Below are 56073 nucleotides of genomic sequence, written 5' to 3'. Positions count from 1 at the left end.
CAGCCGAGTCTCGCTAATCTAGAGACAGAAACTGTAAATGGCTTGATCTAGGCTTATTTGAGCATCCTCTGCGTTTCCTGATGCCTCAATTCCTATATTTTCCTTATCTTTCGGCGATGAACTATTATCTTTCCAATCAGATGGTTCCAGATACAGCTGTATCGGTGGCTGGGTTAACGTCTTATTTGCAACTGCTGTTAGAGCAGGATGAACAACTACAGCAAGTCTGGGTGACAGGTGAAGTCTCCAGCGCCTCTCAGTATCGCAGTGGACTATTCTTCACCCTGCAAGATCCGGATGCTAAGGCGGCAATGAGTTGTGTGATATGGAACAGTCAGCTAAATAAGCTGATGCAGCTGCCGGTGCAAGGAGAGCAGTTGATTGTTTTGGGCAGTATCCGAGTTTATCCCCAGCGAGGACAGTACCAGCTGATTGTCTGGCAGGCGCTACCAGCGGGAGAGGGGTTACAGGCATTGCGCTATCGCCAGCTGCGAAATCGGTTGGAGGCAGAAGGATTGTTCGATCCAGAACGCAAGCGATCGCTCCCCACTCATCCCCAAACCATCGCTGTTGTCACGTCGCCGCAAGCTGCTGCTTGGGGAGATATTCAACGCACGCTCAAGCAACGTTATCCGGGTTTGCAAGTTTTGTTTTCACCGGCGTTAGTTCAGGGCGAACAAGCCCCGGCATTGATTGTCTCAGCGATTGAGCGAGTTGAACGGGATGGTCGCGCTGAAGTCCTAATTTTGTCGCGCGGGGGTGGTGCGGTTGAGGAGCTAGCTTGCTTCAATGATGAACGGGTAGTGCGAGCGATCGCAAATTGTTCGATTCCCGTGATTACTGGCATTGGTCATCAACGAGATGAATCTTTGGCTGACTTAGTTGCCGATGCTTATGCTCACACTCCCACCGCCGCCGCCGAACAAGTGGTTCCAGAACTGGCAAGTCTTTACGCAGAACACCAGGAACGTGTCCTCGCCTTGACTGAAGCCGTAAATCAACACATGGAAAACGCTCAAACACAATTGCAAAGAGTGCGAAGCCGCTTGGGGCGGATTCCGTTAGACCGACAAATTCACCAAGAAAAACAAGCGATCGCTTGGAAACGTCAACAACTGTTACAAGGAACGGCGCGACATTTAGCACAGGCAAACCAACACTGTCAGATGCTCCGACAAAAGCTAGCCACGCTTGATCCTGAAAGCGTTCTGCAACGAGGTTACGCCGTAGTCCGACAACAAGATGGTGCGATCGCGCGTTCCACAGAAGGACTGGCACTCGGACAGGAACTACAAGTTCAGCTAGGCACAGGACAAATTAAAGTCAAAATTAGTGAAATTATAAATAGCAAAGAGTAGCTATTTCACGCGATACGGGGATTTTTTATGAGCAAACGCACCAGCACCACCGACGGCTCAAGCGATCGCCGCGTCAATACCCAATTTCCGAAAGATTGGAACTACGAAGCGACGGTTGCCAAAGTTGAGGGGATCATTCGGCAAATTGAAGCCGGGAAGCTAGAACTTGCTGACGTTTTTGAAGAATTTACCGCTGCGGTAGAATACTTGCGCCAATGTGAAATCTTTCTGCAAGAGCGGCAACAGCAGATGAATTTATTAATTGAGACCCTGGCAGACGAGCCAACGTCCTTTTGAGAGATGCCATCAGGCGATACTACCGCGCTTCCTGGCTTCTTTATAGGAAGTCCCGACATTTCTCAAACCAGCCTTAATCATTTGTTGTTCGAGTAAGGCAAAGAAACGAGCGCGATCGCCCCCTCGTACCACTGCCTGATTGTGCGCCTCTGCAAGCGCTACCGGATAGCCATAACCCTTCTGCACCTGAGCCAACATCAAGCTGAGAGAAACATCGAGCTTCTCTGGATTCTCCGCTACCCAAGCGGGAACTTCCACGCGAGCAATTTCAGTCCCGACATGGACGTAGCAGAAGTAGATTTGATGGGCACCGTACAACTCCAGAATTCGTGCAGAACTGCGCCATAGAGGACTGCGTTGACCGGGCTGCAATTGAGACGCCCAGAGGGCAGTATCCCGCAAGGGATCGAAAACCTGGCAGGGTGCCCGGTCAAACTGACCAGGACAATGAGTCATACAGTCGGGAACTGGATGCGGACAGGCTGGCAAACGCAGGAAGTTCAGTGCTTCGCTGCTGCGAGAAGCGCTCAGGTAGCCCATGATTGGAATCCCCGTATCGCGTAGAACATCCCAAGCTTCCAGAATCGGAGGCAAAATATGGTCGCGGGCTTCCCCTGGTAACTGCTCCAGAAACCAATAAATTAGCGATCCATCTACCATTGCTAGGGCAGGGATTGGGGATTTGGGATCGGGAATTGAAGATGGAATTTCCGATTTTCTGTTTCCATTTCCCTGTCTTGACGTGACTTGTGAAGGTCGGTTAATCCAGCTAGCAGCCAATTCTGCTAACACAGACGCCTCCGAAGCCGTGCGTCGATAGCCCATCCATTCCTCAGGGCGAATTCCCCACTGGCGGGAAATATATAGGTCTTCCGAGCGATAAAAGACTTCTGGCAGGCTATCTAAGAGCGGATACAAGCTTTGTCCGTAATGCAGCACCACCCGGCCCACATTAATCAGATAGCAGTAGGCAATTTCATGGTGACTCGGAGCAATCTGAGACCCGTCTGTAGCAATAATCGTATGGACAGCCGGAGGGGTAGGAAGGTCAATGGCAGTGCTTAGAGATTCAATGGGTGCGGCTGCTGCAAACCCCAAGCGATCGCGCCACTTTTCTTGCAGATGTACTAAATCTGCCTGAGACTTTTGAGCCAGCGTCAGTAAGTGCTGGGCGCGTTCCAAGCGTTGGCGACTGGCAGCAGCCTCTACCGTCAGGTGTTGACTAATCCCCTGCATTTGCCGCGCGAGTTTGGTTAGGTCAAGCATAGTCAGCTATCCGCTTTTCGCCTATCAGCTCTCAGCTTAAAGCATGAAGCATCAAGGCGATCGGGATGAATTTATAATTTACACTTGATACTTCTTCATCCCTTAACCTTGGGTTCCCTTTTCTCATCTAAGCCCAAGCCGAGAAATCTTGAGCAAACTGAGACAGAGATAAAAGCTTAATTCGCTCCTGATACGCGACCGACTCTCGTTGAGCAGCAGTATTGTAGCCCCAATCGGCAAGAAACAGCTTGATATCATTGAGGTCTGGTTGCTGTTGCACAGTTTGCAGAGTTTTCAAGCGATCTTCCACAAACCAAAGGTGAACCGACGAATCGCTGCTGAGTTCGCGCAAAATTTCGTACTTAGGACGCCGATTTTCTTTCCCAATAATGCATCGATCGGGTAGTTGGATACCCTGTTGCTGCAACAACTGGCGGACAAAGCGTCCCTCTTTGGTAGTGACGATGTACGTTTGGATGGGTGTATCTGGAAGCGATGCCTTCTCCGATTCCATCCGATGCATTTTTTCAACAACACCTGGATAGAAACGATGCAAGGCTAGCCAACCCTCTAAATCCCTATCAATCCACTCATCCCGGATACGATCGAGCTTCGTGCCGATATCAGCCGCATTTAGATTATCTTCTAGCAAGATTTGCTGAGCCACCCCTGACCAATCTTGCAACATCTTTTCGTCGGGAATGCCCAATATTAGCGCCCGGATTGCCACCGGCATTTCCCAACCGATTTCTATAATCGGTCGTCGCTGGTAGAAACTTTCAGCCAAACCATCTGGAGGTGTGAGATTAGGCGGTGCCCAAATTTGACAGTAGGTGCGCCAAGCTGTCTGAAAATACTCGATTAGCCCGTCACAGATAACACCGTCAAAGTCAAGGGCGAGAATATTTGGATAACTTGCACGCATGATTCTAAAGCCGCAATCTTTCGGTTTATCTTGGCACAATTTGCCCAACAAGCCCAATAACCAGTAGAGACGCGATGCCTCGCGTCTCTACTAGGGTTGTCAAAATTTAGGTTTCAAAATTTAACTGGGGTGCAAGGATTCGAACCTCGGAATGGCTGGACCAAAACCAGCTGCCTTACCACTTGGCGACACCCCATCGCGTCAACCTTCGTTATAGTAGCAGTTCCTACTAGGGAATTGTCAACCACTTTTAGAAAATTTCTCTTAAATCCTTCTTCATCAGTGGGTAAATGGTGAAGACTCAGTATGGATTTTTGGAACTTGACTCATAGAAAAGGCTTCTTGAACGCTTACCGGCTAAACAGTGTAGCTCTCATAGCCAGCTTCTCCTCCTATGGAAAGCCTACCGGGAAAGTGTTGTTAGCTTTTTTGACATCTTTACCTCCTCGAAACCCATATAGGGTGTTGCACAATCATGCGATGATTTTCTTTTAAACTCCGCGCTACCTCGTCTTTGCGCGAGATTATCATCTTTCTACTGTGCAACGCCCCATATAGATCCACAGCTTTTTCGATTAGGCGGGATAAATTCGCAGCCGTCGGTTCGGTTCTTCCCCAAAACTGTCAGAGTTGAGACGATAGTGTTCGACGAGTTCGTGTTGCATTTTACGAACTTTAGAAGAACGCGGCAGGAGTTCCACCGGCTGTCCTTTGGGAATCACGATTTGCTCCACGGCAAGGCGGGCTTCTTCGAGAGCCTCAATCTCGTCTTCACTACCGCTACTAGTAAATAAGCTGAGTTCGGGGACATCTAGAACCTGAGAGTCATCCATATCCAGCAGACGCCTTAGGGCGCGGGTAATCTGGGGAATGGTACTTGCCTTAATTGCATGGATGGGAACCTGACGGGCTTTGGCAATATGTCGTAGCTTGGAATGGTTTTTTACGTGCGACCGAATCGCCAAAACTGCATCCGCGCTATCCATATCCTTCGTCAGCAAGATGGGCAAATTCAGCACCCGAATAACTTGCTCTAATTGTTGGCTGCTCACCCCATAAGGATAAACGTGCAATGGCAACTCTTCGCCATTTGGCCCCACAAAGGTTTCATTTCCGATCGCCTGAGGTTGATGCCAAGATTGATCCAGCATCTGCTCAAAAGAAGGTGCAAGGTTAGAAGAGACAGGCAATGAAGTAGAGGCAGATTCTTCTCCTCTAGCTAATAGGTTTTGCGGTTCTGCCCTCATGCCTCGCGTTGATTCTGACTGCATTGGTAATGGAGTCATTTGCCCAGAAGCCCGCCAGCCCATTGGTCGCGCTGGGGCGTCGTGGGTGGAGGATATACGGCTACCTCCGCTCATCGCTGGTCGCATGAGTGACGGTGCTTGGGGGGTCTCATGGGTAATCGTAACTTCCCCAGTCTCGCTGGTTGTCCTAACTTGATAACCCGGCTGACGCCCCCGCAGCAGGGTGTCAACGGTATCGGCAACACTTTCATGTACCACCCAGCGCTGCCGTTCTAGCATTTCAACAGCAATTTCAAAGGTTGGCGGGGCTTTGCGTTCCAATACCGTCTTTTGGCTACCCCGGCGTCTGGCTTCGTCATCTCCCAAAGTTACGGCCTGAATGCCACCCACTAAGTCAGATAACGTTGGATTTTTAATCAGATTTTCAATCCGATTTCCGTGAGCTGTACCCACCAGTTGAACACCTCGCTCAGCAATCGTTCGAGCTGCCAAGGCTTCTAGTTCTGTGCCAATCTCATCAATGACGATGACTTCTGGCATATGGTTTTCCACTGCCTCAATCATGACTTGATGCTGGAGTTCGGGACGGGCGACTTGCATCCGTCTAGCTCTACCAATTGCTGGATGAGGAACGTCACCATCCCCAGCGATTTCGTTGGAGGTGTCGATAATGACAACTCGTTTCTGTAAATCGTCGGCTAAAACTCTGGCGATTTCCCGCAGTGCTGTTGTTTTGCCAACACCGGGACGCCCCAGCATCAGAATCGATTGACCTGTTTCTACCAGGTCGCGAATCATGCCGATGGTGCCAAACACGGCTCGACCTACCCTCAAGGTAAGACCTATGATCTCGCTGCTTCGGTTGCGGATAGCGCTAATCCGGTGCAGAGTTCGCTCTAGTCCTGCTCGGTTATCCCCACCAAAATTTCCTACCCGGTCTACACAATAATTCAGTTGTTCTTTCGATACTGGCGTTTCGGAGAGATATTCTGCCTGTTTAGCAAACCGAGCCTCTGGAAGACGCCCCAAGTCTAGGACAACCTCAACTAACTTATCCCGTCCCGGATGCTGCTCTAAAGGTTGCCGAATTTCATTCGGTAACACGTCCAGTAATTTCTGGAGATCGTCTGTAATCTGCATTCTTTGTACAGTGACGTTTTTATCCACAATCGGTGATTTAAATAACTGATGTTTGTTCTTTACCTGGGAAGCGTTGCAGGTTGGCGATCGCAAGGTTGAAAAGTCGCTTTTTGCAAATCGTCAATCTTTTAACCTCCAACCTTTTAATCGATGACATATCTAAAATCGCGCTTCTACTGGCTATTGGGTAAAGGTTTTGAGTTGAGAAACTAGCGAGTGAGCAAGATCAACAGCTTGCCAGAGTAAATCCGGCTTTTCTTCCAAGCGTCCAGGTAAAGGTGTTTGACTTGACGCGGAGGCATTCCCACCTACTTCGTTTATATTCATTTTTTCTAATTCATCCAAAATGGGTGATAACAAAACACGAGCGTAGCTGCCATAAGCAATCCCGGCGATATTGGGGGATTGAGCGGGAAAAGTTTGAGTTGGTTGGGGCGGGTTTTTCGTTGATCCCTGGTTCCCTACAGGGATGCTTGATAGAGATGCCCTTCCGGCTTTTGACTCTTGGATTTCTGGCTTTTGGTGGTTGTTGAGCAGCCCCATTGTCCTAAGTTTGCCAACAGTGTGGCGATTAGTGCCTCCTGCTAACTGCACATATCCGGGCAATCCCGCAGTTAGAACTTTTTGACCTAACTTTACAGCAGCTATCGTTGTGCCATCGCCAATATCGCCACTCATAGGACGCCCATCTGTTTGCCAGATGAGAGGACAAGGTAGGGGTGCCATCAATTCGTATAGCGCTCGGAGGTAATCAAGCATCGCTTCACCATCTGGACAACTAATGGCTAAAAGCTTGAGCTGGTTTACCCAAGGCGCGATCGCACTCCAGAGTCGTTTAAAGTCTTCTACTCTGCCAACTTGCGTGTGAATTTCTAAGGCATCTACGCCGCTTTGAAATACCAAAGGTGCGATCGCTTCCGGTGCGGATACATAAGAACGAGTATAAATTAAATTATTTGGGCATACGGGAATACACCGTCCGCAGCCATAACAACGTTGATCGATCACCCCTGAAAAACCGTTCTGGCCAAAGTCAAAAGCGATCGCATCAGCTGGACAAATACTTTCACAAGGTCGCCAGCAATCTGCTGGACACTCAGTTGAGTTAAATTCAGCTTTTCGGAAATGAGGATCTTCCCCATCATTTAGGCTGACCATCAGCCACGGCAAACCTTCTACGCAATAGCCGCGAGCGCGGGCGGCATCGGCAAGGGTAGTCGCAGCCTTTATACCTTCTTTCGCCGCAGCAATGACTGCTGGGTCAGCGGCAACATCGATACAGTCAGCCCCAGCGAGGGTATATGCCAACGTAAGATTTCGGACGGCAGGGAGGTGTTGGAAACTAGCTCCGCAAATGAGCTTAAACCAGTGACCCTCTCTTAAGGAACGTAAGGGATAGTAGGTATCAGTCACCCTTATATGCTAGTGCGTTCCCGAATAAATGGGGAGATCCAAGTAGCAAAAATTAGGGGAGTTTTCACCACTCCCCTTTTCATGGAAACCGTAAGCATCAGGGGTTTGCCTTTAGTCAGCGATCGCATTGAGCAGCACTTCCGCCAAGGTCATATCTGCCATGTCATCCAGCGTTATCGTGTCGCAGATATCAAACTTTGCCCCTGCACCTTGTAAGTCATCATCCAACGCCTTTAAAAACCGAGCTGCTGTAGCGTCTGACCCTACTTGAATCATCGAAATCGCCAGTTCTTCATCGTGTTCCATCTGTCGGGACGCCTCAATAATCGCCCGCATCACGCCTTTTCGGTCATCGGGTTCACCATCTGTGACCACCAAAATGGTTTCGCCACCCACCTTAGTCTGACCGGCTGCTTTCCGCTGAAAGTAGGCAGCGATCGCATCTTGTAATACACCTGCTAAATTAGTTGTGCCAGCCGGGTCGTTTTCTTGAAAAATTTGTGCGACTTTACTGGAATTTACATTCTCGTAGCGTTTGAATCGGCTGGAAAATAAGTAAACTGTGATCCCATCCGGGTCAAACTGTTCGCATTTTCGCGCCAACGCCAAGGTAGACTCTTGTGCCGCATCCCAGCGGCTTCTGCCTCCCGGCTGGTCTGGCGTAGACATACTGCCGCTTTTGTCAATAATTAACGTATAATCCCGATTTTCTGCGCTCATTAGCTAACCTCCCCATTATTTTTTTAGATTGAATGACTTGCTGCTGATTCCACAACAAAATTGTGATTAAACACTGACAACAAAATTTTGGATTTCAGATGTGGAATCCAAAATCCAAAATAAACAGACAGCACCTAGTCGTTAATGGCGTTGAGCAACACTTCCTGTAAAGTCATGCCCTCCATGTCATCCAGCGTTACAGTGTCGCAAATATCAAACTTTGCCCCGGCACCTTGCAAATCATCATCCAAGGCTTTCAGAAACCGACTCGCCGTTTGATCCGAACCCACTTGAATGAAGGAGATGGCTAATTCTTCATCTCTATCCATTCGGCGAGAGGCTTCAATAATCACCCGCATCACGGCTTTGCGGTCATCGGGTTCACCATCTGTAATCACTAGAATTGTCTCGCCATTTGGCTTAGTCTGACCAGCCGCCTTCCGCTCAAAGTAGTTGTCAGTGGCGTTTTTCAAGACATCGGCAAGATTCGTAGTGCCAGAGGGATCGTTTTCTTGGAATATCTGCGCTACCTTGCTAGAAGTCACATTATCAAATCGCTTAAACCGACCGGAAAATAGGTAAAGCGTAATCCCATCGGGATCGAACTTTTCACATTTCCTCGCCAACGCTAGAGTAGATTCCTCTGCGGTTTCCCAACGGCTTCTACCGCTCGGTGGCTCTGGGGTAGACATACTCCCGCTTTTATCGATGATTAATGTATAGTCACGGTCTTCTGCCACAGATCCTCCTTCCACCAAAGATAACCTCCAGTGTTTGTCAAGATTTCCCAATCTAGCCTAGCCCACCTGCTGTGACTATCTAGTTGGATTAGATAAAAGAAATATAAAAATTTCTACAGCAGAGAGGGGATTAATTATCATTCTGGCGATCGCTGCTGGCTTCTACGGCTTAGTCTCCCGCAAGGCTTGCAAATAATCAATCGCCGCCTCAAGTTTAGAGGGATATGCATCGGCAAACTCTTCAAACCAAAGACCTTCTTCTGAAAGTGGCTTTAAATTTTTCAGCCATTCTCGCGCTTGGTTTTTGAATACTTCCCGTTGTTTCTGCCTTAGTTGTTCCTGTTTGAGTTGTTCTTCTCTGAGTTGTTGCTGTTTTTTTAGCTGTTCTGTACGTTCTTGTTCTTCAAACTCAGCCCTAATTTGAGCCAGAACAATGTCTTCAGATGAGCTAATCGGCTCGTTTTGCCATTTTTGCCGGGGCAATTCCGGAATTGTGTTTGCAAGCGGGAGGTTCGAAGAATGATTTTGTAAGAAGTTCGCTGGTTGCGGTTTGACTGGTTCTTCTTTCAGTTGTGGCGGTTTTTGCAGTTCTTTTGGTTTATCTTTTGTCTCATACTCAGCCTTGACTGCCGCGAGTATGTCATCGATTGATTCCATAATTTTGGACGCCTCTAGAGAGATTTTAGATTTCTCTTCACGATCAAAATCCCAAATCCCAAATTAGACTTTGAACTTAGTCAATAATGGCATTGATCAACACTTCCGTTAGGGTCATGTCCTCCATGTCATCCATCGTGACTGTGTCGCAGATATCAAACTTTGCCCCAGCACTTTGCAGTTCATCATCCAGCACTTTCAGAAATTTTGTTGCCTGCGCGTCTGTGCCAACTTGGATAAAGGAAATCGCGAGTTCTTCATCTCGATCCATACGGCGCGACGCTTCAATAATTACCTTCATTACCGCTTTCCGGTCATCCGGTTCCCCATCTGTGACGACTAAAATGGTATCTCCATTGGGCTTGGTTTGTCCTGCTGCTTTACGCTGGAAGTAGTTATTCGTCGCATCTAGAAGGACTGCCGCTAAGTCAGTGCGTCCAGACGGTTCGTTTTCGCGGAAAATTTGTGCGACTTTACTGGCGTTTACATTGTCATAGCGTTTGAATCGACCGGAAAATAGATAGATAGTAATGCCATCCGGATCAAATTCTTCACATTTACTGGCTAAAGCGAGAGTAGACTCCTGCATCATGACCCAGCGGCTTTTCCCGCCTGGCTGGTCTGTCATCGACATACTGCCGCTTTTGTCAATAATTAATGTATAGTCGCGGTTTTCTACCATAAGAGTTTGCCTTATTTGCTTACTTCTTTAAAGGTATCAAAATCCTCTAGCCGAGCTAAAACGTCTGTAGGTCATAAAGCTTGACTATTCAGACGTTCCAGCTCGTTTTAGCTCGACATGACTTAGAGCTACACCCAAGCATTGCTGCGACCCTAAGATTGGATTGACTGACGCGGGTTTAAGCAGCAGCGATCGCGTTTTTAAGCGGTGTCCAGCGGAAAGCGCGATCGCCTCCCATTTCTACAGCAATCTTTAGGCGTGGCTCTATACTTGGCAAGGTGGTTAAATATTCCACTTCCTCACGGGACAATACGTGTCCTTCAATTATCCACAGCACCAGTCCCTTCGATTTGGGAGGTAGTTGTTCCAACTGATAGGTCACGATAGGTGGCACGTAGTAAACACGAATGTCTTTCTTGCCCAAATGCGCGGGACGAACGCCGTGTACGCCAGTTAAATACGTTGCTACGTCGCCGAGTCCCCGTGCTGATAGGCTTAAAGTGGTATAGCCAGCTGCACGCAACCGCCGCTGGTAACGCCCTTCAAACCCTCCTTCTAAGGGTACATACGTTCCTAAAGCACCTGACTTTTCCAAGTCTTTGACGAATTGATTGCCGATGGTGATCAGTGCCATATTTTTATGTTCTACCCAGCTTTAAGTTTTGTTAATTGCTGCTGGCAATTTATTATAGTTGGGCGTTGAGGAACCTATCAACTTTAAGCAAAAAGCAATGTGCAACAAAAGCTTTGAAAATTTTAGTAAGGTTGCACTTTTTCCAGACAGTGTTGAGTTTTGAGCCTCGTTTGAACATAGGCTTACAGACAATCGAGGTTAAACTGTTTGGGCGATCGCGCTTTTTGTGGAGATGCGATCGCTACGTAGAGCTGTAAAGATTTGACTTATTTTGACTCAACATCTACTGAAAATAAGTGAATAGGCTTCTCGTGAAGATGGAATCGCAATCGACCTAATCCCAAAAATCATGTAATGGTAATCCCTTATTGCGCTTTAATACCGCAGGTCGGAAAAAAAAGCTCAAACAGGTAACGTTAAACGGCTGAATCTATGCTTGAAAGCCAGCTTGCTTCTATCTGCAATCTCTTGTAGTCCATTTAACTGTAGGGAAGATGTTGCTGGAGTTGTAATACTGTGTTTACAAAGACTGTGCAAACACATTGTGAAATGCTATAAACGACCTAAGTGCGGGTCGTTGGTATGCGATCGCCTTCTTCCTTATCTATCCGTAAGCCGTTAACTGGACAGTTGTCTTCTGGATCTGGAGTTGCACGACACGCGAAGCAGACGATCCAGCAGACCGCTAAATTTTTTTGGCACAATTGCTAGACAAGTTGTAACAAATCGTTTATAGTTAACGATTGTGATCAAAATTCGAGCAGCTATTGCCGCTGAAGTTGAAATCGAGTCCAGGGACAGCACGCCTTCCGAGTGAAAAACTATTGAGTCTTTCTCATAAGAGGTTAGTGCCCCTAGCGAGCGTAAAGCAACAGAGACATCGATTTCAGGATTAGCGACGATCTAGAAGGTTTCTTGAGAAGAACCCTTTTCAGCCGGAAAAAGCCCTTTCGCTTTCTCGGATACTGGATGGCTTGCCACCTAAGTCCCCGCGAATATAGGCAAAGCGCTTCTAGCGCTTACCCGACCGTCGAATAGCTTCATCCCAGCTAAAGAAAAAGCCTAAATTAGGCTGACTTGAAAGCTTGCCTCTCTCAATCCGAGGATGCGCCCCAGCTGGCTGGTTTGATAACAACGTTTGTTGGAGCAAGCGGATTTACGAAATACTCGTAATCCCGCCTCTTTGTACTGTGTAAAAAGGAGAGACCAGAAAGCCGTGTCTGTTGGTATCCTCGGCACCAAACTCGGCATGACCCAAATATTTGACGAAACAGGAAAAGCAATTCCTGTGACGGTCATTCAAGCAGGGCCATGCACCGTTACGCAAATTAAAACCAAAGCAACAGATGGCTATACTGCCGTCCAGCTTGGTTATAAAGAAGTCAAACCCAAGAGTTTGAACAAGCCTGAATTGGGCCACTTGGCAAAATCAAGCGCTCCTCCCTTGAAAAAACTGCGAGAGTATCGCTTTGAGAATGTGGGAGAGTTTGAGCTAGGGCAAGAACTCAAACCAGATATTTTTACTGCGGGTCAAATTGTGGATGTAATCGGCACAAGCATCGGAAAAGGCTTCGCCGGTTATCAAAAACGCCATAACTTTAAGCGAGGACCCATGTCCCACGGTTCCAAAAACCACCGTCTACCTGGTTCGATCGGTCCTGGAACCACACCAGGGCGTGTTTATCCTGGTAAGCGGATGGCAGGTCGTCTAGGTGGCACGCGCGTTACCGTTCGCAAATTGACAGTAGTGCGGGTAGACGCAGAACGCAATTTACTACTGATCAAAGGAGCGGTTCCTGGTAAGCCAGGGGCGCTGGTTAATATTGTTCCTGCCAAGAAAGTAGGTCGAAAGTAGTCATTTTCTAAGGTCAGGCTGGCTAATCGCTAAGAGCTTTTGATACTTAGCAATCTTCAATTAGCAATTAGCAATTAGCAACGAACAAAGGACAACGGATATGGTTAACTGTGTAGTACGAAACTGGAACGGGGAAGAGGTCGGACAGGCAACTCTAGAATTAAAAGTTGCTAAAGAAGAGAATGCGGCTCATATCGTCCACCGAGCCTTAGTAAGGCAACAGGCGAATGCTCGTCAAGGCACAGCCAGCACCAAAACCCGCGCGGAAGTTAGGGGGGGAGGTCGTAAGCCTTGGCGTCAAAAAGGGACGGGTCGCGCTCGTGCTGGGTCGATTCGTTCACCACTGTGGCGAGGCGGCGGTGTCATCTTTGGTCCCAAGCCAAGAGACTATGATACAAAGATGAACCGGAAGGAACGGCGTTTAGCACTGAGAACCGCCTTCTTTAGCCGAGCTGAAGACATGATTGTGGTGGAGGAATTTGCTGACAAGTTGCCTCGGCCTAAGACTAAAGAATTGGTAGAAGCGATCGCACGTTGGGGCGTCCAACCAGATTCTAAAGTCCTGCTGATCCTAGCTGAACGGGAAGAAAACGTTTATTTGTCAGCCCGGAACGTTGCCAAAATGAAGATCATCCCTGCCACCCAATTGAATATCTTTGACCTGTTGGCAGCTGACAAAATCGTGACAACGCCATCCGCCCTTGCCAAAATTCAGGAGGTTTACAGTGAGTCAGTATAACCCCCGCGAACTTGCGGATCTGGTGTATCGACCGATCGTAACTGAAAAGGCAACTCTGCTGATGGAGCAGAACAAGTATGTCTTTGAAGTTGTTCCCAAAGCGACTAAGCCAGAAATTAAAGCAGCAATTGAAGACCTGTTTAAAGTAAAGGTTGTGAGTGTGAATACCCTTCGCCTACCGCGCAAAAAGCGCCGCGTCGGCAAATTTGCAGGGTTTAAGCCTCAGTACAAGCGAGCAATTGTAACTCTGGCAAGCGGAGAAACCATCACCCTCTTCCCAGAAGTTTAATAAGTTGGAAAGTTGAAAAGTTGAAATTTTAAATTTTAACTAATTTCAACCACCTCAACGGAAAGCCGCCCTACAAGCGTCTTCAAACTTCAACCTTCAAACCTCTTTTTTAAGTTATGGGCATCCGTTCTTATCGGCCTTATACTCCCAGTACTCGTCAAGTTACCATTTCGGACTTTGCCGAAGTTACGCGGAGTGAGCCGGAAAAGTCACTAACCTACACAAAGCATCGCCCCAAAGGTCGAAACAATCGTGGGGTGATTACTAGCCGCCGTCGGGGTGGTGGTCATAAACAACTCTACCGGGAAATCGATTTTCGCCGCGATAAGCGTAATATCCCGGCAAAAGTGGCAACCATTGAGTACGATCCAAATCGCAATGCCCGGATTGCCCTGGTTTATTACCAGGATGGCGAAAAGCGGTATATTCTTCACCCAGTCGGCTTAACCGTCGGTACAGTTATCACTGCTGGCCCAGACGCCCCAATTGAAATTGGCAACGCATTACCTTTAAGCAAAATTCCGTTAGGAACTGCCGTTCACAACGTAGAACTGACTGCTGGACGGGGCGGGCAAATTGTTCGCGCTGCTGGTGCCACTGCACAAGTAGTCGCTAAAGAAGGCGACTATGTCACTATCAAGCTACCCTCCGGTGAAGTCCGCATGATCCGCCGCGAGTGCTACGCTACCATCGGACAAGTCGGCAATGTTGAGCATCGCAACTTGAGTGCTGGTAAAGCTGGTCGTAATCGCTGGAAGGGACGCCGTCCGAAGGTAAGAGGCAGTGTCATGAACCCAGTCGATCACCCACATGGCGGTGGTGAGGGACGGGCACCAATTGGTAGAAGTGGACCAGTCACACCTTGGGGTAAGCCAACTTTAGGTGCTAAGACCCGTAAGCGGAACAAGCCAAGCAATAAATTAATTGTCCGGCGTCGTCGCAAATCTTCTAAGCGAGGTCGGGGCGGTCGGGAGTCCTAGGATTTTAGATTTTGGATTTTAGATTAGCAATACGTCCAAAATCCAAAATCCAAGATCCAAAAATCCAGAAGTAATTGGGGTTATTTGAACTATGGGTCGTTCTCTTAAAAAAGGTCCTTTTGTTGCGGACCATTTGTTGAAAAAGATTGAAAATTTGAATGCTAGGGGCGATAAGCAGGTTATTAAAACTTGGTCTCGTGCTTCAACTGTATTGCCGCAAATGGTAGGTCACACCATCGCGGTTCATAACGGGCGGACTCACGTGCCAGTTTACGTCACTGAGCAAATGGTAGGGCATAAGTTGGGAGAATTCGCTCCAACTCGCACCTTCCGGGGACACTCGAAAGATTCCAAGGCAAAGAGGTAATTTTGAAGTTTGGGTTTTGAGATTATTCAGAATTCCAAATTCAAAATTATTAAAAGGGAGAAATCTATGGCAGTTGATACTACAGAAGAAGTGAAAGCGATCGCGCGATACATCCGGATGTCTCCCCACAAGGTGCGCCGGGTTCTCGACCAAATTCGGGGACGCTCCTATCGGGAAGCACTGATCGTTCTGGAATTTATGCCCTATCGGGCTTGCGATCCCGTCCGCAAGGTACTGCGCTCAGCAGCCGCCAATGCCGAACATAACGCCGGTTTAGATCCCGCGAGATTAGTGGTTTCTAAGGCTTATGCTGACCAAGGCTCAACCTTGAAGCGCTTCCGACCCCGCGCTCAAGGTCGTGCATATCAAATTCGTAAACCAACGTGTCATATCACTGTAGCTGTTGCACAAGCAGCGGCAGATGAATAACACTACTTTGGCTAAGCGCTAGTTGTCAGAAACAAGCTTTTGAACAATTAGCAATTAGCAATTAGCTGATTTAAGAGGACGCATTCGTGGGACAGAAAATTCATCCAATTGGTTTTCGGCTGGGGATTACCCAAGAACATCGCTCCCGTTGGTTTGCGGATGCTAAGCGCTACCCAGAACTCCTGCAAGAAGACCACACTATTCGGCAGGTCGTAGAGAAAAAACTCAGTAACGCTGGTATCTCCCAAGTACGGATTGAGCGCAAAGCCGATCAAATTGACTTAGAAATCCACACAGCTCGACCGGGTGTTGTGGTAGGTCGCGGTGGTACTGGCATTGAAGTATTACGCGGCGATCTTCAAGAAGCTTTAGGCGGTGGCAATCGTCAAATTCGGATCAACGTGATCGAAGTAGCACGGGTAGATGCCGACGCCGGACTGATTGCTGAGTATATTGCTCAACAGTTAGAGCGACGAGTTTCCTTCCGGCGCGTCGTGCGTCAAGCGATTCAACGTGCCCAACGAGCTGAAGTCCAGGGAATTAAAGTCCAAGTCAGCGGACGGTTAAACGGGGCGGAAATTGCCCGAACCGAGTGGACAAGGGAAGGCAGAGTTCCTCTGCATACTCTTCGAGCCAACATTGACTACGCTTACCGCACTGCCAAAACTATTTACGGCATTCTTGGCGTTAAAGTTTGGATCTTCAAAGGTGAAGTGATTCCTGGTCAGGAAGAAATTCCGGCTCCTAACAACGCTCAGCCTAGACGTCGTCAACAGCGTCGTCGCCAGCAATTTGAAGACCGCTCTAATGAATAGGTTGATAGGTAATCGGTAATCGGTAATGGGTAATCAAAAAGAAAACGCCCAATTACCAGTTACCAATTACTAATTACCAATTATCAATTACCCCTTACCAAGTCATGTTAAGTCCCAGAAGAACAAAATTTCGCAAACAGCAGCGCGGGCGGATGAACGGTTTGGCAACTCGCGGCAGTAGCCTAAACTTCGGTGACTTTGGCCTCCAATCCACAGAACCTTCTTGGATTACCTCCCGTCAAATTGAAGCCAGCCGCCGAGCCATGACCCGCTACATCCGTCGGGGTGGAAAAATCTGGATTCGGATCTTCCCCGATAAACCAGTTACAATGCGCCCTGCTGAAACTCGTATGGGTTCTGGTAAAGGTTCGCCGGAATTTTGGGTAGCTGTCGTGAAGCCAGGCCGGATCTTGTTTGAGATTGCTGGGGTTCCTGAAGAAACCGCCAGGGAGGCGATGCGTCTAGCTTCCCACAAGTTGCCAATTAAGACGAAGTTCATCACTCGTGAAGAAGAAGGGACTGTGTGAGTTATGGCTCTGCCCAAGATAGAAGAAGCCAGAAATTTAGGCGATCGAGAACTGGCTGAAGAAATTTTAGCTGTCAAGCGTCAGCTGTTTGATTTACGGCTGCAACAGGCAACCCGACGCTTGGAAAAGTTACACCAGTTCAAGCATACGAAGCATCGTTTAGGTCAGCTCCTAACTGTAGAAGGGGAGCGGCAACGGGCTGCAAAGGCTCAAAAGCCACAACCAGATGCAACATCCGAGGAGTAGACCCCAATGGCAGTTAAAGAACGAGTTGGCTTGGTCGTCAGCGACAAGATGCAAAAGACCGTAGTGGTTGCTGTCGAGAACCGCTCACCGCACCCCAAGTACGGAAAAATTGTAGTGCGTACAAAGCGTTACAAAGCTCACGACGAAGAAAATCAGTGCAAGGTAGGTGATCGCGTCCGGATTTCCGAAACACGTCCTCTAAGCCGCACCAAACGATGGGCAGTCGCTGAAATTCTCAACCGTGAGGTTCAATAAGTAAAGTTATGAGTTTTGAGTTTGTAAAGGCGGGTTCATCGAAAATTTCGATTTGACACCGATATTTAATGAGGTAAACCCGTCAGTAACAAGTTTTAAGCGGAAATCTAACGAAAGAATGTTGGGAATAAAAATCAAACTTCTTACGTTCTTTCTTTTGCTAAAACTTAAAACTTACAGCTCAAAACTATTATTCAAAACTTACGCATCCGAAGCTAAGAACTATGATTCAGCCCCAATCTTACCTTAATGTCGCAGACAACAGCGGCGCTCGTAAATTGATGTGCATCCGCGTCTTAGGTGCCAGTGGCCGACGCTATGCCGGTGTTGGCGACGTAATCATTGCGGTCGTCAAAGATGCCATTCCCAATATGGCGGTTAAAAAGTCGGATGTTGTGCGAGCCGTGATTGTCCGTACCCGAAAAAATATGCGCCGGGACAGCGGTATGAGTATTCGCTTCGATGATAACGCCGCCGTCATCATCAACGCAGATGGCAACCCTAGAGGGACGCGCGTTTTTGGGCCAGTTGCACGCGAGCTGCGCGACAAAAACTTCACCAAAATTGTTTCTCTAGCTCCGGAGGTGCTCTAATGGCCGCAAAAAAACAGTCTAAAAGAAACGGGACGAAGCTTCCCCAGCGCTATAAAATGCATGTCAAAAAAGGCGATACAGTACAAGTGATTGCCGGTCGTGATAAAGGCAAGGTTGGTGAAATTTTGCGGACGCTTCCCCAAGAAAGTCGAGTAATTGTCAAAGGCATCAACATTAAAACCAAGCACGTTAAACCTCAGCAAGAAGGTGAATCCGGTCAAATCGTGACAGTAGAGGCACCAATCCATAGCTCTAACGTGATGCTTTACTCGGCTCAACAAAAGATTGCCAGCCGCATTTGCTACACCTTGAATGAAGAAGGACGCAAAGTGCGGATGCTCAAAAAAACGGGTGAAATTATTGACTAAATAGTTGTTAGTTACAGCATATTGCTAATTACTAACTGCTATTTCCCCTGACCAAGCCCAGGGATATTAAGGAAAAAACAATGACACAAAAACTGAAAACGCTGTACCAAGATACGATCGTTCCTAAACTGATGACTCAGTTTAATTACACGAATACCCATCAGGTACCCAAAGTCATAAAGGTTACGGTTAATCGAGGTCTAGGTGAGGCTTCTACCAACGCTAAAGCGTTGGAATCTTCCCTTGCTGAAATTGCCAAAATTACGGGTCAAAAACCAGTAGTGACGCGGGCGAAAAAGGCGATCGCTGGATTTAAACTTCGCCAAGGGATGCCAGTCGGCGTGATGGTGACTCTGCGGGCGGATCGGATGTATGCCTTTCTCGACCGATTAATTAACCTGTCCTTGCCACGGATTCGGGACTTTCGCGGCATTAGTCCCAAGAGCTTTGATGGTCGGGGAAATTACAGCCTAGGCATTAGAGAACAGCTGATATTTCCAGAAATCGAATACGACAGCATCGACCAAATTCGGGGCATGGACATTTCCATTATTACTACAGCAAATACCGACGAAGAAGGCCGCGCCTTGCTAAAAGAAATGGGAATGCCTTTCCGGGATCAATGAGGCAGTCAAAATAAGGAGGGAATAATGGCGGCAAACGACACAATTTCAGATATGCTGACTCGCATTCGGAATGCGAATCTGGCGCGGCACCAAACAACAGAAATACCAGCGACAAAGATGACTCGCAGTATTGCCAAAGTCCTCAGAGAGGAAGGCTTTATTGCTGAATTTGAAGAAGTTGGCGAAGGGATTAAGCAACACTTGCTAATTTCTCTAAAGTACAAAGGCAAAAACCGTCAACCGATTATTAATACCTTGAAGCGGGTCAGCAAACCTGGTCTGCGGGTCTACTCTAACCGCAAAGAACTACCCCGCGTGCTGGGTGGTATCGGAATTGCGATCATTTCTACCTCCAGCGGCATTATGACTGACCGGGAAGCACGGCGTCAGGGTGTAGGTGGAGAAGTGCTTTGCTACATCTGGTAGATAAGCTAATAGCTATTAGTTATTAGCTATTAGCTCGATTGGCTGGTAGGTTTCAAAAACCTAGAAAAGCACAGACTTTCGGACTCACCGATAGACCAAAAGCTAACAGCTAACAGCTAACGGCTAACGGCTAATTGATTAGGAGGATTAAGTCATGTCTCGTATTGGCAAACGCCCTATTAATATTCCTGCTAAGGTACAAGTCTCGATCGAAGGGCAACATGTTGCAGTGAAAGGGCCTAAAGGAGAACTATCCAGGGTTCTACCATCTGAGGTGAGTATAGAGCAGGAGGGAGAAACGATCTTGGTCAAGCGGCGGGATGAATCTCGCGCAGCTCGTCAACGCCACGGTCTTTCTCGTACTCTGATTGCCAACATGGTCGATGGAGTTTCCCAAGGATTTCAGCGTCGTCTAGAAATCCAGGGAGTCGGTTATCGTGCGGCAGTTCAAGGTCGCAATCTGATTCTGAGCGTGGGTTACAGTCATCCAGTTCAGATTGAACCTCCCGACGGTGTTCAAATGGCCGTAGAAAACAACACAAATGTGGTTGTAAGCGGCATTGATAAAGAAATCGTAGGAAATATCGCTGCTCGAATCCGTGCTGTCCGTCCACCGGAAGTTTACAAGGGTAAAGGCATCCGCTATGCAGGTGAAGTCGTAAGACGTAAAGCTGGAAAGGCAGGTAAGAAGTAAAGATGAAGCTAACTCGTAAAGAACTAATTCAACGTCGGCATCACCGGGTGCGGCGTAAGGTAAATGGCAGTAGTGAGCGTCCTCGGTTAGCTGTCTTTCGATCCAATCAGCACATTTATGTCCAGGTAATTGACGACACTCAACAACGTACTCTTGCCTGTGCCTCAACTTTGGAACCGGATCTAAAATCACAGTTAACAACAGGAGCTTCCTGTGCTGCCTCTGTTGAGGTAGGCAAGTTAATTGCTCAGCGAGCGATCGCTCAAGGCATTTCAAGGGTTGTCTTTGACCGAGGCGGCAACCTTTATCACGGTCGAATCAAAGCCCTGGCAGACGCTGCTCGCGAAGCTGGGTTAGATTTCTAAAGACAAGCATGCAAAAGGCAAAAGTAAAAAGAAAGAAGTTTTTATCTCTATATTTCTACCTTTGATTTCTCTTTCTTTTGCCTTTTTACATTTTTAGTTTTTACTTTCACTCTCAAGGTTCAGGATAAAACTATGGCAAAAGAGCGTCGGAAAAGTTCTGCGCGTCGGGAAAAAGAAATCACCTTTCAAGAACGGGTGATCCAGATCCGTCGTGTTAGTAAGGTCGTCAAAGGCGGTAAAAAACTCAGCTTCCGCGCGATCGTTGTCATTGGCAATGAGCGCGGTCAAGTTGGCGTCGGCGTTGGCAAAGCAAGTGATGTAATTGGAGCTGTTCGTAAAGGCGTTGCCGATGGCAAAAAACACTTAATTGACATCCCCTTGACCAAGGCAAATTCTATCCCCCATCCTATTAACGGAGCCGGAGGTGGTGCCCAAGTGATGATGCGACCCGCAGCCCCAGGAACGGGTGTTATTGCCGGTGGTGCTGTACGTACTGTACTGGAGTTAGCAGGTGTGCGTAACATCTTGGCAAAACAGCTGGGTTCTAATAACCCTTTGAACAATGCTAGAGCTGCCGTGAATGCTCTTTCCACCTTGCGTACATTTTCTGAAGTGGCTGAAGAACGCGGGATTCCTATCGAAAATCTCTACGCCTAAATTTAGCCATCAGCGATTAGCTATTAGTGATTCTCAGTTTAAAGGCAACTTTAATATCTTGGACAAACAACAAAAGACTAACAGCTAATAGCTAAAAGCTTCCCAAAAAAATTAAGTCGTCAATTCTCTAGGTCAAGCGAATGAGATTAGAAGATGCAGTTCCTAAAAAAGGCTCAAAGAAGCGCCGCCGACGCATTGGACGAGGCATAGCGGCTGGTCAAGGTGCCAGCGGTGGCTTTGGGATGCGCGGTCAAAAATCGAGATCGGGGCGGGGCACACGACCCGGATTTGAAGGCGGACAAATGCCACTGTACCGTCGCCTGCCTAAGTTAAAGAACTTTCCGGTCATTAATCGTAAGCAATACACTACGATCAACGTAAGTAAGCTGGCATCACTCCCTGCTAACACGGAAGTGACTCTAGACTCATTGATAGAGTCTGGTATTCTCACCACAAGTCATGGTTCTCTGAAAATACTTGGTGACGGTGAACTGAATGTGGCTCTGAACGTAAAAGCAGCAGCTTTCACTAGCTCAGCTCGCAGCAAGATTGAAGCTGCTGGTGGCAGTTGCGAAGTTGTTGCTGCCCGTGTCCGTAAGGGTTAAGCACATTGCATGCCAGCGTCTCTTGCTCATCGTTGAGGTATTCCTTACATGGTCGTTAGTCGAGACAAAAGCCCAACTGCTCAGGAAACCTTTGCTCAGATGGCTCAAGCAGCCGGTCTTAGAGGTCGGCTGCTTCTTACCATCGGCTTGCTGATTTTAGTTCGCATTGGCATCTTTTTGCCAGTACCGGGAATTGACCGGGCTAGGTTTGCTCAAGATATTCAAAATAACCAATTAATTGGATTTCTGGACATCTTCTCTGGGGGCGGAATTACGGCCTTGGGGATTTTTGCTCTAGGGATTTTGCCCTATATCAATGCCTCCATCATTATCCAATTGCTAACAGCTGCCATCCCTTCTTTGGAAAAACTGCAGAAGGATGAAGGAGAAGCTGGAAGGCGAAAAATCTCTCAGATTACTCGCTATGTAGCGCTGGGAGGGGCTTTGATTCAAACTAGCTTCATTGCGGTATGGCTTGAACGCTATGCAACAAACGTTCGGGGACCCCTGTTTATCGCGGAGACTGCACTCGCTCTAACCGCTGGTTCAATGTTTGTTATGTGGGTGTCAGAGCTGATTACCGAGCGGGGGGTTGGTAACGGCGCTTCTTTGTTGATTTTCATCAATATTGTTGCAGTTCTACCTAAATCCCTTGGGCAAACTATTAATTATGCCCAGGTTGACAATCGCAATGTAGGACCCGTGATCATTCTGCTGCTAGTTTTCCTAGTCATGATCTTGGGAATTGTGTTTGTGCAGGAGGGAACCAGGCGGATTCCAATTATTTCGGCACGCCGACAGGTAGGTAAACGACTCTACCGGGAAAGGACGAGCTACCTGCCTTTGCGGCTGAACCAGGGTGGAGTTATGCCGATCATTTTTGCCTCTTCCGTTCTAATTTTCCCAGGTTTCCTAGCTCAGATGACTCAAAATACGGGCAATAATCCGGTCTTGAGTCAAATACATCAAGTTCTCAATCAAGTTGCGAATGCTCTAAATCCCAATAGTCAGACGCCCGGAGTTTATGAGGTCGTGTATCTGATCTTGATTCTGTTTTTCAGCTACTTTTACGCATCTTTGATTGTAAATCCTGTGGATTTATCACAGAACTTGAAAAAGATGGGAGCCAGCATACCTGGCATCCGCCCAGGTCGCGCTACTAGCGATTACGTGGAAGGAGTTTTGAATCGGCTAACTTTCTTAGGCGCTATCTTTTTGGGATTAGTGGCAATTGTGCCCACAATTGTAGAAAGAGCCACCGGCATTACAACTTTTCAAGGGCTGGGAGCTACTTCTTTGCTGATTTTGGTGGGCGTGGCAATTGATACAGCAAAGCAAATCCAAACCTATGTCATTTCCCAGCGCTATGAAGGAATGGTGAAGCAGTAGTGACGCGATTGATTTTTTTGGGGCCGCCAGGAGCGGGGAAGGGAACTCAGGCACATATCCTCGCTCAAGAGCTGGAAATTCCTCATGTTTCCACGGGTGATATCTTGAGAAATGCCAAGGCTGCTGGAACTGAACTCGGTTTGAAGGCGAAGTCCTATATGGATCGAGGTGAGTTGGTTCCCGATGCTTTGATATTGGATTTGGTGCGCGATCGCTTGACCCAAACAGATGCCAAACCCGGTTGGATTTTAGATGGTTTCCCTCGTAACGTCTCTCAGGCGACTTTTTTGGATGAATTGTTGCAAAAATTAGACCAAGTCTCCGATTACGTTCTCAACCTGGAAGTTGCGGACGAAGTTTTGGTAGATCGGATGCTAGAACGAGGTCGCAAGCAGGGACGAACGGATGATACAGAAGAAGTCATTCGTCATCGTTTGGAAGTTTATCGCAACCAAACGGCTCCGCTAATTGATTTCTACCAGCAGCGCCAACAGTTGGTTTCAATTGATGGCGATCGCTCTCTAGAGGAAGTTACTTCCGCACTCAAACAAGTTGTTCATTCTTGACAGGAGCAGGTGCGATCGCTCGAGATCAGGGGTCAGTTCGTTGCCAATCTACTTTCCAGACTGGCGGCTGAAACTGACCTTTAACCTGATGAAGTAAATTTTTGATAAAATATGTTAATAAGACCTTGACTGTCAGTCAGGGGAATGAGCTGTGAATGACAGTAGGCAAGCTGAAGAATTGAGGAAAAGGATAACTTGGCTAAACAAGATTTAATTGAAATGGAAGGCACGGTAACAGAATCCCTGCCTAATGCGATGTTTCGCGTCGATTTAGACAATGGGTTTAATGTATTAGCCCATATTTCTGGGAAAATCCGCCGGAATTACATCAAAATTCTACCGGGCGATCGCGTCAAAGTGGAACTCACTCCATACGACCTAACCAAAGGCAGAATAACTTACCGACTACGCAACAAAAAGTAGTGCGAAAAAAAGCGATTCGCTTGTTTTTAAAAGCTTGTGTTATGAAAAAATTCATCACGCAGATGAACTTTAAAATACACTTAAATAGTGATATAATGTAGAGCTTGCAATGTAGCCAAAATAGGCATGAAAGTTCGAGCATCAGTCCGAAAAATTTGTGAAAAATGCCGCGTCATTCGGCGGCGCGGTCGAGTAATGGTGATTTGTTCTAACCCAAAACACAAGCAACGCCAAGGTTAACTCAACCCGATCCTCAGGACAAGTTTATAGCACTAAAAGCAAGACTAGGGAGACAACAAGCGTGGCACGGATTGCTGGGGTAGACCTTCCTCGCGATAAGCGCGTAGAAATTGGTCTGACTTACATTTATGGAATTGGACTCTCGCGCTCCAAAGAAATTTTGGCAGCATCCAAAGTTAATCCAGATACAAGAGTAAAAGACTTAAGTGATTCCGACGTTGCTGCTCTGCGCGAAGCAGTGGAAAGCAACTATCAAATTGAAGGGGATCTTAGACGCTGGGAGGCGATGAACATCAAGCGCCTGATTGACATTGGCACCTACCGGGGCCGGCGTCATCGAATGGGCTTGCCAGTTCGGGGTCAACGAACCCGTACAAATGCGCGAACCCGTCGCGGCAGACGTCTCACAGTTGCAGGTAAGAGAAAGGCACCAGGGCCGAAATAACCTTCTTCTGCTAGCTGAAAAGCTAAAAACAGAGGCTAGAATTTCGTTCGTTTGCTAAAAGCAAAATTGACCAACCAATTCAGCCAACCCATTATAACTACTGTCAACTAGATTCACATGGCGCGACAACCAACAAAAAAAACAGGCCCAAAAAAACAAAAACGCAACGTACCTAATGGCGTAGCCTTCATCCAGTCTACTTTTAACAACACGATTGTCACGATTTCTGACACGAATGGGGACGTCCTCTCCTGGGCTTCAGCTGGCTCAAGTGGCTTTAAAGGAGCGAAAAAAGGAACTCCTTTTGCAGCGCAAACGGCAGCTGAAAGCGCGGCTCGCCGAGCGACCGATCAGGGGATGCGTCAGATTGAAGTCATGGTTAGCGGTCCAGGAGCTGGTCGAGAGACCGCGATTCGAGCGCTGCAAGGGGCGGGGCTAGAAATTACCTTAATTCGAGATGTGACGCCAATCCCCCACAATGGCTGTCGTCCGCCCAAGCGACGTCGAGTCTAGAATTGCTTTGACAGCGATCGCTGTCAAAGCAATTCGTAATTAGCAGCAAGTGGCAAACAGCTAACTGCTAAATTGGCATTGAGACAGTAGGGGCAATGCTAGGGAAGAACTTTTAGCGTTCTTTCCAGGGGTTTTATGAAGAAGGGAGGTCACTCCGTGGCGCAGTTTCAAATTGAGTGTGTAGAGTCCAAAACTGAGAATAATCGGAGCCAATATAGCAAATTTGTCCTGGAGCCTCTAGAACGGGGTCAAGGTACCACCGTTGGCAATGCGCTGAGGCGGGTTCTACTGTCTAATTTAGAAGGGACAGCCGTGACAGCTGTTCGGATTGCTGGGGTTAATCATGAGTTTGCCACAGTTGAGGGAGTGCGGGAGGATGTCCTAGAAATTCTGTTGAACATGAAGGACATTGTACTCAAAAGTCACTCCTCCCATCCCCAAATTGCTCGATTAACTGTCACAGGCCCAGCAACAGTGACAGCCGGACGATTTGATTTACCCTCTGAAGTTGAGGTGGTCGATCCTAATCAATATGTGGCTACCCTAGCAGACGACGCTAGGTTAGAAATGGAATTTCGCATCGAAAGAGGAAAGGGATATCGCGCCGTAGACCGGGGACGAGATGACACTGCTGCTTTGGACTTCCTCCAGATTGACGCTGTGTTTATGCCCGTGCATAAAGTTAACTACAGCATTGAAGATGCCCGGATTGACGGTTCTCTGGAAAGAGACCGACTAATCCTTGAAATCTGGACGAATGGCAGCCTCAGTCCCCAAGAGGCACTTTCTCAAGCGGCAAGTATTCTGGTGGATTTGTTCAATCCCCTGAAAGATATCACCCTCGATCCGATGACGGTAGACTATGCCGATGATGAAGATCCTACTAGCCAGATCCCAATCGAAGAATTGCAGCTTTCGGTGAGGGCATACAACTGTCTCAAGCGAGCGCAAATTAACTCTGTAGCTGACTTGCTGGATTACAGCCAAGAGGATCTACTAGAGATTAAAAACTTTGGTCAAAAGTCGGCAGAAGAAGTCATCGAAGCCTTACAGCGGCGACTAGGAATTACCCTGCCTCACGAAAAGGCTGCGAAAACAACTTGAAGTAAAGAGTAATGGTAATAGGTAGAATTAATTACCGATTACCCATTACTTCTTCACCGAGTACCCATTAGCAGTTACCAATTCCCAATTAGCAATTCAAAATCGTTATGCGTCACTGTCGTCGTATTCCAAAACTAGGTAAGCCTGCCGACCAGCGTCGAGCGCTGTTAAGGGCGCTGACAACCGAATTAATCCGTCAGGGCCGAATCACAACCACAAAGACGCGTGCTAAGGCGCTGCGCCCGGAAGTGGAAAAAATGATTACTCTGGCAAAGGACGGCTCTCTGGCAGCCCGCAGGCAAGCCATGGGCTACATTTATGACAAACAGTTGGTTCATGCCCTGTTTGAGCAAGCCGCTAGCCGTTACGGCGAACGCAACGGGGGATACACCCGTATCCTGCGAACTGTGCCACGTCGGGGTGATAATGCTGAAATGGCAATTATCGAGCTGGTTTAACGTGAGGACTGAGGACTGAGAGAATTCAAAACTCACTACTCACTACTCAAAGCTCATCATGTTACAAGCCATGCCATTATCAACCCAGCGAGTTGCCCTGGTAATCCAATACCTGGGCACTCATTTTCATGGCTGGCAGCGACAACCTAATGGGCGCACCGTGCAGGAAGAGATTGAAACAGTTCTGTCTAAGGTGCAGGAACGACCTGTTACTCTACACGGTGCGGGGCGCACTGATAGCGGTGTGCATGCAGCAGCACAAGTGGCACACTTTGAGGCTACGGGTCCCATTCCGCCTGATAAATGGGCTGCGATTCTTAATTCTCATCTGCCCGATGATATTCTGATTCGAGCCTCAGCGGCTGTAGGTTCAAATTGGCACGCTCGGTTTTCTGCGAGCTGGCGTCGGTATCGATACACGCTCTATACAGATCCCAAGCCAAACTTGTTTGTGCAGCCCTTCAGTTGGCATTATTATTATGCACCGCTAGATGAATCTCTCATCCAGGCAGCTTTAACCCCTTTGATAGGTAGCCATCATTTGGCTGCTTTTCACAGGGCAAATTCGGCGCGATCGCATTCCTGGGTGGATGTGCAGGCGGCAGAGTGCTACCGAGACGGCTCATTTATTCATATTGAGATTCAAGCCAACGGATTTTTGTATGGCATGGTGCGGCTGCTGGTGGGATTACTGGTGCAGGTAGGAAAGGGAGAGCGATCGCCAGAAAGCTTCACCGAGTTGTGGGTAAACCAGCGTCGTCACGAAGTAAAGTACTCTGCGCCCGCTAAAGGCTTGTGCCTGTTGCGAGTTGGCTACCCAGAGTTTCCCTTTCCCCCGGAAGTCTGGTTTGACACCCAGCCTAAGTTGGTCTTGCCGACTGTCACCGCCGAATATTGCCTAAGTTGAAAGCTTGAAGATGAGAAGGTTGAAGGTTACAAGGTTCTTCAACATTCAAAGCTCCAACTTACCAACTTTTGACTCACCCCTTGAAGCGTATAAAAAGAACCATGAACAAAACCCCCATCCCATCTCAAGATTCCATCGAACGCAATTGGTACGTCGTTGATGCCGCAGAGCAGCGGCTGGGTCGTCTGGCGAGTGAAATTGCCATGATTCTCAGAGGCAAAAACAAGCCTACCTTTACTCCCCATCTGGATACCGGCGATTTCGTGATCGTCGTCAATGCCGAAAAAGTGGTAGTCACCGGAAAAAAACGCACTCAAAAGCTCTACCGGAAACATTCTGGACGTCCGGGCGGAATGAAGACGGAAACCTTTGCTAAGCTACAGGGCCGTATCCCAGAGCGGATTATCGAACACGCCGTACGCGGGATGTTGCCCAAGAGTTCTCTAGGGAAACAACTGTTCACCAAGCTGAAAGTTTATCCGGGTCCATCCCATCCCCATGAATCTCAACAGCCCCAGGAACTCAAAATTCAAACAATTCCAGGAGGAGAAAATTAATGCAAGCAGTAGAACAAAGTGGTCGAGTCGTTTATTGGGGAACAGGTCGCCGGAAGTCGTCCGTAGCAAGAGTTCGCCTGGTTCCCGGAAGCGGTCAAATGATTGTCAATGACCGACCGGGCGACAATTACTTCAATTACCAACCGGCTTATATGTCAGCGGCAAAAGCCCCCCTGGAAACTCTGGGTCTGGAAAATGAGTATGACATTCTGGTGAAAGCCCACGGTGGTGGATTAACAGGGCAAGCTGATTCGATTCGTTTGGGAGTAGCGAGAGCCTTGTGCCAACTCGACCCGGACAATCGCCAACCGCTGAAAAGCGAAGGCTACTTAACCCGCGATCCCAGAGCAAAAGAGCGGAAGAAATACGGCTTGCACAAAGCCCGGAAGGCTCCGCAGTACTCAAAGCGATAAAAAAGCGATCGCATTTGAGTTGGTTATCGATGGTAGGTGCGAGGTCTGCCTCGCACTCGCTGATGCTGGAAAGCTAGAATTATATAGGGACATTACCCAGTCGAGGAGTAATCATGGCAAGACAAGGAATTCATCCAGAGTGGTATCCAGAAGCAAAAGTTTACTGCAACGGAGAAGTGGTAATGACCGTTGGCTCAACACAGCCAGAACTTCACGTTGATGTTTGGTCGGGGAACCACCCCTTTTACACTGGAACCCAGAAAATTATTGACACCGAAGGTCGGGTAGAGCGCTTCATGCGGAAATATGGAATGTTGGAAACTACCCAAGCCCAAGGTGATGATTCGGGTTCCCAAGGCAAAAAGTAGCGGGCCGGCTTGCTCGTAGCGCGACCCGCCTGATGGGTCGAAGTTATTGATGATAAGCTTTCCTGCTGTTTTTGTGGAGCGATCGCATTTCCTATGGCTGAAACATACCTGCTGGAAAAATTAAATTCCGTTGAGCAGACCTTTAATGAGTTAACTCGCCGACTGGCAGATCCAGATACCGCCTCCAATCCAGATGAGTATCAACGGGTGGCAAAAGCTCGTTCCTCATTGGAGGAAGTTGTTAATACCTACGAAAGCTGGAAAACCACTCAGCAAAACTTGGTGGGAGCAAAACTGGTACAGAAGGAATCTGCCAGCGATCCTGAGTTGCAGGAAATGGCAGCCTTGGAAGTGGAAGAACTGGAAAGCAAGCTTGAGCATTTGGAAACACGCCTCAAGATTTTACTTTTGCCCCGCGATCCCAATGATGACAAAAACATCATGTTGGAAATTCGCGCGGGTACAGGTGGAGATGAGGCGAGTATCTGGGCTGGAGATTTGGTGCGGATGTACTCGTACTATGCCCAAACTCAAAACTGGAAGATTAAGTTACTCAGCGAGTCGCGGGCAGAGTCGGGTGGTTTTAAAGAAGCCATCTTGGAAATCCAAGGCGACAACGTTTACAGCCAACTGAAATTTGAAGCAGGCGTCCATCGGGTACAACGAGTGCCAGTGACGGAAGCTGGAGGGCGGGTTCACACCTCAACGGCAACAGTGGCGGTGATGCCAGAGGTGGATGATGTAGAGATACACATTGACCCGAAGGATATTGAAATGAGTACAGCTCGCTCTGGCGGTGCTGGCGGTCAAAATGTGAACAAGGTAGAAACTGCTGCCGACTTGTTCCACAAGCCGACGGGGATTCGGATTTTCTGTACGGAAGAGCGATCGCAGTTGCAAAACAAAGAACGCGCGATGCAAATCCTCCGTGCCAAGCTTTACGAAATAAAGCTGCGCGAACAACAGGAAGCTGTGACCTCCATGCGGCGTTCTCAGGTAGGTACTGGCTCCCGTTCGGAAAAAATTCGTACTTACAATTACAAAGATAACCGCGTCACCGACCATCGCCTGGGTCAGAATTACAGCCTTAACCCAGTTCTGCAAGGCGACCTAGAACATATTATTCAGGCTTGTATTTCTCAAGATCAGCAAGAACGCTTGGCAGAATTAGCCGCTTCCACTACCAACGCTGAGTCGCTTAATTAAGATGAGCGCTAAATGTATCGACAGACACGATTAATCGCGTTTTTGCCATCCTGAACCCAGCCGACGTATAAACGGCTGGGTTTTTATTTTTTCCAAATCATCTCTAGTAAATTGCCCATAATCAGGGAAACTCAGCCTGCCAGCGAATGCTGGAGAATTAACAAACCTGCTCTTAGACGCGATCGCTTCAACATTAGCGGTTTTGCCTCCTATATCACTATCCGCAGGCTGAAATTCTGGCAAAATTAGCTAAGGAACGGTTAGACCCTGCTGTGTTGCTCGAAAATTGGAATAGCGATCGCCCTTACCTAAAAAAGAGCTAACTTTTCCTCTATCTATGTGGATTGGAAGTGAGACTAGGATAAATCAAACTGTCCAAATGCCTTTTTTTCTTGTATTTTATTCTTATTAGAGAGATATCAATAATTCCTCATGTATTATTAATAACACTATTAAGTCAAGGTTCTCTAACTCTATGTTTAAGTAAATCAATGTAAAAATAGACTCTTGTAAATTCCTTAAAAAAACCGTTCTAAAGGCTTGTATAAATAGCGTTGACCAGAGGTGCCGAGATGCCAAACAATAATCAAGCTTCGGATTGGAATTACGATCCAAACGATCCCTATTCTCCAATTTACTATAAAGGAGCAGTCGTTGGATTTATAAAACCAGAATATGCACTCCGAATCGTTGACTTTCTCAATGAAGATGAAAGGCTACGCAAAGCTCTCAAAATGGCCTGTTTTGACTTGATAACTGAGGCAGGGGGCGATACGAGTAGAGTCGAGCTTCTAATGAAAAGATATATTGCAAGTACCGAGCGTCCTAAATATGGATCGGCGGCGGTCGCTTTGCTGTTAAGGGATAGGCAAGATGAACTTGATATTAGTGATAAAGAATTTGCCAGATTCTGCGATTCTTATCGATTGTCTTGGAAAGAGCTGAAAGAGATTTTTCTAGGAAAAGAAATTAACGATAATCAGCTAGGGCCAATTGCACGAATCGTAGGGAAATCTATTGAAGAGTTGATTGAAGTGCGGGATGGGCCACCTCCCAGAGGCGATCGCTAATGTGAGTAAGCGTGCGGGAAAAAATAAATACAACTGATTATTTGGGAAATTTGAGGCTGGAGAAGATTTACCAATTTTTGATCGCGTTCCTGAATCAAGGAATACCAGTAGTTGTTATTTGCCCTGAGCAGGTGATAACAAAAGCGCCTGAAGTCATAGACGAGAAGAAGGACATATGTAATCTAAAATCAGCTTTCCACTCAGTACACCTAGAGAAAGGCGATCGCGCTGTTGGATTTTCAACTTGCCTTCCAACAGTTGCCAATTCCGATTTTAGAATTAAATTTTGTTAAGATAAACTGGACTCTCGCGATCGCCTGACGGACTTACTGGCAATACCAACGGACATCCGTCAAATAATTCGCTCATTCCCCCAGCATCCTTGGAGACTCTTGATGTTACGACTTGAACATATCAGTAAAATTTATCCCACCGGCGAAGTTCTCAAGGATGTCAACTGGGAAGTCAAACCGGGCGATCGCATTGGCTTAGTCGGCGTTAACGGTGCCGGAAAATCGACTCAGCTCAAAATTATTGCGGGGGAAATGGAACCCACTGCTGGGGAAGTGATTCGTCCTGCAAATTTGCACATTGCCTATCTGACTCAAGAATTTGAGGTAGATCCGACGCGCACTGTGCGAGAAGAACTTTGGACGGTTTTCAAAGAAGCCAACGAAGTACAGCACGCTCTGGCGCAGGTGCCGAGAGAAATGGAAACTGCGAATCCAGAGGAATTAGACCGACTGATCCACAAATTGGATCGGCTACAGCGGCAATTTGAAGCGTTGGATGGCTATGGGTTAGATGCACGGATTGAGAAGATGTTGCCAGAAATGGGGTTTGCGCCAGAAGATGGCGATCGCCTCGTTAGCGCTTTCAGCGGTGGCTGGCAAATGCGGATGAGTTTGGGCAAAATCTTACTCCAAAAACCCGATTTATTACTACTGGATGAACCGACGAACCACCTGGATCTAGAAACCATTGAGTGGCTGGAAACCTACCTCAAAGGGCTGAAGACTCCAATCGTGATAGTATCGCACGACCGAGAATTTCTCGACCGTCTTTGCACCCAAATTGTAGAAACAGAACGCGGCGTTTCTACCACCTACTTAGGCAACTATTCTGCTTATTTACAACAAAAAGCGGAAAACCAAGAAGCCCAACTTAGCGCCTACGAACGCCAGCAAAAAGAACTAGAAAAGCAGCAAGTCTTTGTTGACCGTTTCCGTGCCAGTGCTACCCGCAGCACCCAAGCGAAAAGCCGTGAGAAACAACTAGAAAAAATCGAACGGATTGAAGCGCCGACTGGGGGATTAAGAACCCTGCGCTTCCGCTTTCCTGACGCTCCCCGCAGTGGTCGCGAGGTGGTAGAAATTCAGAATTTGGTACATACTTACGACGAAAAAATTCTATTTTTAGATGCGAATCTACTAATGGAACGAGGCGATCGCATTGCCTTTCTCGGTCCGAACGGGGCTGGAAAATCAACCTTGTTGCGTCTAATTATGGGCATGGAACAACCTACTGAAGGTTCAGTTCAATTAGGCGCTCACAACGTGATTCCTGGCTACTTTGAGCAAAATCAGGCGGAAGCATTGGATCTGTCTAGAACTGTCATGGAAACTATCCATGATGAAGTTCCTGAGTGGAAAAATGAGGAGGTTCGCACACTTCTAGGACGCTTCTTGTTCAGCGGTGACACCGTATTTAAAAAAGTTGAGGCTCTGAGCGGAGGTGAAAAAGCTCGTCTGGCGTTAGCAAAAATGCTTTTGCGCCCAGTTAATTTAATGATTTTGGACGAGCCTACTAACCACTTGGATATTCCGGCTAAAGAAATGTTGGAAGAGGCAATCCAAAACTACGAAGGTACGGTAATTTTAGTCTCCCACGACCGATATTTTATTTCCAAAGTTGCCAATAAAATTGTCGAGATCCGTGACGGCGAATTCCGCCTGTATCGAGGAGATTACCATTACTATCTAGACAAAATTGCTGAAGAAAAAGAGCAGGCAAGATTAGAGGCGATCGCTGCTGATAAAGCTGCTAAGAAAGCTGCAAAAGCTGCTAAGGAATCTAGCAAACGTAAATAAAGTCTAGAAGTCGTTTTTTAAATGCAGAGAACGTAAAGAATCGTCGCAAAGGAACGTCAGCAGTAGTTGTCATCTCAATTACGAACCGCCTGTGCATCTGCTGCTGGCTGTAACTATGGCGGCTCAAGGCACCGACGAGCTAGGCATCCAAGTTACCGCAGAACTGTATCGCTGGTTTCTCAATGCGATCGCTCTTGGCAGATCCCGCTGAGTTAGAAACCACTCTACGCTCTAGCAAGAATCGGGAATTGTTTCGTTTTCTTGACATATCACGGTCGATCTGTTCTTAAAGCCAAAAAGCCTGCTTGCAAAGCCTGTACCTTATTAGACTTGTTTGCTAGTGCGGGTTAGATGGTTTAACAGACACAACAACCGGGGAAGACCAACGCATCGTGGCAGACTAGGCGATGTGTAAGCTTGACGCCTACTGATCTTGCAGGTGCGTCAAGCGGTTGTCATCAAGGGAGTAGCGCTCCCTTACATACTTTTAGCGATCGCTTCCTACCAGGACTGTCTTCAGAACCCTGTAATAAAATAGTCATCCGATCTAGAGAGAATTGCTGTGCTGTCTCTGGCAAAAAAACTAAAAAAGCTAACAGAAGCTGCTAAAAATAACACTGCGAGTACAAAGGGCGATGATATCATGACGGAGAAATTACTGAAAACAAAGGGCAATTGAGTATGGCGCAAGCACCTGTCTCTCCCGTGGTGCTAGTCATTCTAGACGGCTGGGGCTACCGCGAAGAAACCGATGGAAACGCCATAGCCGCCGCTAACACACCTGTGATGGATAGCCTCTGGGCAGTCTATCCCCACACACTCATTTACACCTCCGGCAAGGCTGTAGGGTTGCCAGAAGGTCAGATGGGTAACTCAGAAGTAGGCCATCTCAACATTGGTGCTGGTCGGGTTGTACCGCAAGAATTAGTTCGTATCTCAGACGCCGTGGAAGACGGTAGTTTACTGAGCAATCCTGCACTGGTGCAAGTCTGTCAGGAAGTCAAGAGCCGGGGTGGTAAGCTTCACCTAGTTGGGCTTTGTTCCGAAGGTGGGGTGCATTCTCATCTGGCGCATCTTCTAGGATTACTGGATTTAGCGAAAGCGCAAGAGATTCCCTCAGTTTGTATCCACGCGATCGCAGATGGACGCGATACCTATCCCCACGAGGGGATAGAGGCAATTCAGAAGATTCAAGACCACATTGACCAGATTGGGGTCGGGCGCATTGTCACCCTCAGCGGTCGCTACTACGCAATGGATCGAGACCAGCGGTGGGATCGGGTGAAACGCGCCTACGATGTGATGACTCAGGATGGGTTAGGAGATGGTCGCTCGGCGCAAGAAGTTTTGCAGGCTTCCTATGCTGAAAATGTCACAGATGAATTTATCATCCCAACCCGAATTGCTCCTGGAGCTATAGAAGCGGGGGATGGTGTGATTTTCTTTAACTTCCGACCTGATAGATCCAGACAACTTACCCAAGCCTTCGTGTCTCCCGGCTTTAAGAGGTTTGAACGACAGCATATCGAGCCACTGAGCTTTGTTACTTTTACTCAGTACGAACCAAATTTACCAGTTTTGGTGGCTTTTGAACCCCAGAACTTGAGTAACATCCTGGGAGAAGTCATTGCCAATCGGGGACTGCGCCAGTTTCGGACTGCTGAAACCGAGAAATACGCCCACGTTACTTATTTCTTCAACGGCGGTCGGGAACAGCCTTTTGAAGGGGAGGATCGGGAACTGGTACCGAGTCCAATGGTTCCAACCTATGACCAAGCACCGGAGATGTCAGCAGCAGCGGCGACGGATGTAGCGATCGCTGCCGTTGAAAAACGCATTTACTCCTTCATGGTCATCAACTACGCCAACCCTGACATGGTGGGGCATACAGGTCAGATGGAACCAACAATTCAAGCCCTGGAAACGGTAGACCGATGTTTGGGACGCCTTCTAGAAAGCATCAATAAGGCGGGTGGCACGGCGATCATCATTGCCGACCACGGGAACGCTGAATATATGCAGGATAAGGAAGGGAACCCTTGGACGGCTCACACAACGAACCCTGTGCCCTTTATCCTGGTGGAAGGGGAAGGGTTAAAAATTCCCGGCTATGGGACTGAAGTGACTTTGCGAAGTGATGGACGTTTATCGGACATTGCACCGACGATTCTGGAAATCTTAAAGCTGCCACAGCCAGTAGAGATGACAGGTCGTTCGATGCTGGTTCCTCTGGAATTTGATGTCCGCGCCAATCGCACACCCGTGCGAGTTTCTCTGTAAAGTGCTAGGAGCTAATAGCTAATGACTCATTGCATCTTTCTGATGCTTAGCGGTTAGCTCTTAACGATCCGCAATTCACAATTCTTAAAAACTGACACCGAACAACCAACTATGAATTTATATAGCATCCTGCAAATTATATGGGCGGTTTCTTCCGCAATTCTGATTGTTTTAGTGCTGCTACATAGTCCTAAAGGAGACGGAATTGGGGGGATTGGCGGACAGGCTCAATTGTTTACCAGCACTAGAAGTGCAGAAACAGCCCTGAACCGAGTAACCTGGATATTCACTGTCATCTTTCTGGGTTTGTCGGTAATTTTGAGCATGGATCGGTTATGGCAATAGCATCAAATCGTGACGCATGATAAATGATGATTTTTGAGTGGAAAAAGGAGAAAAGTGGGAAAGTAAAAAAGGCGAAACCCTCAAACTTTCAAACTCTTAAACGAAGCCTACAGAACCGCCTGTGGTATCCAAACTCTTTTCAAAACTCAAAACGATTCATTCGGGTGGGGATCGCGATCGCTACTTGCTTATTGGCGGTTTTAGCCCATTTTCGGGTGGTGGATGCGGGTGATGTTTGGGCGTCTGAAGGGTCACGTCCGCTATCAGCAACCTCCCTGCCGACACTCCAAGCGCACGTCTTACCACCGACACTGTTGCAATGGCAAGATACCAGCAACAGTGGTGATTACTTCTCTCAGGTGAAGCCTACCCCCGTTGGCTATCTGGTTTGGTCGCAGTTTCCGGTTAAGGTGTTCGTAGAGATGCCAGAAACTTCCACCGCCAGCCAACAGTGGGCAAGTGCTGTGTTAAAAGCTGTGCAGGAATGGCGCGTTTATTTGCCCCTCCAAGTGGTCGAGCAGTCAGAGATAGCTGATATCAAGATCGTGCGATCGCTTCCTCCCCTCAAGCCATCCTTTAACCGCCGCACCGGGGAATTTCACCTGCCTCGCGCTCGTTCTGCTGAAACCCGCTATGAATTCTACCTCAACCCAGCGACGGGCACCCCATCTGTACTATCCCATCGATTTACGATCCAACTGAGTCCGACTCAAACCGGCGACTATATTCAATCCGCTGCCCGTCACGAACTAGGGCACGCACTAGGTATCTGGGGGCACAGTCCTTTAGAAACAGACGCCCTGTATTTTTCCCAGGTGCGTAATCCTCCCCAGATTTCTTCGAGAGATATTAACACCCTCAAGCGGATCTACCAGCAGCCAACGCGACTGGGATGGCCTTTGCCCAATGCCACCCAAAGCCAGCTTAAGCGTAGAGTATTGGCGAATAAAACAATACGCGATTACTCCTTGAGGAGGATGACTAGCTGATTTTCGTTCTCCCTGGATAACGCCAATCACTCAACTGGACTCGGCGTTCCTGTAGCAACTCAGTATAAAGTTTTACTAGTTGCTCGATGTTGCGGCTGAGGGTATATCGCTCTAAAACCCTTGCGATCGCTTTTTGTCCCAGTCGCTGCGTAAACTCCGGGTTGCCTCGTAAAACAGGCAGTAGAGTTCGCAACTGCCCCGCAACCCCTTGAGTTCTGAGAATTATCCCAGCGTCTCCCTCTAAGGGATTCCCCTCCAAAACTTCACCATCAGCACCAGCATCAGTTGCTACACAGGCGAGGCCACAAGCCATTGCTTCTAGTAGGGAAAGTGAAAGTCCTTCCACCAGAGAAGGCAGAATAAACACATCAGCTCCCCGCAAAATTTCGATTCGCCGTTGCTCATCCGGTTCGGTTCCCCACCAGATGATTCCGTATTCTGAGTCGTAAAAAGGCTCTAAAGAGGGCTTCATCGGCCCGTCGCCGACAATTAATAATTTACACTCTGGCCCCATTTCTGACTCTTTCCAGGCTCGGAGCATTGCTTCCACATTTTTTTCGGTAGCAATTCGACCCTGGTAGACAAAGAGGCGCTTAGCGTTTAATTCAGATTTGATGTTAGAAGGTCCTGGACAATACTTCTGGACATCAACGCCATTCGGAATCACGACTACCTTTGATGCTGCGACTCCCAATCGTGCGAGTAAATCCCGCTGAACTTGAGAAAAGATAACCGTTCGGTCGTAATACGCCAGGAAAGGTGCATACAGCTGATAAGTCAAAAGCTGAGTCCCTGATTTGAGATTTCGTCGCTTCCCGTCAAAAGGGGTATGGAAGGTGGAAACCAGGGGTAAATTCAGTTCTTCGCAGATTTCCGGCAGTAGGAAATCTAGGGGTGATAAAGTGAGCGAGGCATGCACCAGGTCTGGCTTTAGCTCTTCAAGCGATTGCGTCAAAACCTTTCTCGATCTCAGGGTGGGAATCGTATAAACCTGGGACTTGTACAGGAAAGGTAGAGACACTTCTTCACATCCAGGCCAAGCCTGGAGGTCAGATTCTTCGTCTTGGGCAAAGTGGAGAAAGCTAACTCGATGGCCCTGGTCTAACAACGCATTCGTAACTTCTCGACTGTAGGTGACATTGCCGCAAAAGGGTGATTTTTTTCCGAGCCAGGCTATGTGCATTTTCTAAGAGTTTTGAGTTTTTAGTTTTGAGTTTTGAGTTATGAGTTAATCATTCAAAACTCGTCATTCAAAACTCATCACTTTTGTTTTCCTGTACCGGAAATATACCAGGTTAAGAGTCCTCCTGCGATCGCGATCGCTGCTAAACCGAGAAATACTGCCTGTAAACCCAAAATCGTCTCTGCAACGCCTGCTAAGGCTAAAGGCAGGCTTAGAGCAATATTAATGACGTTGTTTTGTAACCCAAAGACTTTCCCTCGCATTTGGTCGGGAGTTTCGGCTTGGATGGTTGTTTGCATCGGGATAGCCACCAGCGACCCAAAAAAGCCCAAAAGCGTTGTCAACAGGAATGCCAGCAATAGCTGCTTCGTAAACAATCCCAGACCAACCAAAGAGGCTGCCGTTCCGATAGAACCATAGAGGCTGAGCCGAGTATGGGAGAACCGCTGCCCAAAGTGTCCTAGCACCGTTGCCCCCCCAACCATGCCAACCCCACCAGCTGCGAGTAAAAAACCGAACTGAGAGGATTTCAAACCAGGAATAACTTCTGCCATCCGCACAGCTAGAACCGACAGCGCCGCAAAAACTGAAAATAAAATTACCAGTTGGATCAGGGCATTGCGAACGCGGCTTTGTTCGTTTAGGTAACGCAGTCCGTCGCGCAGGTCTTCCCAAACATGGGGTGATTCGTGTTCGGGAGCGTTCGTTTTTTCCCCTGTGCGGAGGATCATCAACAGCAATCCCGCGATCGCATAACTGCCACCCACCACCAATTCTTTGCCAATGTCCGCTCCCCCACCCAAGCGTCCCACCAAGGTGTCGGCAATTCCGAGTAACGGCTCTCCCACAGCAAATCCCACGATCACTGAAGCCATCATTGTCATCGTGTACAGCGAGTTCGCTGAAAGCAGATGATGGCGTCCCACAACTAGCGGAATCACTGACTGCTCGGCAGGAGCAAAAAACTGCGTCAGTGTAGAAATCAGAAACGTTAATCCCAGCAGGATGCAGAATCCCACCGGCAACCCTCCAAGCGTTAACCAGCCATGCGAAATCCACAGCAGCGGTGGCACTGCCAAAACCAGTGCCCCCCGCAGCAGGTTCGTTGCCACTAGCACTGCCTTCTTAGGCCACCGATCCACATACACACCCGCCACGGAACCAAACAGTATGGCGGGAATCGTAAAAGCCATCATGATCGCCGATACCCACACGCTGATTGTCTGATCGGGTGCTTGAAAGTGAGTGGCAATCAATGCAATCACCAGCACCAGATACACCTTATCCGCTATCTGTGAGAAAACTTGTCCCCCCCATAGCGCCAGGAAATTCCGGTTTTTTAGAACCGGCAAAAATCCTTGTGCGTCCTCCTCTACTTCCTCATTCTTTACTTCCTCATTGACAACCAGATTGGACGGTGAGGCGCTGTGGTTCAACCCTCCATTTGAGGGAGCATCCGTTTCTGTTTCTGTATCTATCTCTGGGGTTACAGCATCGTCCACGGGGGAGTGGGGGAAAGAAATCGCAGGGCGAACCTCTTCCCATTCAGAAGTTTCAGGGGGTGTTAAGCGCTCGTCAGACAAGGGGCGTGATGTGGTAGGTGTTGACGATCCAGTAAAAGCAGGGTGGGGGCGCTCGGAAGCGGGAACGCTGAGTCCGGAAGAGCGAGGAAATTTTCCTTCCTCCGTCCATCGTTCGCCGTCCTCAATCCTCTGTCTAGACTGACTTAGGGACATTCGAGCTTGTAGATCGGAATCATACCGTTGCATCATGGTTCAGGATAAATTCAGCTGGGACGAGAAACAAGCATCCATCAAAGCAGCAGAGCGAATTGACCGACCAAAGTGATACTGGACGTACTGACGTAACAGTTGCTCTACTGAAACCCAAGCGGAGTCTTCGGAAGGATGAGGGGTTAGGGATGTCGGATGAGTTAATTTTTCATTGCTTTTTCCGTTCTGGGGTAGCTCTGGCTGAGCCAGCTGCTGTAGCAGCGCCAGCTCGATGGCGTTCAGTTTGGTGTTCAGCATCAAGGGCGTTTGTGGATGAACAACTGTTTGGTAGTTCCCACTGGCTTCCTCTGGCAATGTGCCTTGACCTTGAGGTGAAAAGCCGATGGCTGTAGGCGAGAATTTCTCCTTTACTGCCATGCCTTTTGCTGTACTACCAGACATGCGCGATCGCGCTTCGGCTTGCAGGCGTTCTAATGCTGGTAAGCTCACCGTTCCACCAGCAGCAGTACTAAACCCAACCCGCCAGTCTGGATCGGTAAATTCCGGCATCAGGGGATGCCGCGAGACACAACAATGTTGAACCTGAGGCGCAACGCCAGCCAAAGCCATCAGGTGAAACACGCCGTGGGCTAAGTGAGCTAAAACCAGAGCCGCGCTGTTGGCAGGCAACCGCTCTAACCGATGCAGATGTTCGTTGAGCAGCTCATACAATTCCATTTGCGGTTGGTCGCTCAACGCTTGACATAGAACCACTTCCGCCAGGTATTGGCTGGCTGTCAGTTTTTGGAGATCCTGACTTAAGCCGGGGAAAGATTCTAGCGTTTCTGCCTGAGTAATTTTATCGAGCGATCGCCCTTTGGCAATCAGTAGCTCATTCACTACAAACAAAGCACTCCTGCCGCCTAGCTTTGAGTGGTGCTTGCGTGCCCCCGGTGCCACAGCCCGAATCAAACCAAATTCAGGCGTCAAAATCGTTAGCAGCCGGTCAGACTCGCCCAGCGCCATACTTTTGAGATTGATTCCGGTTGCTTTGTAAGTTCGACTCATGACGTGGGGTAATTGGTCAAGAGGTGATGGGTAATTGATCAAGAGGTAATGGGTCAAGAGTTAGCACACTCATTCCCGATTACTCATTACCAATTCCCCTTTCCCTCCTTCTCCAGCGTATCGCGCTGACGAATCAGATCGGGGCCGTGCGACGTGCCTAACCGCGTCGCTCCTGCCATGATTAACTCCAAGGCTTGCTCCGGGGTACGGATTCCCCCCGATGCTTTAATTCCGACCCGTTCTCGTGCGACTTCTTTCAAAAGTTGGATATCCGCTACTGTGGCACCCCCAAACAAACCAGTGCTGGTTTTTAAAAATGCCACTCCTGCATCCATACATATTTCCGCTGCCAGTCGTTTCTCTGCATCTGTCAGGCGGGTGGTTTCCAAAATTGCCTTGACAGTTTGACCCGTTTCACAAATTTCTGCAATTTCCCGGTGTAGTTCCTCAGTCTTCCCAATTTTCAGCCAACCCTGGTTGATGACAACATCCAATTCCACCGCCCCATTTTCGACGGCTTCTTGGGCTTCGTAGAGCTTAACCGCCGATGTCGTCGCTCCAGAGGGAAAACCGATGACTGTACAGACTTTGGGCCGCCTGCCTTTGAGAAGCTCAGCCGCTTGCCGCACGTATGCCGGATAGACGCACACTGCCGCGAACTGAAACCTTTCAGCTTCTTCACACCACTGCTTAACCTGCTCTGGCGTAGCCGTTGGATTTAGCAGCGCATGATCGATCAATGGAGCAATATCAATATTTGGCTGAGTAACAGCCATTGCTTCTCCTCTCGCTCACCTCACCTATTGTTAAGTTTTATCAGATATTTAAGAAAAATTAAACAAAAGATCGCGGAATCTTCACAGGCTAGTCTGTAGCTTTAATCGTACAGGTCATCCAAATAGACAGTTGTTCTTTCCTTACCTGATGAGGGGTTGACACTCCCAGCCAGAAGATAGTGAGAGCAATTAGATAGTTAAGCTGTCGCAAACTTAGTTCAAAAATTTTTAGGAAAAGGAGAATAAGTTTAAAATGTCTGATAAGCAAGGGTTAATGGCAATGGGTAGCATATTTTTTGTAGTTGGAGCGGGTATGCTACTTGGTAGTTTTGTAAATTACCATCAAACGCAAGATTTTATTAAAAGCTCATCCTCTACTACAGGTACAATCATTAATTTAAAACTTCAAGTATCTAGAAAATCGCGGGCTTATTTCCCTGTATTCCAATTTCAAACCCCCAATGGAGAAACGATAAAGGTTGAATCTAATATGGGGAGTAATCCACCCGGATATGAAATTGGGCAATCCGTGCCGATTATTTATAGCCCTAATAATCCGAGCGAAGCAGAGATAAACTCTTTTTGGTCACTTTGGTTTGCGGCGATATTTTTATTGGGAATGGGAGGTCTTTTTGCCGGAATAGGTTTAAATATGCTTGTTAACTCTTTCCCTATCAAAAAATCTCAAACTACAGGAGATTTTGCTGATGAAGAATCTTTGATAAATTAGGAGTAAATTTTGGTGTACAAAGAATATATCTAGTAATTTTTAGCTCAGTTAAAAAAAATCCAAAATTTTTTTCCGATATCAGACAGTTAAGTTTTAAGTCTAAGTTTTAGAGCGATCGCTTTGTGTAACCTACTCTAGCCTCAGTTTGATGCAGGTGGAGATAGGAAAGCGAATCGCTCTTTATCTTAATTGACGCTAGTTTATCTAAACAGCTTATTTTTTCGGTGTCTTTGCTGCCTCAAATGGTGTAAACTTCCCACCTAAAGCTTCCACAATAGCGCGGGTATTCGCAACCATCATCTTAATATAAGAATCTCCATCGCTACCAGCAGCACCAATCGAGTCAGAATAGAGCTGGCGTGGGGCTAACTTTACCCCAGATTCCTCGGCTACAGTCTTAATCAAAGCAGGGTTAATTGTTGTTTCTGCAAAAATCGTCGGTACAGTCGCTGCCTTTACAGATTCTACTAATCGCTTTACTGTTTGGGCGCTGGGTTGTTCTTCTGTACTGATGCCAATCAAAGTGCCAGCAACGGGAATGCTATAGGCACGAGCATAATATTGAAAAGCGTCGTGGCTTGTTACTAATTTGCGCTTATTTTCTGGAATCGTTTTAATTTCCTGGGTAATCCAACTATCCAGTTGTTTTAATTCACCCGTTAGCTGCGCCGCATTCTGAGTAAATTTCTCTCTGTCTTCGGGTGATAGCTCAATCAAGGCGTCACGAATGGCATTTACCATTTGAATGACGTTATCAACATCGCCCCAAACATGGGGATCTGGCACCACTTCTCCTCTGCCTTTATCCAGTTGCAAAGACTTCACAACTTCCCCTACAGCAACTTTGCGAATCTTGCCGCCGGTTGCGTTCATCAGTTTAATCAGCCCTGGCTCCAGGTTATAGCCGTTATATAGAATCAGGTTCGCTTTCTCTAAAGCCTGACTATCTTGAGGCACAGGTTCATAAACATGGGGATCGGTTCCCGGTTTAAGAATGCCTTGGATCTGAATTTCGTCTCCTGCAACCTCCGCAGCCAAGTCTTCAATGATAGTGCTAGTGGCAACTACATTAGGTTTGCCATTTGCAATTGGATTTGCACGATTTGAGGAAGGCTGGCTACAGCTGGATAAGGCAAAAGGCAAGAGAATTCCTAGGCAAAGGCTAGAAACCAGAGTCAGAGGATTCCCCGATTTTGCCTGGGAAAGGCAAAAATTACTTTCTTTTACCTTTTGGGAGAGCCTAGAGCGCTGTACCATCAATTTCACCTATCTTTTAGATTATTTCTCTTTATAGATGTTTTCATATTCTTTTCATTATTAGAGTAATCTAAAAAGAAAGCAAGATAAAACCACCCTATGAATACTGCCACCTTCTCCCCTGATACCGATTGGGCAAAAATGGTTTGCCATCTGCCAGCCGCCTCACTAGAGGCCTCTACAGCAATTAAAATCAGCCAGGTGGGAGTGCAGTACCGCACGGTAGAGGCGCTACGGAATGTCAGTTGTGTAGTGGCACCGGGACGTTTGACAGGGATTATTGGCCCCAATGGTGCGGGAAAAAGTACCTTGATGAAGGCGATGTTGGGATTGATTCCCGTGACGGGTGGCACGGTGCTGTATGGCGATAGACCTTTGATGGAGCAACGGGAAAGAGTGGCCTATGTGCCGCAGCGATCGCAAATTGACTGGACTTATCCGGCGACTGTTTGGGATGCGGTAATGATGGGGCGTGTCAAGAAAACTGGCTGGTTCCGTCGCTTCTCTACGGTAAGCCGACGGGTGGCAGCAGATGCTTTGGATCGGGTGGGAATGAGCGATTACCGCGATCGCCCGATTGGACAACTCTCCGGAGGACAGCAGCAGCGGGTATTTTTAGCGCGGGCTTTAGCCCAAGAAGCAGAGGTTTTCTGCTTTGATGAACCGTTTGCCGGGATCGATCAGAAAACCCAAGCAATTATTTTTGACATTTTCCGCGACCTTGCCGACGCTGGAAAAACGGTTCTCGTTGTCAATCACGACTTAGGGGCATCTATCACCCATTTTGATGACTTAATTTTATTGAATACTGAGTTAATTGCCTCCGGTTCGCGCCACGAGGTGCTGAGTCAGGAAAACCTGTATCGTGCCTATGGCGGGCAGGTGATGTTCTTTACAGAAGCAGCTGCGTAGAGGCGGTCTTTATCTCATTATCTATCCGCCCAGAAATATATTTCATCAATCCGCCCGGAGTGAGTTTTAAATTAAAGAAATCACTTCTGACTCCCTCTTAAACTTTGTGTACTTTGCGCCTGGAGCGGTTAGAATCCTCTAAATTTTTATGTTAGAAGCGTTGATTGAGCCGTTGCAGTACGGCTTCATGCAGCGATCGCTGATTATTGCCATTCTCGTCGGCTTGCTGTGCGCTGTTGTCGGTAGCTATCTGATGGTGCAACGGCTGGCATTGTTGGGAGATGCCATCAGCCACTCGGTTTTGCCAGGGTTAGCGATCGCGTTTATGGTAGGTGCCAATATCTTTGTCGGGGCATTTATTGCCGGGGTTTTGAGTACGATGGCGATCGCTTGGATCAGAACGCGATCGCCAATTAAAGAAGATGCCGCAATGGGTATTGTTTTCTCTGCCTTTTTTGCCCTCGGCGTTACCTTAATTACCACGATCCAAAAAGATAACAAAATTGACCTCAATCACTTCTTATTTGGCAATATCTTGGGTGTTACCGTTGAAGAAGTCCGCGACACTGCGATCATTGCCGCAATTGTCCTATTGGTGGTCGTGCTACTGTACAAAGAATTATTATTTTATACCTTCGATCCATTGGGAGCGCAGGCAGCGGGATTGCCTACTAACTTGCTCAATTTTGGCTTAATGCTGCTGATTGCCTTAACCATTGTTGCCAGCATGAAAGCTGTGGGTGTCATCCTAGTGCTATCGCTGTTAATTACACCAGGAGCAACCGCCTATCTATTAGTGAAGCGGCTGCACAATGTGATGATAGTTGGGGCGGGGATTGGCATTATTTCCAGCATCAGCGGGATGTACCTCAGTTATTACCAAAATTTGCCCTCCGGCCCAGCGATTGTATTAGTTGCATCAGGATTATTTGTTTTAGCTTTATTATTCAGCCCTAGCTACGGAATCTTCACGAATAAACAATCGGATTTTGGACAACTCTCGCCAGTTTGGCGAGAGTTGAAACAGCTGATGCGATCGCGCTCGTAAGGCATATAGATATCCAAATCAAGTTATCGTTTGTCCAACAATTTCTTGGATGTCTCTACCTGCTCCTGTGCTACCTGGACGAACTCCTGTGCTACCTGGAGGAACTCCTTGACTGCTTTGGTATGTTTTTCTGTTGCCTTGGAGTGTTCCTGTGCAGCTTTCACGAATTCCTCTGTTGAGTTTCCATCATGCTGCTGCGATGCCTTCGCGTGCTGCTGCGATGCCTTCGCATGCTGCTGTGTGGCCTTTCCGTACTCTTCTATCAACTTTCCATGCTCTTGGGCGCTCTTTCCACGCTCCTTTAGAGTCTTTCCTACCTCCTCGATTAACTTCCCATGTCCCTCTGAGACCTTCGCGTGTTCCTCTGCGGCCTTCGCGTGTTCCTCTGATACCTCATGCATAATGACTTTACCTTCCTTTTTCTCTACCAACCTGTTTTTTGTACAACCCGCTTGTCTCAGGTTAATACTTGTTTATCCTTCTCATCCTCTGGCTTAATATAGGTTTGGTCATGTTGACCCACTCATCGCAACGACGATCCTACTTATTGCCAACTAGCTCCTTTAAAAGTTGAGAAAGAAGTTGTTTTGAAGTTTCAACTGCATCTGGTTGATTTTGAAGGGAACGATAGCAGCACTTAGTTGAAAGATACCTGCAAGTGGCTGCCGAAGAAAACCCAGGGATAAAACTACTGCGGCGCTAAGTTTATCTAATTTCTTGTTTGTGTTGATCGTTAGAAATTAGGGTTTCAACAAAGTGTTATGTAGACAAATTGTTTAAGAATTTCAGAAGATGAACTACGAGCAATGCAAGGTGCGATCGCTCAGTTTCGTAATGAGGCTGGGAAAGCGATCGCTATTTCAATTGGAATCAACACCAGGATAGTAGTGATGGGTGCGATCTGCAAGAAAAATGAAATCAGGAAGGTAGGGGAATCCACAAGGAATGCCCCTCCCTTATCAAGTTAGAGTCCACTAAGAGTCTGGGAACGAGAATCTAGATACTCTTCAGTTCTGGTTATGCCTTTGCAGAGCTTGACTTCTCTGGCGTTCCACTGCTGTGGTTGTCAGTTTTGCCATTTTTGTGATGGGTATGTCCATTCCCATTACGCGGCAAAATCACTCCATAACCACCGTGGTTGCGCTCATAAATAACGTTAATCTCACCGCTTTCGGCATTGCGGAACATATAGAAGTCATGATCCACCAGTTGCAACTGTTCCAAGGCTTCGTCCATCGTCATTGGCGGCATTGCGAAGTACTTGGTACGCACCACTTCTGAGGGGAGTTCGGGGGTGCGAGAACCAATGAGATCCTCTGGCACTGGCTCTTGTTCTACCACAATGCCAGTCTTCATTTGAGTCTGAGTCTTCTTATCCAGACGCTTTTCTTTATATTTCCGGAGTTTGCGGGCAATTTTATCGGCAACTAGGTCGATGCTCGCGTAGAGACTCTCGCTACTCTCTTCAGCACGGATTACTGTACCGTTCGCAAAGATAGTCACCTCAGCGGCTTGTTTTGGATTTATCCGGGGATTGCGAGCCACACTAAGATGCACGTTTACTTCGCTCGTCAAACTCTGAAAGTGGCTGACTGCCTTGTCAATTTTTTGATTTACGTACTCACGAATCGCGTCGGTAATTTCAATGTTTTTGCCGTGGATAACAAGCTTCATACCGGATACTCCATGCTGTACCGTTGTGATAATTTAGAAAGCTCAGCAGAATTGCGGCTTTCTCAGTAGCGATCGCGTTCCCGTTTTTTGGTGTTAGCAAACGTTGAACGGAGCCAAAACTTTGAGCAGTAGCAAATTTTTCCCGATTTCACACTGTTGCTAGGATGTTCTTGCTGGCAGTCCCTCAGCTAGAGGGGTTGTCAGCAGCCCTATCGCAAATAAGCAACTGCCGATGTTCTTGTTTAGGTTTCCTAGGGTGCTATTTAACTAATGTACATTCCCCAGCTTGGTTGCGATCTCCAAGTCTATCTTTGGGGTTATTTTGAAGAGACATCCTCCCTCAACACTTGAGGTTATAACTTCAACAATAGCACTTTGTATTCTAGAGAACTTATGCCTTTGACTTCTCTTCAGAATCCTTTGCATCTTTTGACATTTCTTGATTCCAGAAGATTAATTATGCAAAAAATATAAGTCAAATTACTGTTGATTTTTGCCATGATTTTAAGTAAGTCTGAAGGGTCTGCTGGGAAAGCCTCGGAGCAACTGCGCCAACTCTGGTTATACAATCGGGGGCAGATGCCCTATTCGGCAGGTTGGGACTGGCAGCGATCGCTGGTTTCCGAACGCATCAACGATCCTAGTCTGGCGGATGCCCTGATTTTGCTAGAGCATCCGCCGGTTTACACGCTTGGGCAGGGAGCCAGTCTAGAATTTCTTAAGTTTGACCCCGCAGCAACCGACTGGGAGGTTTTCCGAGTGGAACGGGGGGGTGAGGTAACATACCACTGTCCGGGTCAGCTGGTGGGTTACCCAATCCTGAATCTGCGCTATTACCAGCAAGATTTGCACTGGTACTTGCGGCAGTTAGAAGAGGTATTGATTCGGGTACTGGATGTTTACGGGTTAAAGGGCGATCGCGTTGCCGGAATGACTGGCGTTTGGCTGGAAGGCTGTAAGGTAGCAGCGATTGGCATTAAGGTCAGCAAGTGGATTACTATGCACGGCTTTGCCTTAAATGTTTGTCCCGACCTCACCGGATTTGAGCGCATTGTCCCCTGCGGTATTGCTGATAAGTCGGTTGGCAGTCTTGCCCAGTTCGTACCCGGAATTGACTTGCACCAGGTGCGCCAAGAAGTGGCGAAAGCCTTTGCGGAAGTTTTCCACGTTCAGCTAATTGTGCAAAATTGCTAATTGTTTATTGCTGTTTAGTCTTTATTGAGCGTATTGACCTGCAAAAAACTATCTAAGTCAGCGTAGGAGCCTGCATAGGTCACGGTGGGCACTTCATAGCCCTTTAGATTGACGATATATTGCTTAAAACCAGTCTCTTGCTTTGCTAAAGAGATGAGATATTCGTGAGTGGTTTCTCCCACAGCAATATCCAGACCCAGTTGCTTGGTGGCAGATTCCAGACGAAATGCCGCATTCACCGTATCCCCAATCGCGGTGTAATCGGGGCGATCGCCACTACCCGTGTTCCCAACCATTGCAAAACCCGTATTAATTCCTGCCCCAATTCGCAGCGGAAAGGGCACGGGATATTTATTACTCAAATCCATTGTGATTTTATGGAGGGCGCTCACTGCTTGACAAATGTTGAGCATATCCTCATCGGTCACTCCTTGGGGTCCATGAAACCAAATCGCCATGACCGCATCGCCGATATATTTATCAACCCAGCTGCCATACTCTCGAATAATATTTCCTGCATGGCGGAACCAAGTACCGATCACCGCCGATAATATTTTTTCATCTAGTTGCCGGGTGAGAACTGTGAAGTCGCGGATGTCTACCACCATGACTGACATCAGACGGCGTACGTGCAAAGTCGAAGTCAGTGTATCCTTGTCCCCGCTTGGCAATGGCTCATTGTTGCGGTTGGCGGTAGGACAGTGAAACTCTAGATCCGTCTGACCAAAGGTAAGGCGATCGCCATTGCGTAAAGTAACCGGAATACTGACTCGTCTGCCATTGACAAAGGAGCCGTTGCGACTTCCTAGGTCAATTAGGTAGAACTCGCCGGTTTCAGTACATTGCAACATTGCATGGTTGCGAGAAATCCAACGATCCGGCAACACAAAATTGTTGTCGTCACTGCGACCAACTGTCCAGCAGTTACTACTTACCAAGGGGAGATAGCGATTGCCGGACTCGGTACGAAGGAGTAAGTAAGGAGTGGGTCGCAAAGTCACCACAGGCTAGAGAAGCAACGACGCATCGTATGGAGTGGTTAAATTTTAGCTTTCTTCTGGAGCTTGATGGGTAATTTGGGAACCTTTGTAACTAGATGTCCCGACATGAATAAATTTTTCAGGGGACACTTTCAAGATATTTTTAAGCCATAGTAGCAGCCAGCCAAAACAGACCGTCTACCAAGATTGTACTCAAAACGGCTCCACCAAAGGCCCACCAATGCAGCTGGCGCGATCGCAATGGTACCAGACCAACACCTAATAGGATTCCGAGAAGCACGAGTGCCCAACTGGTTCCCCAGGGGGTGCTGACTTGAGCGATCGCACTTTGAAAAACCAGTGATGCCTCGCTTGGTGCAACTTGCATGACGGTTCGCCAGTGTGGAATCAAACCAGCTAAGTAGAAGTATATATCTGTTACTGCCGTGCCAAACAGGGAGCCAAGATAAAATAGGTTGCCGACAAGACCCCAACGACGGCTCAAACACCATAAGGCAAACGGTAAACCAATTGCTTCCACCGGCAAGTGGATCGTAGGTTCCCACCGCAGCCAGCCCCAATAAATCGACCCTGCCAACCAACTCCAGCTAAATCCCAGCAGCAAATCTCCCCACACATGAGTCGCAGGACGCCGTCTGAGAACCACACTCAGCCAAACCCACCCGGCTGTCATTAGTAAACTCAGTTCTGGTAGCAGCCGCACTAAAGGGGCTTGCACAAACACTGGCACGGATACCAGAAAAGACGCAGATGCGAAAACTAACCAAGCTTGGCGGGTGCCGATTCCCCAATCAAAAAACCCCAACAGAGTTTTACTTGGCTGGGGGAGATTACCAGGAACAGAAGAAGATGAGTTAGAAAACCAGGTATCGTTAAACAAGATTTTGTTAATATTCTTTACTTTAGTTTACATCTTTTACGATATCACAGGAAAAATGCCCTAGGGGGGGATATAGAAATCTTAGCTGAGTTTTATTGAGCAATACAAGTGGCTTTTCGGAGTAGGGTGGCAGAAAATGAATGGGAAGTTGGGAGAAACTCGGCGTTGAGAGTCGGAGATTTTCTAAAAATTGCTCGTCTTATGTAATGCCTGTGTTATGTGTAGTGGCGCAAGATGCCTCTGCCGGTGACTCGCAAAGAAGAAAGAAGAAAGGCTGACTTGTCTGGAATGCTGCTTATTAGAGGATTTCATGGCTGTATCAAAACGTAAAAAATTGGCGATTCTTCGTGTCGGTGCTGCCAGCACTGTGTTGACCTTCCCCTTAGAAGCGATGGTAAGGGCGCAAGACGTGGCACCCGTTGCCGCAACCACACCTCAGATGAATATCTTTCAAGCGGTAGTCCTGGGCATGGTGCAAGGGTTGACTGAGTTTCTGCCCATTAGCAGTACGGCGCATTTGAAGGTGGTGCCGGTGGTGCTGGGATGGGGCGATCCAGGAGTCGCCTTTACCGCCGTGATTCAGCTGGGCAGTATTGCCGCAGTGCTGTGGTATTTCTGGGGGGATTTGACACAAATTACAACGGGTGCCTTTAAGGCGATCGCTCACAAGAATTACGAATCCAACGACTTCCGTATGGCACTGGGAATCGTTTTGGGAACCTTACCCATCCTCTTTTTTGGACTGCTGATCAAAAAGTTTATTCCCGACTTTGACAACTCCCCGTTACGGAGTATGGCAGCGATCGCCATTGCCTCTATTTTCATGGCTTTATTGTTGGGCGTTGCAGAGCGTATTGGGCATAAAAAGCGTAACTTTGAGCAATTAACACTTCAAGATGGCATTTTGATGGGCTTGGCGCAAGCTTTGGCGCTAATTCCTGGTGTTTCTCGCTCCGGCTCTACCCTGACTGCTGGACTATTTATGAATTTAGAACGGGCAACCGCTGCACGCTTTTCTTTTTTATTGGGAATCCCAGCAATTACCCTGGCAGGGTTAGTGGAATTAAAAGGTGTTTTAGAAACAGGACTAGGAGATGGTGGACTGCTGCCTTTGCTGGCAGGAGTCATCTCAGCTGGAGTATTTTCCTATCTCGCGATCGCTTGGCTGCTGCGCTTCCTGCAAACCCAGAGTACCTGGGTATTTATTTGGTATCGGTTAGCATTTGGAATAGCTATCTTAGGCGCGATCTTCGTCAAACTAATCCCTAATATCTAATTACTTTTTCTTCTGCTCCCTCCGCGCCTGAAGCGGTTCGTTTCCTCCTAGTTGTATGAGCGAGATTTCTATTCGTCCAGCCTTAATTACCCAGGTTCTCCCCGACTCCATTGCCGCCGAAGTCGGGTTTGAACCGGGAGATGCAATTGTTTCCATCAACGGGATGCGCCCTCGCGACCTCATCGACTACCAGTTTTTGTGTGCGGATGAAGTGCTGGAACTGGAAGTTTTAGATACTGCTGGCAAAAGCCACTCGGTGGAAATTGAGAAAGACTACGACGATGACTTGGGGTTGGAATTTGAAACTGCCCTATTTGATGGCTTAATTCAGTGTAATAACCGCTGTCCTTTTTGCTTCATCGACCAACAGCCTCCCGGTAAAAGGCGATCGCTTTATCTCAAAGATGACGACTACCGCCTCAGCTTTCTCTATGGCTCATACTTAACCCTGACCAATCTCACCCAGAGGGAATGGGACAGGATTGAGCAGATGCGCCTCTCTCCCCTCTACGTTTCCATCCATGCTACCGAACCAGAAGTCCGCAGCCGCCTGTTAAAAAATCCCCGCGCCGCTGAGATTTTGCAGCAACTGCGGTGGTTTCAAGAACGGCGTCTGCAAATCCATGCCCAGGTTGTTCTCTGTCCTGGCATTAACGATGGCGATCGCCTAGAGACTACCCTGGGGGATTTAGCCTCTTTTCACCAGGGAGATATCCCGGCTGTCGCCTCTGTGGCAGTGGTTCCGGTCGGTTTGACACGTTTCCGTCCAACCGAAGACGAACTAACCCCAGTGACGCCCCAGAAAGCCGCTGAAGTGATTTTGCAAGTCCAGGCACTCCAGGAGAAATTCCGCAACCAGATGGGATCGACTTTTGCCTGGTTAGCCGACGAGTGGTTTTTAATTGCTGGGCAAGAATTACCGCCAGAATCAGACTACGAAGACTATCCTCAAATTGGCAATGGGGTTGGTTCGATTCGCCAATTTCTCAAGGAATTTCAGCAGGTTGCCGCGAAAAAATTGCCGCGACGTTTAAAAATATCCCAGAAATTAACTTGGGTGGTGGGGAATGCAGTGGAAAAAGCCTTTGAGCCTATCTTGCAACGCCTGAATCAAGTGCAAGGACTGCAAGTAAATCTGGCGGCGTTGCGTAGCGAATACTGGGGACAAGAGATTAGCGTCACTGGTTTGTTAACGGGTCAAGATTTGCTGAAACTAAAGGGAAGAGATTTGGGCGATCGCATTCTCCTCCCCTCAGTCATGCTAAAACACGGCGATTCTTGCTTCCTAGATGACATGACTGTGGAACAACTCGCCACTGAGTTGGGTACACCAATCTTGCCTATCAATGGCATCGAAGAACTCATCGACGCCTGCATTCACCCTTGATCCGTCAAGCCTTTAGCAAGTGAAGGGACGATAGCGGACTGAGATAGCCTTTTTTCATACAAATCGAGCAAAAGCCTTTCCTTGAGATCCCAATCAAAGACTTCCTTCACCCGCTTTTGTCCCGCTTGTCCCATTCGCACCCGTAACGCTGGATCTTCCGCTAAACGAGTCATCGCAGCAGCTACGTCGCGTGCGACTTGTTCGGGATTTATCGCAGCCACTTTAATCCCAGTTTCCTCCGTTACCTGTACCGCTGGCCCTCCCAGATCCAAGCAAATGACTGGACGCCCCGCCGCCATCATTTCCGCGCAGACAAATCCCCCAGATTCGTGCAGGCTGGGATGAACGAGGACGTGGCAATGCCCGATTTTAGATAGGGTTTCCTGGCGCGGTAAAGCGCCCCAGAAGCGAACTTTATCCGCCACTCCCAGTGAGTGAGCGATCGCTTCCAATTGTTGCCGTTCCCGTCCATCTCCCACAATCCAGTATTCTGCTTGGGGAATTTGAGCCAAAGCAAAAGCTCGAATCCCCAGATGGACTCCTTTCCAGTGGATGAGCCGACCCACGGTAGTAAACCGTATGGGACTATCATCAGGCACAATATGGTGCGCCAATTGACTAATTTCTTCCTTAGATAAACCCACTTGCGAAGCGATTTGGACATTTTTTACTCCAAGCGATCGCAACCGTTCTGCCGTTTCCTCAGTGGTTGCTAATCCTACACAACTTCGCTTTGCAGTCAGCCGCACAAATGGATCTTGTTCACCCAGCGATTGAGCGAAGTTTCGCAGCAATTCGTAAACCTTGCCACGCCGACTAAAATCTTTCCAGAAAGCTTTTGGAGCCGATTCAGCGCCTCCGACAGGCCCCCAAATGAAGGGGACTGGCAATAGGGCTAAAAAGCTAGGAGACCAGTGTTTCACATAAGTAACATGACGCACCAAGTCAAAGCCAATCTCCCGATGGAGCCGCCTTGCCAAAAAATAAGCTTGTATTTGCCAAAGGTAGTAATGAAGTTGCACTAACCCTTGTTTATTCCGCCAATCTTCCGTCCAATTAAATGGATCGAAATAAATAAAGTGTAAATTGGGAACCGGGTGACAAGCTAGCTCGGCTTCAATTGCTGCACGATAACCAATTCGAGTTAACACCCAAACTTCGTGATGATTTGCTACTTGCCGAACTGTATTCCAGCCTACCCCTTCCTCAGAGCCACACCCAGGCTCACAAGCGTATGCAGATAGAAGGATTTTCATAGGCTTTTACCTTTTATAAAATTAGCCGTTTTCTCTATCTATAGTTCCCACCCACTTTCAAAACTACCCATTTCCCCAAAATTATTTTTATGGTTTCCAGCCTAAGCTGAGAAACGCAATTTTAGAAGTGCTGTCTCAATTCAATATCATTCGGCATTTATTTGAATTTTTTGTAAAACATTCATTGCTACTTCTGCCATCGATTTGGCTGCTGCCTCTGGAGTGTACTGCCCGATCAACTGCTTTGATTTTTCTCCCATTGAGGCAGCAAGCTCTGGATTATCTATAAAACGGCGCATTCCTTCAGCAATTTCTTCTGGGTTTTGCGATTCAAACAAATACCCATTTTCTCCTTCTATCACCATTTCATAAGCGCCTGCACCTTTAGAACACAATATGGGTTTGCCAAATACCATCGCCTCTAGCACCACCATTCCCCATACATCTTCAAAGGTAGGAAAAACAAAGACATCGGCATCCTGAAAATATGCCCCTAGTTGCCCGTAATCTAACCATCCTGTCCAGGTCACACGCTCTGTTAGATTATTGTTTTTAACAAAAACTTCCAATTCCTCACGTTGCGCTCCATCCCCAATAATTACCAGCGAATAATCAGAATATCCCTGACTTGTAAGAAGAGAACATGCCTCCAACAACGACTTTATTCCTTTTCTAGAAATCACTTGCCCGACAAATAGAAAAACCGGACGCTTTAGCTTTAGTTCACTAGGTTTTGCAGCTTCAAGACGTTCCCGCAAAGCTTGGGGTTCAGGCACCAGATAAGTTTTTGTAAAAATTCTCCTTTCCTCAGCTCCAATTACCTTATAAAGATACTTTTTGCCATCGTTACTATTAGCAATAAAAGCATCTGTAAATTTAACCATTAAACGACGCGAAAAGGTACGAAGTTTAGAATCTTCAAAATTTGTATTCGGCGAACTGCCATCATAAATGATTACAACTTTCCAACCTCCCAAGGGTTTGAAAAGCAGTGCTAAAACAGTCCATATAGAAAAAGCGCTGACAAAAACAACATGAGGTTTAAACTCAAGTAACTCATTCACAATCTTTGGGGAAGCTACCATAAAACCGCGACCATAGCCACCCGATACTTGAGTTGCCTCTACAAATTTAAATTTTCCTACAAGTTTAACCGCGGAAGCTCCTGGAGCATCAGCATCGAATTTCGGCCAAAGACAGCCAGTATAAAAAATTGTATTCTTACAGATTTTCGTAAGTTCGTACAAAACAGGTCGCCAGTAAGAGCCAAATTCGACTGAGGGGATCGCAATAGCAATGCGGAGATCGTCTACTTTTAATTCTGTATCGTCAGAATTTCTAATTTTCATGTTCCCACCTGTCCCCGTTTGCTAAAGCTTGAGAAAAGCAATTTTCTGTAGGGCAGCAACCAATAAATAGGCCATAAAATTCCAGCATGGCG

Annotated in this window: 65 protein-coding genes, 1 tRNA gene and 1 pseudogene (1 of these 67 cut by a window edge); 44 read left to right on the top strand and 23 right to left on the bottom strand. The window is 47.6% G+C overall.

Features of this window, described 5'->3' with window-relative positions:
- The first annotated feature begins 116 nt into the window (after nt 1-116).
- Together xseA and xseB are read left to right on the top strand one after the other, a co-directional pair.
- On the top strand, nt 117-1358 hold the full coding sequence (xseA, locus tag NDI44_RS15930) for an exodeoxyribonuclease VII large subunit (RefSeq protein ID WP_190411909.1): 1242 nt from the start codon (nt 117-119) through the stop codon (nt 1356-1358).
- Between the two features lie 27 nt (nt 1359-1385).
- Nucleotides 1386-1655 carry an exodeoxyribonuclease VII small subunit gene (gene xseB / locus NDI44_RS15925; RefSeq protein WP_190411908.1) on the top strand — a complete coding sequence of 90 codons (270 nt, stop codon included), beginning with the start codon at nt 1386-1388 and terminating at the stop codon, nt 1653-1655.
- Between the two features lie 9 nt (nt 1656-1664).
- Here xseB and NDI44_RS15920 read toward each other — a convergent pair whose 3' ends face one another.
- The 10 genes from NDI44_RS15920 to NDI44_RS15875 all read right to left on the bottom strand — a co-directional run bounded on the left by NDI44_RS15920 (nt 1665) and on the right by NDI44_RS15875 (nt 11079).
- Nucleotides 1665-2921, bottom strand: coding sequence for a DNA double-strand break repair nuclease NurA (locus NDI44_RS15920; protein ID WP_190411907.1), 1257 nt, complete (start codon nt 2919-2921; stop codon nt 1665-1667).
- A 127-nt stretch (nt 2922-3048) separates the two neighbouring features.
- Nucleotides 3049-3846: an HAD family hydrolase gene (locus NDI44_RS15915; RefSeq protein WP_190411906.1), complete on the bottom strand. Its 798-nt coding sequence runs from the start codon at nt 3844-3846 to the stop codon at nt 3049-3051.
- Between the two features lie 124 nt (nt 3847-3970).
- Nucleotides 3971-4042: transfer RNA gene (locus NDI44_RS15910), tRNA-Gln, on the bottom strand.
- 379 nt (nt 4043-4421) lie between these two features.
- Nucleotides 4422-6233, bottom strand: a complete 1812-nt coding sequence (locus NDI44_RS15905; RefSeq protein WP_190411945.1) for a R3H domain-containing nucleic acid-binding protein — start codon at nt 6231-6233, stop codon at nt 4422-4424.
- Between the two features lie 180 nt (nt 6234-6413).
- A complete protein-coding gene (locus tag NDI44_RS15900) occupies nt 6414-7646 on the bottom strand; it encodes a circadian clock protein LdpA (protein ID WP_190411905.1) in 1233 nt (410 codons plus the stop codon).
- A gap of 111 nt (nt 7647-7757) precedes the next feature.
- Nucleotides 7758-8366 (bottom strand): VWA domain-containing protein, encoded by a 609-nt coding sequence (locus NDI44_RS15895; protein ID WP_190411904.1) that lies wholly within the window; start codon nt 8364-8366, stop codon nt 7758-7760.
- A 134-nt stretch (nt 8367-8500) separates the two neighbouring features.
- On the bottom strand, nt 8501-9106 hold the full coding sequence (locus tag NDI44_RS15890) for a VWA domain-containing protein (protein ID WP_190411903.1): 606 nt from the start codon (nt 9104-9106) through the stop codon (nt 8501-8503).
- 162 nt (nt 9107-9268) lie between these two features.
- Nucleotides 9269-9763, bottom strand: coding sequence for a hypothetical protein (locus tag NDI44_RS15885; RefSeq protein ID WP_190411902.1), 495 nt, complete (start codon nt 9761-9763; stop codon nt 9269-9271).
- A gap of 76 nt (nt 9764-9839) precedes the next feature.
- Nucleotides 9840-10445: a VWA domain-containing protein gene (locus NDI44_RS15880; RefSeq protein ID WP_190411901.1), complete on the bottom strand. Its 606-nt coding sequence runs from the start codon at nt 10443-10445 to the stop codon at nt 9840-9842.
- Between the two features lie 178 nt (nt 10446-10623).
- Nucleotides 10624-11079, bottom strand: coding sequence for an NAD(P)H-quinone oxidoreductase subunit N (locus NDI44_RS15875; RefSeq protein ID WP_190411900.1), 456 nt, complete (start codon nt 11077-11079; stop codon nt 10624-10626).
- A gap of 1216 nt (nt 11080-12295) precedes the next feature.
- On the opposite strand from NDI44_RS15875, the gene rplC reads away from it, so the two are divergent.
- The 31 genes from rplC to prfA all read left to right on the top strand — a co-directional run bounded on the left by rplC (nt 12296) and on the right by prfA (nt 30504).
- Entirely contained in the window at nt 12296-12934 is a 639-nt protein-coding gene (rplC, locus tag NDI44_RS15870; protein ID WP_190411899.1) for a 50S ribosomal protein L3, read from the top strand.
- Between the two features lie 100 nt (nt 12935-13034).
- Nucleotides 13035-13673 carry a 50S ribosomal protein L4 gene (rplD, locus tag NDI44_RS15865; protein ID WP_190411898.1) on the top strand — a complete coding sequence of 213 codons (639 nt, stop codon included), beginning with the start codon at nt 13035-13037 and terminating at the stop codon, nt 13671-13673.
- Complete coding sequence (locus tag NDI44_RS15860) at nt 13660-13962, top strand: 50S ribosomal protein L23 (protein WP_190411897.1); 303 nt, start codon at nt 13660-13662, stop codon at nt 13960-13962. The genes rplD and NDI44_RS15860 overlap by 14 nt, the downstream gene beginning before the upstream one ends.
- Before the next feature lie 116 nt (nt 13963-14078).
- On the top strand, nt 14079-14942 hold the full coding sequence (rplB, locus tag NDI44_RS15855) for a 50S ribosomal protein L2 (RefSeq protein WP_190411896.1): 864 nt from the start codon (nt 14079-14081) through the stop codon (nt 14940-14942).
- 91 nt (nt 14943-15033) lie between these two features.
- A complete protein-coding gene (gene rpsS, locus NDI44_RS15850; RefSeq protein ID WP_190411895.1) occupies nt 15034-15309 on the top strand; it encodes a 30S ribosomal protein S19 in 276 nt (91 codons plus the stop codon).
- Between the two features lie 66 nt (nt 15310-15375).
- A complete protein-coding gene (rplV, locus tag NDI44_RS15845) occupies nt 15376-15738 on the top strand; it encodes a 50S ribosomal protein L22 (protein WP_190411894.1) in 363 nt (120 codons plus the stop codon).
- An 86-nt stretch (nt 15739-15824) separates the two neighbouring features.
- Nucleotides 15825-16553, top strand: coding sequence for a 30S ribosomal protein S3 (rpsC, locus tag NDI44_RS15840; RefSeq protein WP_190411893.1), 729 nt, complete (start codon nt 15825-15827; stop codon nt 16551-16553).
- Nucleotides 16554-16657: 104 nt separating this feature from the next.
- On the top strand, nt 16658-17080 hold the full coding sequence (gene rplP, locus NDI44_RS15835; RefSeq protein ID WP_190411892.1) for a 50S ribosomal protein L16: 423 nt from the start codon (nt 16658-16660) through the stop codon (nt 17078-17080).
- Nucleotides 17081-17083: 3 nt separating this feature from the next.
- Complete coding sequence (gene rpmC, locus NDI44_RS15830) at nt 17084-17326, top strand: 50S ribosomal protein L29 (RefSeq protein WP_190411891.1); 243 nt, start codon at nt 17084-17086, stop codon at nt 17324-17326.
- A gap of 6 nt (nt 17327-17332) precedes the next feature.
- Nucleotides 17333-17581 carry a 30S ribosomal protein S17 gene (gene rpsQ / locus NDI44_RS15825; protein WP_190411890.1) on the top strand — a complete coding sequence of 83 codons (249 nt, stop codon included), beginning with the start codon at nt 17333-17335 and terminating at the stop codon, nt 17579-17581.
- A gap of 224 nt (nt 17582-17805) precedes the next feature.
- Nucleotides 17806-18174 carry a 50S ribosomal protein L14 gene (rplN, locus tag NDI44_RS15820; protein WP_190411889.1) on the top strand — a complete coding sequence of 123 codons (369 nt, stop codon included), beginning with the start codon at nt 17806-17808 and terminating at the stop codon, nt 18172-18174.
- Nucleotides 18174-18542 (top strand): 50S ribosomal protein L24, encoded by a 369-nt coding sequence (rplX, locus tag NDI44_RS15815; protein WP_242028859.1) that lies wholly within the window; start codon nt 18174-18176, stop codon nt 18540-18542. The genes rplN and rplX overlap by 1 nt, the downstream gene beginning before the upstream one ends.
- A gap of 80 nt (nt 18543-18622) precedes the next feature.
- Nucleotides 18623-19168: a 50S ribosomal protein L5 gene (gene rplE / locus NDI44_RS15810; RefSeq protein WP_190411887.1), complete on the top strand. Its 546-nt coding sequence runs from the start codon at nt 18623-18625 to the stop codon at nt 19166-19168.
- Nucleotides 19169-19192: 24 nt separating this feature from the next.
- Entirely contained in the window at nt 19193-19594 is a 402-nt protein-coding gene (gene rpsH / locus NDI44_RS15805; RefSeq protein ID WP_190411886.1) for a 30S ribosomal protein S8, read from the top strand.
- A 154-nt stretch (nt 19595-19748) separates the two neighbouring features.
- On the top strand, nt 19749-20288 hold the full coding sequence (rplF, locus tag NDI44_RS15800) for a 50S ribosomal protein L6 (RefSeq protein ID WP_190411885.1): 540 nt from the start codon (nt 19749-19751) through the stop codon (nt 20286-20288).
- A 2-nt stretch (nt 20289-20290) separates the two neighbouring features.
- The gene (gene rplR / locus NDI44_RS15795; protein ID WP_190411884.1) at nt 20291-20653 is read left to right on the top strand and encodes a 50S ribosomal protein L18; all 363 of its coding nucleotides are present in this window, start codon (nt 20291-20293) and stop codon (nt 20651-20653) included.
- Between the two features lie 132 nt (nt 20654-20785).
- A complete protein-coding gene (rpsE, locus tag NDI44_RS15790) occupies nt 20786-21310 on the top strand; it encodes a 30S ribosomal protein S5 (RefSeq protein ID WP_190411883.1) in 525 nt (174 codons plus the stop codon).
- A gap of 140 nt (nt 21311-21450) precedes the next feature.
- Nucleotides 21451-21915 carry a 50S ribosomal protein L15 gene (gene rplO / locus NDI44_RS15785; protein WP_190411882.1) on the top strand — a complete coding sequence of 155 codons (465 nt, stop codon included), beginning with the start codon at nt 21451-21453 and terminating at the stop codon, nt 21913-21915.
- Nucleotides 21916-21963: 48 nt separating this feature from the next.
- Nucleotides 21964-23304, top strand: a complete 1341-nt coding sequence (gene secY / locus NDI44_RS15780) for a preprotein translocase subunit SecY (protein ID WP_190411881.1) — start codon at nt 21964-21966, stop codon at nt 23302-23304.
- A complete protein-coding gene (locus NDI44_RS15775) occupies nt 23304-23870 on the top strand; it encodes an adenylate kinase (protein ID WP_190411880.1) in 567 nt (188 codons plus the stop codon). Before secY ends, NDI44_RS15775 begins: the two co-directional genes overlap by 1 nt.
- A gap of 195 nt (nt 23871-24065) precedes the next feature.
- Entirely contained in the window at nt 24066-24293 is a 228-nt protein-coding gene (gene infA, locus NDI44_RS15770; RefSeq protein WP_015203280.1) for a translation initiation factor IF-1, read from the top strand.
- 126 nt (nt 24294-24419) lie between these two features.
- The gene (rpmJ, locus tag NDI44_RS15765; RefSeq protein WP_071782548.1) at nt 24420-24533 is read left to right on the top strand and encodes a 50S ribosomal protein L36; all 114 of its coding nucleotides are present in this window, start codon (nt 24420-24422) and stop codon (nt 24531-24533) included.
- A 61-nt stretch (nt 24534-24594) separates the two neighbouring features.
- Nucleotides 24595-24978 (top strand): 30S ribosomal protein S13, encoded by a 384-nt coding sequence (gene rpsM, locus NDI44_RS15760; protein ID WP_190411879.1) that lies wholly within the window; start codon nt 24595-24597, stop codon nt 24976-24978.
- A 117-nt stretch (nt 24979-25095) separates the two neighbouring features.
- Nucleotides 25096-25491, top strand: a complete 396-nt coding sequence (gene rpsK, locus NDI44_RS15755) for a 30S ribosomal protein S11 (protein WP_190411878.1) — start codon at nt 25096-25098, stop codon at nt 25489-25491.
- Nucleotides 25492-25626: 135 nt separating this feature from the next.
- A complete protein-coding gene (locus tag NDI44_RS15750) occupies nt 25627-26595 on the top strand; it encodes a DNA-directed RNA polymerase subunit alpha (protein ID WP_190411877.1) in 969 nt (322 codons plus the stop codon).
- A gap of 107 nt (nt 26596-26702) precedes the next feature.
- On the top strand, nt 26703-27053 hold the full coding sequence (gene rplQ / locus NDI44_RS15745; RefSeq protein WP_190411876.1) for a 50S ribosomal protein L17: 351 nt from the start codon (nt 26703-26705) through the stop codon (nt 27051-27053).
- 58 nt (nt 27054-27111) lie between these two features.
- Entirely contained in the window at nt 27112-27960 is an 849-nt protein-coding gene (gene truA / locus NDI44_RS15740) for a tRNA pseudouridine(38-40) synthase TruA (RefSeq protein ID WP_190411875.1), read from the top strand.
- A 101-nt stretch (nt 27961-28061) separates the two neighbouring features.
- Nucleotides 28062-28517 (top strand): 50S ribosomal protein L13, encoded by a 456-nt coding sequence (gene rplM, locus NDI44_RS15735; protein WP_190411874.1) that lies wholly within the window; start codon nt 28062-28064, stop codon nt 28515-28517.
- The gene (gene rpsI / locus NDI44_RS15730) at nt 28517-28930 is read left to right on the top strand and encodes a 30S ribosomal protein S9 (RefSeq protein WP_190411873.1); all 414 of its coding nucleotides are present in this window, start codon (nt 28517-28519) and stop codon (nt 28928-28930) included. The genes rplM and rpsI overlap by 1 nt, the downstream gene beginning before the upstream one ends.
- 113 nt (nt 28931-29043) lie before the next feature.
- Entirely contained in the window at nt 29044-29298 is a 255-nt protein-coding gene (rpmE, locus tag NDI44_RS15725; protein WP_190411872.1) for a 50S ribosomal protein L31, read from the top strand.
- Between the two features lie 93 nt (nt 29299-29391).
- Nucleotides 29392-30504: a peptide chain release factor 1 gene (prfA, locus tag NDI44_RS15720; RefSeq protein ID WP_190411871.1), complete on the top strand. Its 1113-nt coding sequence runs from the start codon at nt 29392-29394 to the stop codon at nt 30502-30504.
- Nucleotides 30505-30534: 30 nt separating this feature from the next.
- Here the strand turns inward: prfA and NDI44_RS15715 are convergent, their stop codons facing one another.
- Entirely contained in the window at nt 30535-30747 is a 213-nt protein-coding gene (locus tag NDI44_RS15715) for a hypothetical protein (protein WP_190411870.1), read from the bottom strand.
- 329 nt (nt 30748-31076) lie between these two features.
- On the opposite strand from NDI44_RS15715, the gene NDI44_RS15710 reads away from it, so the two are divergent.
- The 5 genes from NDI44_RS15710 (at nt 31077) to NDI44_RS15690 (ending at nt 37278) form a co-directional block, all read left to right on the top strand.
- Nucleotides 31077-31574, top strand: coding sequence for a hypothetical protein (locus NDI44_RS15710; RefSeq protein WP_190411869.1), 498 nt, complete (start codon nt 31077-31079; stop codon nt 31572-31574).
- Nucleotides 31575-31969: 395 nt separating this feature from the next.
- Nucleotides 31970-33664 (top strand): ABC-F family ATP-binding cassette domain-containing protein, encoded by a 1695-nt coding sequence (locus NDI44_RS15705; RefSeq protein WP_190411868.1) that lies wholly within the window; start codon nt 31970-31972, stop codon nt 33662-33664.
- Nucleotides 33665-34345: 681 nt separating this feature from the next.
- Nucleotides 34346-35944, top strand: coding sequence for a 2,3-bisphosphoglycerate-independent phosphoglycerate mutase (gene gpmI / locus NDI44_RS15700; RefSeq protein ID WP_190411867.1), 1599 nt, complete (start codon nt 34346-34348; stop codon nt 35942-35944).
- A gap of 111 nt (nt 35945-36055) precedes the next feature.
- The gene (secG, locus tag NDI44_RS15695) at nt 36056-36289 is read left to right on the top strand and encodes a preprotein translocase subunit SecG (RefSeq protein ID WP_190411866.1); all 234 of its coding nucleotides are present in this window, start codon (nt 36056-36058) and stop codon (nt 36287-36289) included.
- A gap of 23 nt (nt 36290-36312) precedes the next feature.
- Nucleotides 36313-37278, top strand: coding sequence for a peptidase (locus tag NDI44_RS15690; RefSeq protein ID WP_190411865.1), 966 nt, complete (start codon nt 36313-36315; stop codon nt 37276-37278).
- On the opposite strand, the gene NDI44_RS15685 is transcribed toward NDI44_RS15690, so the two are convergent.
- The 4 genes and pseudogenes from NDI44_RS15685 to deoC form a co-directional block, all read right to left on the bottom strand.
- Nucleotides 37271-38461: a glycosyltransferase family 4 protein gene (locus NDI44_RS15685; RefSeq protein ID WP_190411864.1), complete on the bottom strand. Its 1191-nt coding sequence runs from the start codon at nt 38459-38461 to the stop codon at nt 37271-37273. The two genes, NDI44_RS15690 and NDI44_RS15685, sit on opposite strands and share 8 nt — an antisense overlap.
- 77 nt (nt 38462-38538) lie before the next feature.
- Nucleotides 38539-40233 (bottom strand): MFS transporter, encoded by a 1695-nt coding sequence (locus NDI44_RS15680; protein WP_242037021.1) that lies wholly within the window; start codon nt 40231-40233, stop codon nt 38539-38541.
- Nucleotides 40217-41241: pseudogene (gene recO / locus NDI44_RS15675) on the bottom strand (DNA repair protein RecO). Before recO ends, NDI44_RS15680 begins: the two are co-directional and overlap by 17 nt.
- Nucleotides 41242-41327: 86 nt before the next feature.
- On the bottom strand, nt 41328-42017 hold the full coding sequence (gene deoC, locus NDI44_RS15670; RefSeq protein WP_190411862.1) for a deoxyribose-phosphate aldolase: 690 nt from the start codon (nt 42015-42017) through the stop codon (nt 41328-41330).
- 253 nt (nt 42018-42270) lie between these two features.
- Between deoC and NDI44_RS15665 the strand changes: the two genes are divergently transcribed.
- Nucleotides 42271-42747 carry a DUF3592 domain-containing protein gene (locus NDI44_RS15665; protein ID WP_190411861.1) on the top strand — a complete coding sequence of 159 codons (477 nt, stop codon included), beginning with the start codon at nt 42271-42273 and terminating at the stop codon, nt 42745-42747.
- Nucleotides 42748-42960: 213 nt separating this feature from the next.
- Here NDI44_RS15665 and NDI44_RS15660 read toward each other — a convergent pair whose 3' ends face one another.
- On the bottom strand, nt 42961-44004 hold the full coding sequence (locus NDI44_RS15660) for a metal ABC transporter substrate-binding protein (RefSeq protein WP_190411860.1): 1044 nt from the start codon (nt 44002-44004) through the stop codon (nt 42961-42963).
- A 141-nt stretch (nt 44005-44145) separates the two neighbouring features.
- Between NDI44_RS15660 and NDI44_RS15655 the strand changes: the two genes are divergently transcribed.
- On the top strand, nt 44146-44916 hold the full coding sequence (locus NDI44_RS15655) for a metal ABC transporter ATP-binding protein (protein WP_242030569.1): 771 nt from the start codon (nt 44146-44148) through the stop codon (nt 44914-44916).
- A 148-nt stretch (nt 44917-45064) separates the two neighbouring features.
- A complete protein-coding gene (locus NDI44_RS15650; RefSeq protein WP_190411858.1) occupies nt 45065-45964 on the top strand; it encodes a metal ABC transporter permease in 900 nt (299 codons plus the stop codon).
- A 23-nt stretch (nt 45965-45987) separates the two neighbouring features.
- Here the strand turns inward: NDI44_RS15650 and NDI44_RS15645 are convergent, their stop codons facing one another.
- Nucleotides 45988-46395 carry a hypothetical protein gene (locus NDI44_RS15645; protein ID WP_190411857.1) on the bottom strand — a complete coding sequence of 136 codons (408 nt, stop codon included), beginning with the start codon at nt 46393-46395 and terminating at the stop codon, nt 45988-45990.
- A 586-nt stretch (nt 46396-46981) separates the two neighbouring features.
- Nucleotides 46982-47638, bottom strand: a complete 657-nt coding sequence (gene raiA, locus NDI44_RS15640) for a ribosome-associated translation inhibitor RaiA (RefSeq protein ID WP_190411856.1) — start codon at nt 47636-47638, stop codon at nt 46982-46984.
- Between the two features lie 498 nt (nt 47639-48136).
- On the opposite strand from raiA, the gene lipB reads away from it, so the two are divergent.
- Nucleotides 48137-48832 (top strand): lipoyl(octanoyl) transferase LipB, encoded by a 696-nt coding sequence (gene lipB / locus NDI44_RS15635; protein WP_190411855.1) that lies wholly within the window; start codon nt 48137-48139, stop codon nt 48830-48832.
- 14 nt (nt 48833-48846) lie between these two features.
- On the opposite strand, the gene NDI44_RS15630 is transcribed toward lipB, so the two are convergent.
- On the bottom strand, nt 48847-49836 hold the full coding sequence (locus NDI44_RS15630) for an FHA domain-containing protein (RefSeq protein WP_190411854.1): 990 nt from the start codon (nt 49834-49836) through the stop codon (nt 48847-48849).
- Between the two features lie 139 nt (nt 49837-49975).
- A complete protein-coding gene (locus tag NDI44_RS15625; RefSeq protein WP_199304793.1) occupies nt 49976-50641 on the bottom strand; it encodes a DUF3120 domain-containing protein in 666 nt (221 codons plus the stop codon).
- 382 nt (nt 50642-51023) lie between these two features.
- Here NDI44_RS15625 and NDI44_RS15620 point away from each other — a divergent pair, with 382 nt between their 5' ends.
- On the top strand, nt 51024-51989 hold the full coding sequence (locus NDI44_RS15620; protein WP_190411852.1) for an undecaprenyl-diphosphate phosphatase: 966 nt from the start codon (nt 51024-51026) through the stop codon (nt 51987-51989).
- Between the two features lie 55 nt (nt 51990-52044).
- The gene (locus NDI44_RS15615; RefSeq protein WP_190411851.1) at nt 52045-53376 is read left to right on the top strand and encodes a TIGR03279 family radical SAM protein; all 1332 of its coding nucleotides are present in this window, start codon (nt 52045-52047) and stop codon (nt 53374-53376) included.
- On the opposite strand, the gene NDI44_RS15610 is transcribed toward NDI44_RS15615, so the two are convergent.
- The 3 genes from NDI44_RS15610 to NDI44_RS15600 form a co-directional block, all read right to left on the bottom strand.
- The gene (locus NDI44_RS15610; RefSeq protein WP_190411850.1) at nt 53367-54632 is read right to left on the bottom strand and encodes a glycosyltransferase family 4 protein; all 1266 of its coding nucleotides are present in this window, start codon (nt 54630-54632) and stop codon (nt 53367-53369) included. The two genes, NDI44_RS15615 and NDI44_RS15610, sit on opposite strands and share 10 nt — an antisense overlap.
- 146 nt (nt 54633-54778) lie before the next feature.
- On the bottom strand, nt 54779-55981 hold the full coding sequence (locus NDI44_RS15605) for a glycosyltransferase family 4 protein (protein ID WP_190411849.1): 1203 nt from the start codon (nt 55979-55981) through the stop codon (nt 54779-54781).
- On the bottom strand, nt 55978-56073 hold the final stretch of the coding sequence (locus tag NDI44_RS15600; protein WP_190411848.1) for a glycosyltransferase family 2 protein. 777 nt of this gene lie beyond the right edge of the window; only the last 96 of its 873 coding nucleotides appear in the window; its start codon lies beyond the right edge, outside the window — the gene reads right to left on this strand; its stop codon occupies nt 55978-55980. The genes NDI44_RS15605 and NDI44_RS15600 overlap by 4 nt, the downstream gene beginning before the upstream one ends.

This window comes from Trichocoleus sp. DQ-A3, assembly GCF_039961975.1.
GTDB lineage: Bacteria > Cyanobacteriota > Cyanobacteriia > Cyanobacteriales > FACHB-T130 > FACHB-T130.
Note: the sequence above shows the minus strand (reverse complement) of the source record. Positions and strands in the feature narration are given on the sequence as shown.

Bases quoted from the DNA above. Each gene is read 5' to 3' on its own strand.
- xseA (WP_190411909.1), top strand. From the start codon at position 117: ATGAACTATTATCTTTCCAATCAGATGGTTCCAGATACAGCTGTATCG.
- xseB (WP_190411908.1), top strand. From the start codon at position 1,386: ATGAGCAAACGCACCAGCACCACCGACGGCTCAAGCGATCGCCGCGTC.
- NDI44_RS15920 (WP_190411907.1), bottom strand. From the start codon at position 2,921: ATGCTTGACCTAACCAAACTCGCGCGGCAAATGCAGGGGATTAGTCAA.
- NDI44_RS15915 (WP_190411906.1), bottom strand. From the start codon at position 3,846: ATGCGTGCAAGTTATCCAAATATTCTCGCCCTTGACTTTGACGGTGTT.
- NDI44_RS15905 (WP_190411945.1), bottom strand. From the start codon at position 6,233: ATGCAGATTACAGACGATCTCCAGAAATTACTGGACGTGTTACCGAAT.
- NDI44_RS15895 (WP_190411904.1), bottom strand. From the start codon at position 8,366: ATGAGCGCAGAAAATCGGGATTATACGTTAATTATTGACAAAAGCGGC.
- NDI44_RS15885 (WP_190411902.1), bottom strand. From the start codon at position 9,763: ATGGAATCAATCGATGACATACTCGCGGCAGTCAAGGCTGAGTATGAG.
- NDI44_RS15880 (WP_190411901.1), bottom strand. From the start codon at position 10,445: ATGGTAGAAAACCGCGACTATACATTAATTATTGACAAAAGCGGCAGT.
- NDI44_RS15875 (WP_190411900.1), bottom strand. From the start codon at position 11,079: ATGGCACTGATCACCATCGGCAATCAATTCGTCAAAGACTTGGAAAAG.
- rplD (WP_190411898.1), top strand. From the start codon at position 13,035: ATGGTTAACTGTGTAGTACGAAACTGGAACGGGGAAGAGGTCGGACAG.
- rplB (WP_190411896.1), top strand. From the start codon at position 14,079: ATGGGCATCCGTTCTTATCGGCCTTATACTCCCAGTACTCGTCAAGTT.
- rpsS (WP_190411895.1), top strand. From the start codon at position 15,034: ATGGGTCGTTCTCTTAAAAAAGGTCCTTTTGTTGCGGACCATTTGTTG.
- rplV (WP_190411894.1), top strand. From the start codon at position 15,376: ATGGCAGTTGATACTACAGAAGAAGTGAAAGCGATCGCGCGATACATC.
- rplP (WP_190411892.1), top strand. From the start codon at position 16,658: ATGTTAAGTCCCAGAAGAACAAAATTTCGCAAACAGCAGCGCGGGCGG.
- rpmC (WP_190411891.1), top strand. From the start codon at position 17,084: ATGGCTCTGCCCAAGATAGAAGAAGCCAGAAATTTAGGCGATCGAGAA.
- rpsQ (WP_190411890.1), top strand. From the start codon at position 17,333: ATGGCAGTTAAAGAACGAGTTGGCTTGGTCGTCAGCGACAAGATGCAA.
- rplN (WP_190411889.1), top strand. From the start codon at position 17,806: ATGATTCAGCCCCAATCTTACCTTAATGTCGCAGACAACAGCGGCGCT.
- rplX (WP_242028859.1), top strand. From the start codon at position 18,174: ATGGCCGCAAAAAAACAGTCTAAAAGAAACGGGACGAAGCTTCCCCAG.
- rplE (WP_190411887.1), top strand. From the start codon at position 18,623: ATGACACAAAAACTGAAAACGCTGTACCAAGATACGATCGTTCCTAAA.
- rpsH (WP_190411886.1), top strand. From the start codon at position 19,193: ATGGCGGCAAACGACACAATTTCAGATATGCTGACTCGCATTCGGAAT.
- rplF (WP_190411885.1), top strand. From the start codon at position 19,749: ATGTCTCGTATTGGCAAACGCCCTATTAATATTCCTGCTAAGGTACAA.
- rplR (WP_190411884.1), top strand. From the start codon at position 20,291: ATGAAGCTAACTCGTAAAGAACTAATTCAACGTCGGCATCACCGGGTG.
- rpsE (WP_190411883.1), top strand. From the start codon at position 20,786: ATGGCAAAAGAGCGTCGGAAAAGTTCTGCGCGTCGGGAAAAAGAAATC.
- rplO (WP_190411882.1), top strand. From the start codon at position 21,451: ATGAGATTAGAAGATGCAGTTCCTAAAAAAGGCTCAAAGAAGCGCCGC.
- secY (WP_190411881.1), top strand. From the start codon at position 21,964: ATGGTCGTTAGTCGAGACAAAAGCCCAACTGCTCAGGAAACCTTTGCT.
- rpmJ (WP_071782548.1), top strand. From the start codon at position 24,420: ATGAAAGTTCGAGCATCAGTCCGAAAAATTTGTGAAAAATGCCGCGTC.
- rpsK (WP_190411878.1), top strand. From the start codon at position 25,096: ATGGCGCGACAACCAACAAAAAAAACAGGCCCAAAAAAACAAAAACGC.
- NDI44_RS15750 (WP_190411877.1), top strand. From the start codon at position 25,627: ATGAAGAAGGGAGGTCACTCCGTGGCGCAGTTTCAAATTGAGTGTGTA.
- rplQ (WP_190411876.1), top strand. From the start codon at position 26,703: ATGCGTCACTGTCGTCGTATTCCAAAACTAGGTAAGCCTGCCGACCAG.
- truA (WP_190411875.1), top strand. From the start codon at position 27,112: ATGTTACAAGCCATGCCATTATCAACCCAGCGAGTTGCCCTGGTAATC.
- rplM (WP_190411874.1), top strand. From the start codon at position 28,062: ATGAACAAAACCCCCATCCCATCTCAAGATTCCATCGAACGCAATTGG.
- rpsI (WP_190411873.1), top strand. From the start codon at position 28,517: ATGCAAGCAGTAGAACAAAGTGGTCGAGTCGTTTATTGGGGAACAGGT.
- rpmE (WP_190411872.1), top strand. From the start codon at position 29,044: ATGGCAAGACAAGGAATTCATCCAGAGTGGTATCCAGAAGCAAAAGTT.
- prfA (WP_190411871.1), top strand. From the start codon at position 29,392: ATGGCTGAAACATACCTGCTGGAAAAATTAAATTCCGTTGAGCAGACC.
- NDI44_RS15710 (WP_190411869.1), top strand. From the start codon at position 31,077: ATGCCAAACAATAATCAAGCTTCGGATTGGAATTACGATCCAAACGAT.
- NDI44_RS15705 (WP_190411868.1), top strand. From the start codon at position 31,970: ATGTTACGACTTGAACATATCAGTAAAATTTATCCCACCGGCGAAGTT.
- gpmI (WP_190411867.1), top strand. From the start codon at position 34,346: ATGGCGCAAGCACCTGTCTCTCCCGTGGTGCTAGTCATTCTAGACGGC.
- secG (WP_190411866.1), top strand. From the start codon at position 36,056: ATGAATTTATATAGCATCCTGCAAATTATATGGGCGGTTTCTTCCGCA.
- NDI44_RS15690 (WP_190411865.1), top strand. From the start codon at position 36,313: ATGATGATTTTTGAGTGGAAAAAGGAGAAAAGTGGGAAAGTAAAAAAG.
- NDI44_RS15685 (WP_190411864.1), bottom strand. From the start codon at position 38,461: ATGCACATAGCCTGGCTCGGAAAAAAATCACCCTTTTGCGGCAATGTC.
- NDI44_RS15680 (WP_242037021.1), bottom strand. From the start codon at position 40,233: ATGATGCAACGGTATGATTCCGATCTACAAGCTCGAATGTCCCTAAGT.
- deoC (WP_190411862.1), bottom strand. From the start codon at position 42,017: ATGGCTGTTACTCAGCCAAATATTGATATTGCTCCATTGATCGATCAT.
- NDI44_RS15665 (WP_190411861.1), top strand. From the start codon at position 42,271: ATGTCTGATAAGCAAGGGTTAATGGCAATGGGTAGCATATTTTTTGTA.
- NDI44_RS15660 (WP_190411860.1), bottom strand. From the start codon at position 44,004: ATGGTACAGCGCTCTAGGCTCTCCCAAAAGGTAAAAGAAAGTAATTTT.
- NDI44_RS15655 (WP_242030569.1), top strand. From the start codon at position 44,146: ATGGTTTGCCATCTGCCAGCCGCCTCACTAGAGGCCTCTACAGCAATT.
- NDI44_RS15650 (WP_190411858.1), top strand. From the start codon at position 45,065: ATGTTAGAAGCGTTGATTGAGCCGTTGCAGTACGGCTTCATGCAGCGA.
- raiA (WP_190411856.1), bottom strand. From the start codon at position 47,638: ATGAAGCTTGTTATCCACGGCAAAAACATTGAAATTACCGACGCGATT.
- lipB (WP_190411855.1), top strand. From the start codon at position 48,137: ATGATTTTAAGTAAGTCTGAAGGGTCTGCTGGGAAAGCCTCGGAGCAA.
- NDI44_RS15620 (WP_190411852.1), top strand. From the start codon at position 51,024: ATGGCTGTATCAAAACGTAAAAAATTGGCGATTCTTCGTGTCGGTGCT.
- NDI44_RS15615 (WP_190411851.1), top strand. From the start codon at position 52,045: ATGAGCGAGATTTCTATTCGTCCAGCCTTAATTACCCAGGTTCTCCCC.
- NDI44_RS15610 (WP_190411850.1), bottom strand. From the start codon at position 54,632: ATGAAAATCCTTCTATCTGCATACGCTTGTGAGCCTGGGTGTGGCTCT.
- NDI44_RS15605 (WP_190411849.1), bottom strand. From the start codon at position 55,981: ATGAAAATTAGAAATTCTGACGATACAGAATTAAAAGTAGACGATCTC.